Annotated in this window: 48 protein-coding genes (1 of these 48 running past the window's edge); 15 read left to right on the top strand and 33 right to left on the bottom strand. The window is 70.5% G+C overall.

Going from position 1 to position 57,671, the window contains the following annotated elements; genetic code table 11:
* From VKV26_23535 to VKV26_23525, 3 genes are all read right to left on the bottom strand, one after another.
* A protein-coding gene (locus VKV26_23535) for a WD40 repeat domain-containing protein (protein HLZ72888.1) crosses the window boundary here: on the bottom strand, positions 1–1,001 show its 5' portion. It extends 889 nt beyond the left edge of the window; 1,001 of the gene's 1,890 nt are visible here — the first part of the coding sequence; its start codon is at positions 999–1,001; its stop codon lies off the left edge, out of view.
* A gap of 106 nt (positions 1,002–1,107) precedes the next feature.
* Positions 1,108–1,476, bottom strand: coding sequence for a hypothetical protein (locus VKV26_23530; GenBank protein HLZ72887.1), 369 nt, complete (start codon positions 1,474–1,476; stop codon positions 1,108–1,110).
* A 322-nt stretch (positions 1,477–1,798) separates the two neighbouring features.
* Positions 1,799–2,272: a group II truncated hemoglobin gene (locus tag VKV26_23525; GenBank protein HLZ72886.1), complete on the bottom strand. Its 474-nt coding sequence runs from the start codon at positions 2,270–2,272 to the stop codon at positions 1,799–1,801.
* Between the two features lie 115 nt (positions 2,273–2,387).
* Here VKV26_23525 and VKV26_23520 point away from each other — a divergent pair, with 115 nt between their 5' ends.
* Complete coding sequence (locus VKV26_23520; protein ID HLZ72885.1) at positions 2,388–2,510, top strand: hypothetical protein; 123 nt, start codon at positions 2,388–2,390, stop codon at positions 2,508–2,510.
* Positions 2,511–2,703: 193 nt separating this feature from the next.
* On the opposite strand, the gene VKV26_23515 is transcribed toward VKV26_23520, so the two are convergent.
* Complete coding sequence (locus VKV26_23515) at positions 2,704–3,126, bottom strand: ester cyclase (protein HLZ72884.1); 423 nt, start codon at positions 3,124–3,126, stop codon at positions 2,704–2,706.
* Positions 3,127–3,260: 134 nt separating this feature from the next.
* Here VKV26_23515 and VKV26_23510 point away from each other — a divergent pair, with 134 nt between their 5' ends.
* The 3 genes from VKV26_23510 (at position 3,261) to VKV26_23500 (ending at position 7,807) form a co-directional block, all read left to right on the top strand.
* Positions 3,261–4,358 carry a LuxR C-terminal-related transcriptional regulator gene (locus VKV26_23510; GenBank protein HLZ72883.1) on the top strand — a complete coding sequence of 366 codons (1,098 nt, stop codon included), beginning with the start codon at positions 3,261–3,263 and terminating at the stop codon, positions 4,356–4,358.
* A 254-nt stretch (positions 4,359–4,612) separates the two neighbouring features.
* A complete protein-coding gene (locus VKV26_23505; protein ID HLZ72882.1) occupies positions 4,613–7,189 on the top strand; it encodes a M1 family aminopeptidase in 2,577 nt (858 codons plus the stop codon).
* Positions 7,190–7,312: 123 nt separating this feature from the next.
* Positions 7,313–7,807, top strand: a complete 495-nt coding sequence (locus VKV26_23500; protein HLZ72881.1) for a carbonic anhydrase — start codon at positions 7,313–7,315, stop codon at positions 7,805–7,807.
* A gap of 93 nt (positions 7,808–7,900) precedes the next feature.
* Here VKV26_23500 and VKV26_23495 read toward each other — a convergent pair whose 3' ends face one another.
* From VKV26_23495 to VKV26_23465, 7 genes are all read right to left on the bottom strand, one after another.
* On the bottom strand, positions 7,901–8,353 hold the full coding sequence (locus VKV26_23495) for a hypothetical protein (GenBank protein HLZ72880.1): 453 nt from the start codon (positions 8,351–8,353) through the stop codon (positions 7,901–7,903).
* A gap of 20 nt (positions 8,354–8,373) precedes the next feature.
* Positions 8,374–8,676 carry a zinc ribbon domain-containing protein gene (locus VKV26_23490; GenBank protein HLZ72879.1) on the bottom strand — a complete coding sequence of 101 codons (303 nt, stop codon included), beginning with the start codon at positions 8,674–8,676 and terminating at the stop codon, positions 8,374–8,376.
* Between the two features lie 41 nt (positions 8,677–8,717).
* Entirely contained in the window at positions 8,718–9,788 is a 1,071-nt protein-coding gene (locus VKV26_23485) for a hypothetical protein (GenBank protein ID HLZ72878.1), read from the bottom strand.
* A gap of 220 nt (positions 9,789–10,008) precedes the next feature.
* The gene (locus VKV26_23480) at positions 10,009–11,115 is read right to left on the bottom strand and encodes a hypothetical protein (GenBank protein ID HLZ72877.1); all 1,107 of its coding nucleotides are present in this window, start codon (positions 11,113–11,115) and stop codon (positions 10,009–10,011) included.
* Positions 11,116–11,372: 257 nt separating this feature from the next.
* On the bottom strand, positions 11,373–11,990 hold the full coding sequence (locus VKV26_23475) for a TetR/AcrR family transcriptional regulator (protein ID HLZ72876.1): 618 nt from the start codon (positions 11,988–11,990) through the stop codon (positions 11,373–11,375).
* 136 nt (positions 11,991–12,126) lie between these two features.
* Complete coding sequence (locus tag VKV26_23470) at positions 12,127–13,188, bottom strand: hypothetical protein (GenBank protein ID HLZ72875.1); 1,062 nt, start codon at positions 13,186–13,188, stop codon at positions 12,127–12,129.
* Positions 13,181–15,142 (bottom strand): alkaline phosphatase family protein, encoded by a 1,962-nt coding sequence (locus VKV26_23465; protein HLZ72874.1) that lies wholly within the window; start codon positions 15,140–15,142, stop codon positions 13,181–13,183. The genes VKV26_23470 and VKV26_23465 overlap by 8 nt, the downstream gene beginning before the upstream one ends.
* 216 nt (positions 15,143–15,358) lie before the next feature.
* On the opposite strand from VKV26_23465, the gene VKV26_23460 reads away from it, so the two are divergent.
* From VKV26_23460 to VKV26_23450, 3 genes are all read left to right on the top strand, one after another.
* Positions 15,359–16,063, top strand: a complete 705-nt coding sequence (locus VKV26_23460; GenBank protein HLZ72873.1) for a hypothetical protein — start codon at positions 15,359–15,361, stop codon at positions 16,061–16,063.
* A 29-nt stretch (positions 16,064–16,092) separates the two neighbouring features.
* Positions 16,093–16,272 carry a DUF1059 domain-containing protein gene (locus VKV26_23455; protein HLZ72872.1) on the top strand — a complete coding sequence of 60 codons (180 nt, stop codon included), beginning with the start codon at positions 16,093–16,095 and terminating at the stop codon, positions 16,270–16,272.
* A 123-nt stretch (positions 16,273–16,395) separates the two neighbouring features.
* Complete coding sequence (locus VKV26_23450; protein ID HLZ72871.1) at positions 16,396–17,724, top strand: M20/M25/M40 family metallo-hydrolase; 1,329 nt, start codon at positions 16,396–16,398, stop codon at positions 17,722–17,724.
* Between the two features lie 67 nt (positions 17,725–17,791).
* Here the strand turns inward: VKV26_23450 and VKV26_23445 are convergent, their stop codons facing one another.
* Entirely contained in the window at positions 17,792–18,655 is an 864-nt protein-coding gene (locus tag VKV26_23445) for a TIGR03619 family F420-dependent LLM class oxidoreductase (GenBank protein ID HLZ72870.1), read from the bottom strand.
* A 277-nt stretch (positions 18,656–18,932) separates the two neighbouring features.
* Between VKV26_23445 and VKV26_23440 the strand changes: the two genes are divergently transcribed.
* A complete protein-coding gene (locus VKV26_23440; protein ID HLZ72869.1) occupies positions 18,933–19,634 on the top strand; it encodes a CAP domain-containing protein in 702 nt (233 codons plus the stop codon).
* 19 nt (positions 19,635–19,653) lie between these two features.
* Here the strand turns inward: VKV26_23440 and VKV26_23435 are convergent, their stop codons facing one another.
* The 4 genes from VKV26_23435 to VKV26_23420 form a co-directional block, all read right to left on the bottom strand.
* Entirely contained in the window at positions 19,654–23,868 is a 4,215-nt protein-coding gene (locus VKV26_23435) for a TGS domain-containing protein (GenBank protein HLZ72868.1), read from the bottom strand.
* Positions 23,869–24,209: 341 nt separating this feature from the next.
* Positions 24,210–24,425 carry a hypothetical protein gene (locus tag VKV26_23430; GenBank protein ID HLZ72867.1) on the bottom strand — a complete coding sequence of 72 codons (216 nt, stop codon included), beginning with the start codon at positions 24,423–24,425 and terminating at the stop codon, positions 24,210–24,212.
* Positions 24,426–24,427: 2 nt separating this feature from the next.
* Positions 24,428–25,438, bottom strand: coding sequence for a polyprenyl synthetase family protein (locus VKV26_23425; protein HLZ72866.1), 1,011 nt, complete (start codon positions 25,436–25,438; stop codon positions 24,428–24,430).
* Positions 25,439–25,480: 42 nt separating this feature from the next.
* Positions 25,481–28,030: a helix-turn-helix domain-containing protein gene (locus VKV26_23420; protein HLZ72865.1), complete on the bottom strand. Its 2,550-nt coding sequence runs from the start codon at positions 28,028–28,030 to the stop codon at positions 25,481–25,483.
* A gap of 302 nt (positions 28,031–28,332) precedes the next feature.
* Between VKV26_23420 and VKV26_23415 the strand changes: the two genes are divergently transcribed.
* Both VKV26_23415 and VKV26_23410 read left to right on the top strand, forming a co-directional pair.
* Positions 28,333–29,568, top strand: a complete 1,236-nt coding sequence (locus VKV26_23415; protein HLZ72864.1) for a pyrimidine dimer DNA glycosylase/endonuclease V — start codon at positions 28,333–28,335, stop codon at positions 29,566–29,568.
* 99 nt (positions 29,569–29,667) lie between these two features.
* The gene (locus VKV26_23410; protein ID HLZ72863.1) at positions 29,668–31,224 is read left to right on the top strand and encodes an acyl-CoA carboxylase subunit beta; all 1,557 of its coding nucleotides are present in this window, start codon (positions 29,668–29,670) and stop codon (positions 31,222–31,224) included.
* 62 nt (positions 31,225–31,286) lie between these two features.
* Here VKV26_23410 and VKV26_23405 read toward each other — a convergent pair whose 3' ends face one another.
* The 3 genes from VKV26_23405 to VKV26_23395 form a co-directional block, all read right to left on the bottom strand.
* Positions 31,287–32,516, bottom strand: coding sequence for a GNAT family N-acetyltransferase (locus tag VKV26_23405; protein HLZ72862.1), 1,230 nt, complete (start codon positions 32,514–32,516; stop codon positions 31,287–31,289).
* Positions 32,517–32,879: 363 nt separating this feature from the next.
* Complete coding sequence (locus VKV26_23400; protein ID HLZ72861.1) at positions 32,880–33,095, bottom strand: LysM peptidoglycan-binding domain-containing protein; 216 nt, start codon at positions 33,093–33,095, stop codon at positions 32,880–32,882.
* A gap of 389 nt (positions 33,096–33,484) precedes the next feature.
* Positions 33,485–34,972 (bottom strand): NosD domain-containing protein, encoded by a 1,488-nt coding sequence (locus tag VKV26_23395; GenBank protein ID HLZ72860.1) that lies wholly within the window; start codon positions 34,970–34,972, stop codon positions 33,485–33,487.
* A 208-nt stretch (positions 34,973–35,180) separates the two neighbouring features.
* On the opposite strand from VKV26_23395, the gene VKV26_23390 reads away from it, so the two are divergent.
* Complete coding sequence (locus VKV26_23390) at positions 35,181–36,176, top strand: ribonuclease HIII (GenBank protein HLZ72859.1); 996 nt, start codon at positions 35,181–35,183, stop codon at positions 36,174–36,176.
* A 12-nt stretch (positions 36,177–36,188) separates the two neighbouring features.
* Here VKV26_23390 and VKV26_23385 read toward each other — a convergent pair whose 3' ends face one another.
* From VKV26_23385 to VKV26_23365, 5 genes are all read right to left on the bottom strand, one after another.
* Complete coding sequence (locus VKV26_23385; GenBank protein ID HLZ72858.1) at positions 36,189–37,127, bottom strand: aldo/keto reductase; 939 nt, start codon at positions 37,125–37,127, stop codon at positions 36,189–36,191.
* 136 nt (positions 37,128–37,263) lie between these two features.
* A complete protein-coding gene (locus tag VKV26_23380) occupies positions 37,264–37,812 on the bottom strand; it encodes a YceI family protein (protein HLZ72857.1) in 549 nt (182 codons plus the stop codon).
* A 419-nt stretch (positions 37,813–38,231) separates the two neighbouring features.
* Positions 38,232–39,917: an amidase gene (locus VKV26_23375; protein HLZ72856.1), complete on the bottom strand. Its 1,686-nt coding sequence runs from the start codon at positions 39,915–39,917 to the stop codon at positions 38,232–38,234.
* Positions 39,918–40,079: 162 nt separating this feature from the next.
* Positions 40,080–40,805, bottom strand: coding sequence for a class I SAM-dependent methyltransferase (locus VKV26_23370; protein ID HLZ72855.1), 726 nt, complete (start codon positions 40,803–40,805; stop codon positions 40,080–40,082).
* A 105-nt stretch (positions 40,806–40,910) separates the two neighbouring features.
* Positions 40,911–42,284: an Ig-like domain-containing protein gene (locus VKV26_23365; protein ID HLZ72854.1), complete on the bottom strand. Its 1,374-nt coding sequence runs from the start codon at positions 42,282–42,284 to the stop codon at positions 40,911–40,913.
* A gap of 361 nt (positions 42,285–42,645) precedes the next feature.
* Here VKV26_23365 and VKV26_23360 point away from each other — a divergent pair, with 361 nt between their 5' ends.
* On the top strand, positions 42,646–43,953 hold the full coding sequence (locus VKV26_23360; protein HLZ72853.1) for an MFS transporter: 1,308 nt from the start codon (positions 42,646–42,648) through the stop codon (positions 43,951–43,953).
* A gap of 57 nt (positions 43,954–44,010) precedes the next feature.
* On the opposite strand, the gene VKV26_23355 is transcribed toward VKV26_23360, so the two are convergent.
* Positions 44,011–44,997 (bottom strand): nitronate monooxygenase family protein, encoded by a 987-nt coding sequence (locus VKV26_23355; protein ID HLZ72852.1) that lies wholly within the window; start codon positions 44,995–44,997, stop codon positions 44,011–44,013.
* A 108-nt stretch (positions 44,998–45,105) separates the two neighbouring features.
* Here VKV26_23355 and VKV26_23350 point away from each other — a divergent pair, with 108 nt between their 5' ends.
* Both VKV26_23350 and VKV26_23345 read left to right on the top strand, forming a co-directional pair.
* A complete protein-coding gene (locus VKV26_23350) occupies positions 45,106–45,564 on the top strand; it encodes a TQO small subunit DoxD (protein HLZ72851.1) in 459 nt (152 codons plus the stop codon).
* Between the two features lie 138 nt (positions 45,565–45,702).
* Complete coding sequence (locus VKV26_23345; protein HLZ72850.1) at positions 45,703–46,413, top strand: metal-dependent transcriptional regulator; 711 nt, start codon at positions 45,703–45,705, stop codon at positions 46,411–46,413.
* Between the two features lie 182 nt (positions 46,414–46,595).
* On the opposite strand, the gene VKV26_23340 is transcribed toward VKV26_23345, so the two are convergent.
* The 8 genes from VKV26_23340 to VKV26_23305 form a co-directional block, all read right to left on the bottom strand.
* Complete coding sequence (locus tag VKV26_23340; protein ID HLZ72849.1) at positions 46,596–47,738, bottom strand: alkylhydroperoxidase domain protein; 1,143 nt, start codon at positions 47,736–47,738, stop codon at positions 46,596–46,598.
* A gap of 44 nt (positions 47,739–47,782) precedes the next feature.
* The gene (locus tag VKV26_23335) at positions 47,783–48,922 is read right to left on the bottom strand and encodes an LLM class flavin-dependent oxidoreductase (protein HLZ72848.1); all 1,140 of its coding nucleotides are present in this window, start codon (positions 48,920–48,922) and stop codon (positions 47,783–47,785) included.
* A 146-nt stretch (positions 48,923–49,068) separates the two neighbouring features.
* Positions 49,069–49,626: a methyltransferase domain-containing protein gene (locus VKV26_23330; protein ID HLZ72847.1), complete on the bottom strand. Its 558-nt coding sequence runs from the start codon at positions 49,624–49,626 to the stop codon at positions 49,069–49,071.
* 345 nt (positions 49,627–49,971) lie between these two features.
* Positions 49,972–50,451 (bottom strand): hypothetical protein, encoded by a 480-nt coding sequence (locus VKV26_23325; protein ID HLZ72846.1) that lies wholly within the window; start codon positions 50,449–50,451, stop codon positions 49,972–49,974.
* 57 nt (positions 50,452–50,508) lie between these two features.
* The gene (locus tag VKV26_23320) at positions 50,509–51,546 is read right to left on the bottom strand and encodes a DUF4331 family protein (GenBank protein ID HLZ72845.1); all 1,038 of its coding nucleotides are present in this window, start codon (positions 51,544–51,546) and stop codon (positions 50,509–50,511) included.
* Positions 51,547–51,890: 344 nt separating this feature from the next.
* Positions 51,891–53,102 (bottom strand): sugar ABC transporter permease, encoded by a 1,212-nt coding sequence (locus VKV26_23315; protein HLZ72844.1) that lies wholly within the window; start codon positions 53,100–53,102, stop codon positions 51,891–51,893.
* Positions 53,103–53,107: 5 nt separating this feature from the next.
* Positions 53,108–53,938: an ATP-binding cassette domain-containing protein gene (locus VKV26_23310; GenBank protein ID HLZ72843.1), complete on the bottom strand. Its 831-nt coding sequence runs from the start codon at positions 53,936–53,938 to the stop codon at positions 53,108–53,110.
* Positions 53,939–53,997: 59 nt separating this feature from the next.
* On the bottom strand, positions 53,998–55,029 hold the full coding sequence (locus tag VKV26_23305) for a sugar ABC transporter substrate-binding protein (GenBank protein HLZ72842.1): 1,032 nt from the start codon (positions 55,027–55,029) through the stop codon (positions 53,998–54,000).
* Between the two features lie 601 nt (positions 55,030–55,630).
* On the opposite strand from VKV26_23305, the gene VKV26_23300 reads away from it, so the two are divergent.
* Positions 55,631–57,433: an NAD(P)/FAD-dependent oxidoreductase gene (locus tag VKV26_23300; protein ID HLZ72841.1), complete on the top strand. Its 1,803-nt coding sequence runs from the start codon at positions 55,631–55,633 to the stop codon at positions 57,431–57,433.
* The last annotated feature ends 238 nt before the right edge of the window (positions 57,434–57,671 follow it).

Here is a 57,671-nt window from a genome sequence, read left to right as displayed (position 1 = left end):
GCAACGATGTCGCCGCCGGGCAGGCTCACCATGCTCCACAGCGCCGCCGGCGTCTCTTTGATCACCGCCAGCGTGCAGCCGGTGTCGACGTTCGCCTTGTAGAGGCCGCCGTTGCGGCTATGCACGATCAGTGTGGATGGTGAGCGTTCCAGCGTCTTCGCCCAGATGCACTTGTAGCCGGGGCTGTAGACGACGCCCTTCGCCTCGCAGGTTTCGGGGTCGATCTCGTAGACGTTGCGGTCGAAGCTGGTGGCGAAGGCGCGCCGCGAGACCTTGTTGTAGGTCACGTACTCCATCTCGTCGTGCGCGAAGCGGTCGCCGCTGATCGGCTCCGCGTCCGAGCAGACGTCGACACGGGCCACGCGCCCCGCGTCGCTGGCGATCAGGTACGTGGTGCCCTCAATCGGGTCGGCCCAGTGCGCCACCGTGTCCCAGAAGGTCCAGCGGCGCAGCTCGCGGCCGCGATCGCTGAGCACAAGCGTGGCGTCGCGCCCGCCGCTCAGCACCAGGTCGGTGCCGCTGACGTAGCGCGTCATCTGCACGTCCCAGTCGCCATGCAGCCGCATGCAGGAGAGCAGCCGCAGCGCGCCGCTGTCGTCGAACTCCAGCTCCAGCACGCCGCCGTTGCCGTTGCGCGTCACCAGCCGCCGCTCGGTGTCGTGGAAGCCGAGGGCGACGCTGTGCGAGAGGATGGGCGGCACGCAGCCCTCGTCGTTGGCGCAGGGGATGTCGCGCACCGAGGCGTAGGCCAGCGGCGCGAGCGAGCCGTCCTCGCCATACGTCCAGAGCGAGAGGCAACGGTCGGTGGCGAAGGCCGCGAGATACGGCAGCGACGGGTGCACGGCGATCGCGCGCAGCACGCCGCTGTGCGCCTGCACCTCGCGCACAATCGAAAACGTGTCGATGTCGATGACGGAGATCTGACCCGAGGTGTTGCCGGCGAACAGCCAGCGCTCACGCGGATCGGTCCAGAAGCACTCGTATCTGCGGGCGTTGATCACCGCGACCACCTGGAGATAGGGAGTAGAGAACAGGAAACCGGGAATAGGGACGAGAGGGCGCAGGGCGAAGAGCCCGCGCCCCTGCGCCCTACGCCCGGCGCCCGTATCAGAACCGTGTCGGCGGCACGGAGGCCCGGATCTGGAAACCGTAGTTGACCGGCCGGGCGATCTGGCTCAGCTCCGCCGGCACCTGGGCGCTGCTGATGCCCGTCAGCGTGGGGAAGAGGGCGGCGAACGGCTGCACGGTGTAGCCTGCCACTTCGGCCGGTTCGAGTTTCTTGTCCCAGCCCTCCAGGCTGCGCTGCTGGACCAGCCGCTCCAGCACGTACTTCATCTCGGCGTTGTCCAGCTGCGTGGGCAGCGCCCTTCTCAGCGCTTCGAAGGCGCCCGAGAGGGCCGCCAGCGCCTGGTCGCCGCCCGACGTGTCCGCCAGCCAGCGCAGGGCCTCCTGGACCTTCTCCAGATCGAGGTTCATGACCGATCACTCCTCTGGTGCTGCAATGCCTGCGGGTGCCGTGAAACGCGGTGCGTGCATTGGGAATGTCGCCGGAGCGAATCGGCGCGGCGAACATCGCCGCCCCTGCCCGGCAATGGAGGCCGGCGGCCGCCGGCCCGGCGCGTGAACGGGGTGCACCGTCCTGAATCTAGAAGGGCGGGGATGGCCTGTCAACGGAAAAGTTGCGTTCGAACAAGGCGCATTTCCGCGCCGCACGCGCGCAGCGCGATCTTCGTTGAATCGCGGTTTGGACGAACGAACGGGGCGCGCTGAGCGGCCCAGCCCGCCAGGATGGGCCGAGCTACGGCCGGTACGGACCACCGGGCACGCCCCAGCCCCAGCGCGGCATCGGCGTGTCGGGGCTCTCGTCGCCGCCCTGCTGCGAGGTGATCGCGGCGATGCGCGTACCCCATTCCAGATAGGCGACGAAGGCGGAACGGAACTCGGGGTCGGCGGGAAAGCCGGCCTCGTTGGCGCTCTGGCAGAGCAGATCGAAGCAGCGTTGTCGCTGCGCCTCGCTCAGGCGGCGGTTCAGATGCTCGTGGATCATCGTGGCGTGGCCGCCGCGCGCTTGTGTGTAGAGCGGCGGCCCGCCGAAGACCTCGGCGATGAAGTGGCCGACGCGGTTGGCGTGCTCGGGCGAGATCGCGCCGAAGACCGGCGCAAGCAGCGAGTCGTGCGGCACTTTCGCGTAAAAGATCGCGGTCAGCTTCTCGAAGGCGGGCAGGCCGCCGGCCCACTCGAACAGGGTTGGAACAGTCGTTGCCTCAGCCATCGCGGCCTCCTGCGAAGTTCGCTCGCGCCTGCGCGCGACGATCCGATCGTAGCGAAGCCGCACTTGCCTCGTCTGCCGGGCAAAGCGGCGGGGTCATACGGGCAGGAAGCAAGAGGTGGACGACGATTGGTTACACTTCAGTGCGCAGGCGTCTCTCAATAAACGCCTGGCTCTCGGCTTCGTCGGCCGCTGCTCGCCCGAGATGCACAAGATCGGCCGCAGTCAGCGGTGCGATTGACCCGATCTCCGCGCGCCGCGCGCGAATTCTCTCCAGCGCAGCGCGCCGCTGGGCCAACTGCTCAGGAGTTGGCTGCGGGAAGAGCCTCATGCAGGCCGCGCGGCATAACCTGTCGGCGGCCGATGGGACGAGCCGCCAGGCTCCGCGCGGAACGCGCCCACCGGTCCCCGTAGCTGGTGGGCGCGTCGAATGGTCAGCGGGCAGCGAGCGCGGGCGCCGGGACGGCGCCGAGCTGCTGGAGCATGCTCAGCGTGTCGAACGACCCACGGAACTCCGCGATCTTGCCGTCGCGGATGCGGTAGAACACCACCCCTGGCACCGTCACCTGCCGCCCCGTGGCCGGAATGCCCTGGAACTCCCCGCGCTGGGTGCCCCGCCCCGTCCAGCGCTCCGCGACCCGCTCCCCCTCCGCGATCAGCTCTTCCGGCGTGGAATACCAATCTGGAAACGCGCTGCGCAGCACGGTGTTGAACGCCTTGAGGCCGGCGATGCCGCCCACCTCCGGCTGGTGGATCACGACATCCGCTGTCATCAACTCGTCCGCCGCTGCCAGGTTCCCCTTGCCCCAAAACTCGTCGACGAAGCGGACCACCAGCGCCTTGTTCGCCTCGGACATGACGTGTGCCTCCCTCGCGGCTGACGCGGCCGTACCGTGCGGCCGTCTGGTAGCACTGTCCGCCAACCACCCGGGCATCACCATTCCAGAAAACTGGTATACCGGCGGCTAGTAGCGCGGCATAGGATACCGCCATGGCGCTGCATCAATCCGCTGAGCGCACCCGGCGCGACCTCATCCGCCTTAGCCACTCGGGGTTGGAGGGGCGAGCGCTCCTGCGCGAGGCGCTGGTGCGGCTGCGGCGGGCCGTGCCGTTGGAGGCGTTCTGGGCCGCGACCACCGACCCGGCGACGGCCCTGTTCACCGGCTCAGTCGTGCAGGGCATCCCTGAGGCGGCCACGCCCCTCTTCATGGCCAACGAGTTTCTCGACGACGATGTCAATCAGTTCAGAAGGCTCGCCCGCGGGCCGGTGACGGTTCACAGCCTCTATGCCGCCACCGACGGCGCACCGGTGGTTAGCCCGCGCTACCGCGATATCCTGGCGCCCATGGGCCTGGGCGACGAACTGCGCGCCGCATTGCGCGTCGGCGAAGGCTGCTGGGGAGTGCTCTGCCTCCACCGGGAGCTGTCCCCCACGGGCTTCAGCGAGGAGGAGGAGGCCCTGCTTCATGGCCTGGCGCCCCACCTCGCCGAAGGGCTGCGCGCCGCGGTGCTGCTGGGGAGCGTGGACACCGCTCCGGTGGCGGCCGGTCCAGGGCTGCTGCTGCTGGCCGACGACTTCTCCGTCGTCGCCATGACGGCGGCGGCACAGGCGATGGTCGAGGAGATCGCCGACTGGCCGCTGCGACGCGAGCTGCCCCAGGCGATTACGGCCGTGGCGGCGTGTCTGCAGCGGCTGGAGCGCGATGCCGAGGCGCCGTACGACCTGCTGCCGCGCGTGCGCATGCAGACGCGCGCCGGCCGCTGGCTCGTCGTGCACGCCTCCCGGCTGGCGGGGAGCGGCGTCGAGCCGGGCGGTCAGATCGCCGTGATCCTGGAGGCCGCACAGCCCCTGGAGATGGCGCCGCTCGTGCTGGCGGCGTACGCGCTGACGCCGCGCGAGAGGGAGGTCGCGACGCTGGTGCTCGCGGGCCGCTCCACGGCCGCCATTGCGGCGACGCTGGTGATCTCGCCGCTCACCGTGCAGCAGCATCTGAAGGCGATGTTCGAGAAGCTGGGCGTGCGCAGTCGCCGCGAGCTGGTCGCGCGCCTTCTCGGCGCGCACTACTCCCCACAGCGGGCGCCCGTGTAGTGGGCCTGTCGTCTGTGCATCCATCTCCGCATCGCCTGCGCGAGCGGGTATGGCTTCCCTCTCGAAGCCGAGGCCTCTGGGGCGCGCCGTCCAGAGAAACGGCGACAAACTCGTCCGCTCCTGAGCCAGTTCTGTCCGGTCGTCTGCATCGAAGGTTCGCTGGTCAGACCACCGCCGGCGTTATGGTAGGCTGAACGCAATCCCATCTAGCCGGCGGCGCGCCGCGCGCTGCCCGCGAAAGGCGTTTCGCCGCCATGACCAGCGCCACGCAGGCCGACCTCAGCCGCTACCGGCTCCCGGATGACGTTGTGCCCAGCCGCTACGACCTCACCCTGCGGCCCGGCATCGCCAACGCCCGCTTCTCCGGCGAGGAGACGATCACCGTCGCAGTCCGCCGGCCCACGCGCACCGTGGTGCTCAACGCCAAGGAACTGCAGATCCAGTCCGCCGAGGCGCTGCACGACGGCCTGGCGCCGCTCGCGGCGAGTGTGGCTCTTGACGAAGAGCTGGAGCGCGCCACGCTCACCTTCCCAAGCGAGCTGGCCGCCGGCGCATGGAAGCTGCGACTCCGCTTCACCGGCGTCTTGAACGACAAGCTCAAGGGCTTCTACCGCAGCACCTACAAGGACGAGCACGGCGTCGAACACGCCATCGCCACCACGCAGTTCGAGTCCACCGACGCCCGCCGCGCCTTTCCCTGCTGGGACGAGCCGGCGTTCAAGGCCGTCTTCTCCGTCGTACTGATCATCGACAAGGACCACGCCGCCATCGCCAACGGCTCACCGAAGAGCGAAAGCGTCGATGCGGCAGCGGGCACGAAGACCGTGGTCTTCCACGACACGCCCATTATGTCGACGTATCTCGTCGCCTTCATCGTCGGCGCCTTCGAGGCGAGCGACCCCGTGGACGTGGAGGGCATCCCCCTGCGCGTCTGGTGCGCGCCGGGCAAGCAGGCGTTGACGCCGTTCGCCATCAAGGCCGGCGCCCACGCGCTCGCCTTCTTCATCCACTACTACGGCATCCCCTATCCCGGCGCCAAGCTCGATATGCTCGCCATCCCCGACTTCGCCTCGGGCGCCATGGAGAACCTCGGCGCGATCACGTATCGAGAGGCGCTGCTGCTGCTGGACGAGGGCAAGGCGACCTACAACGAGCTGGAACGCGTGGCGACGGTCGAGGCGCACGAGATCGCGCACATGTGGTTCGGCGACCTGGTGACGATGCAGTGGTGGAACGGCCTCTGGCTGAAAGAGGCGTTCGCCACCTTCATGGAGATGCTCGCCGTCGACGACTTCCGCCCCGACTGGGAGATCTGGACCAGCTTCGCCATCAGCCGCGCGGGCGCGATGCTGATCGACGGCCTGCGCAGCACCCGCTCGATCGAGTATCCCGTGGTCAGCCCCGACGACGCGCAGGGCATGTACGACGTGCTGACGTACGAGAAGGGCGCGGCGGTGCTGCGCATGTTGCAGCAGTATCTGGGGCCGGAGAACTTCCGCCGCGGCATCAACAACTACCTGACCAAGCACCAGTGGGCCAACGCCGAGACGACCGACCTCTGGGACGCGCTGGAAGAGAGCACAGAGGAGCCGGTGCGGGCGATCGCCGATTCGTGGATCTTCCAGCCCGGATATCCGCTGGTCAGCGTCGAAGAGCGCGGCGGAGAGCTCGTACTCTCGCAGCAGCGCTTTGTGTACCAGCAGGAGGGCGAGCCGCTGACGCAGCAGTGGCAGGCGCCGGTGGCGCTGCGCATCGCGGCGCCGGGCGGGGCGCGCGAGGAGAAGGTGCTGCTCAAAGACGGCGAGGCGAGGCTGCCGCTGCCCGCGAGCGCCGGCGCCGTCGTCGCGAACGCGGGCGGCAATGGCGTCTACCGCGTGCGCTACTCTCCCGGCCTGCTGGCGAAGTTGACGGCCGACGTGCAGGGCACGCTCTCCGCCGTCGAGCGCTTCAACCTGGTCAACGACAGCTGGGCCAACGTGCAGGCCGGCTACACGCCGCTGGCCGAGTACCTTGACCTCACCGGCCTCTTCAAGAACGAGCCGGACCGCAACGTCTGGTCGATCGTGATCGGCTCGTTCGCCGGCGTGCGCCGCATTCTGCCCGAGGCCGCCCTGCCCGACTTCGAGCGCTTCGTGCGCGGTCGGCTTGCGGAAGCCTACGCCACGCTGGGCTGGGAGCCGGCTCCGGGCGAGAGCGACCTCACCCGCCAGTGGCGCGGCCAGATCCTCGGCGCCATGGGCACGCTGGGCAACGACGCGGCCGCGATCGAGAAGGCGCGCGAGCTGCACCGCCGCTTCACGGAAGACCCGGCGGCGGTCGATCCAGAGGTCGCGGCGGCCTGCGTCGGCATCGCCGCCAACGCGGGCGACGCAGCGGTCTACGACGACTTCTTCGAGCGCTTCCGCACGGCGAAGAACCCGCAGGACGAGCGCCGCTACCTCTTCTCGCTGGCCGGCTTCCGGCAGCAAGCCCTGATCGAGCGGACGCTGGGCCACCTGCTCGACGGCAGCATCCGCACGCAGGACGCGCCCTTCGTGCTCTACTCGCTGCTGCTGAACACGGACGCGAGCGCGGCGGCCTGGGACTGGATCGAGCAGCACTGGGACGAAATGCTGCGCCGCTTCCCCGACAACAGCATCATCCGCATCGTCGAGGGCATTCCGGCGCTGAGCACGCCGGAGCTGGCGGCGCGGGTGGAGGCGTTCCTCGCCGCGCACAGCGTGCCCGGCGCCGGCAAGCGCCTCGACCAGAGCCTGGAGCGCATGCGCATCGCCGTCGCCTTCCGCGGGCGCGAGGCGGCCGGCCTGCCCGCCTTTCTCGCGCGGCAGTAAGCCCTCGCGTCGCGCCGCACGGAGGTGCCCGGCCGGCCGCCGCCGCGCGGGCTTTGTTGACATCTTCGACCGATATACTACCATTTACGCGAGAACGCCCCGCCGCTACGGGAGGACGGCGCCGTGCCCGAACGTGATGTCATGCTGGACGCCAACCAGCGCTTTGCCGCAGCGTTTGACCAGGGCGGCCTGCCGGCGCCGCCGGCGCGGCATGTGGCCGTGCTGACCTGCATGGACGCGCGGCTGCACCCGGCGAAGTTCCTCGGCCTCGCGATCGGCGACGCGCACGTGATCCGCAACGCCGGCGGCCGCGCCTCGGACGACGCGATCCGCTCGCTGATCATCTCCTCGTCGCTGCTGGGCACGCGCGAGTACCTGGTGATTCACCACACCGACTGCGGCATGCTGACCTTCACGAACGCGCAGTTGCAGCAACAGCTCAAGCAGGAGACGGGCGCCGACGCTTCAAGCATCGACTTCTTGCCCTTCTCCGACCTGGCGGAGAGCGTGCGCGCGGACGTGCGCACGCTGCGCGCATCGCCCTTTATCGACAAGGCGATCGCGATCTCCGGCTTCATCTACGACGTGAAAACCGGCCGGCTCCAAGCCGTCGAGTAGCTTCGCGCAAACATCTGCGCTACCAGGATCGACGCCCCGCGCCGCCGCAAGAGCGCGGGGCGTTTGCTGTCCGGCCAGCGGCGCAATAGAGACTCAGCCGCCGGCGGCGGGCGCGGGCAGCGCAAAGCTGGTCTCGAGCCGGGCCGAGAGGTCGAAGAAGCGCTGCAGGCTCTGGTTGAAGCGGAAGAACTTGTCCATGCGGTAGCCGTCGCCCAGCGCGTTGATCGCCAGGCCGTCCGGCAGCTTCAGGTCGAGCGTGTTCAGCGTGCAGTCCAGGCCGGCGCCGTCGTTCTGCCTGATGTCCTCGATCATCGCCTGCCAGCGCGCCGGCTCCATCTCCAGGTAGAAGTCGAGGTCGCGCAGCTCGTCCGTCTCGATCTCGCGCACGTCGCGGATCGTGAACACATCGAAGACGAGGCTGAAGTTGCGCTCGCCGATGCGGCAGCCGACGATCGCGTCGACGCGCCCGAACTTGCGGTAGGTCTCGTCGGCCATCGCCAGGTCCGCGACCTGCTGGAACCATGCGACGGAAGGGAACACGGGCATCGTCTTGCTCCGGGAATCAGTCAGAAGTTGATCGGATCGCCGGGGTCGGCGGCGCGGTCGAAGGGCGTCATGCGCTGCAGGTGGCGCATCGGGTCGGCTTCCGGTGTGTTGCGGATCGCCTCGTCCACTTTGCGGTAATACTTCGGGTCGAGCTGTTCGAGCTTCGTCTGCTCCGAGCGGTAGATGGCGAAAGGCGTGAACACGCGCTCCAGCTCGGCCGAGCCGCAGGCCTCGCATTGCACCGTGCGGCCGCTGTTCAGCCGCCGCTCGAAGACCTCGGTGCGCACCTCGCAGCGGCTGCACTGGTAGACGTAGATCGGCATCGTGGCTCCCGAATTCCGCCTCAGCCGGCGTAGGGGCGGCTTCAGCCGCCCAGCAGCGCCGCGAAGTTCGACGCCAGCCCCGGCCGCCGGTCCACACCGATCCAGTCGAGGCTGCGCAGGTAGTCGCGCACGTAGTCGCGCCGCAGCCGCGCCACGGTCTGCATGCCTGCGTCCATGCCCTGCACTCCGCCGCCGAAGAGGCAGGCCAGCGCCTCCCACAAGACCGGATCCGCGTCGTCGCGGCCGGCGAACGCCTCGGCCTGCGCCAGCCCCACGTTCAGGTTGCGGGCAAGGCCGGTGACGTGGTTGACGGCGTATTTCAGGTGCTGCATGGCGTAGGCGATGTGCCGCGACGCGTCCTGCAGCGCCCGCCGGCCGATCAGCAGCTCCACCGGTGTAGGCGCGAAGGCCGCGAGGTAGCGGTAGAGCGTGCGCGTGAAGGTGCCGCGCAGGATGTGCAGCAGCAGCGAGGTCTCGGTCCAGCCGGCGCGGCTCTCCAGCAGCAAACGGTTGACCTGGCCGGGGCTCTCCAGCCCCAGGCCGCCGCCGTTCACCATCGCCCGCTTGCGGAAGACCTCGAAGTGGCGGCCGGCGTCGAAGTTCTCGGTGGCGAGGAAGACCTTGACCTCGTGGTAGCCGTAGGACATGAGCTGCAGCCAGCTGGAGACGACCTCGACCTCGATCGAGGCCTGCTGGCTCAGCTCGGTCGCCACCTGGCAGATCGCCAGCTCCACGTCGTCGCGCAGCCCGCGGCACTCTGCCCAGGGGAGGCCGTCGGCCGAGGCCCACCGGCGCGAGATCGCCTCCTCGTACAGCTCGGCGGCGTTGTCCGCCCAGAAGTCGGACTTGTTGCGCAGGTAGTAGCCGCCGACGGGCGCGCCGGCGGTGCCGGGTGGGCTGAAGGAGCCGCGCGGCATGCGCGAGCGGTCCTCCCAGTAGTCGGGGATCTCGCCGTAGGCGCCGACGTTGAGCGCGCCGAGCGTGAGGCCCCCTTGCGGGTGCACCGGCGCCCGCGTGCCCCACTGGATCGTCATGCTCTTCCAGCTCAGATCGGGGCGCGGCGGCGCGGCGGCCGCGGCAGGAGTTTCGTCTTTGGCGCGTTCCTGGACCATGGGGTTGTGTCCTCACTTGTGGCGGGGTAGCTCGCCGTTCGGCCCTCACCCCCGGCCCCTCGCCCAATCCTGGGCGAGGGGCGATCCTGAGCAGGGCGATCCGGAGCCGGTACGGTTAACCCGACACCCTCCCGGAACGCCCGACGCCGGATCGCCCCTCTCCTTCTCCTGCTTTGCGGAGAAGGAGAGGGGAGGGGGTGAGGATGAGGGCGGTTCCGGCTCAGTTCGCGTGAATGTACGCCTCCAGCGTCGGGTTGGCGCGGCCGTTCTCGAAGCGCTCGCCGAAGCCGGCCACGCGCACGCGCTGCACGTACTCCTTCACCTGGCGCTGGCGCAGCGCCAGCAGCGTCTTCATGCCCTCGTCGATCGTATCCTCGCCGCCGCCCAGCAGCACCGCCAGCGCCGCATTGCTCGCCAGCCCGCGCGAGGCCGGGTTCTGGCCCGAGGCGCCGGTCACCAGCGCCCGCTCGGCCTCGTCCAGGTACGACTGGATCTCCTCACGACGGTCGGTGTCGATGCTGCCGAGGTACTGGAGGTGCATCACGCCGAAGGCGACGTGGCGGCTCTCGTCCTGGGCGCAGAGGCGGTAGATCATCTTCTCCGCCGGGTTCTGCGCCATCAGTTCGCCCATGCGGAACAGCGTCAGCACGGAGCCCTCGCCGCTGATGTGCAGCCGCGCCGACATCTCGGTGAAGTCGCGCGCCGAGTCGATGTTGCCGCCGACCACGCCGAGCACCGTGCCGTTGCGCCGCATCAGCCCGCCGCCGTTGGCCAGCGCCCGCTTGCGGAAGACGTCCAGGTGCCGCGCCTCGTCCATCACCTGCGAGAGCAGGTACATGCGCGGCTCGTAGTAATCGGGCGTGATCGAGGAGATCCACTTGCCCGGCACGTCGCCCGCGACGAATTCGACCTCCGTGAGGAAGGTGGCCAGCTGGCACTCAGCGCGCTCGATCTCGTCGGGCAGCGGCTTGAGCGTGTGCCAGGGAATATCGGTGGCCGACGACCACTGCCGCGCCACGGCCTCCTCGTACAGCTCTGCGCCGTTGCGCAGCCAGATGTCGGCCTTCGTGCGTACCGGGTAATTGCCCACGCGCGGCACGCCGGCGCGCGGGATCGAGCCGCGCGTGCGGCCGGTCATGTTCTTGCTCTCGTCGGGCACCTCGGCCGCGACGCCGCCATCCACGTCCTGCAGCAGCAGGCCGCCCTTCTTCTCGCCGGCATCGAGCTGCTGGCCCCAGACGTCGCGCCGTTCCAGCCAGCGCATGTCGTACCCGCGCTCCGCGCCGTAGCTGCGCAGGGACTCGAGCGAATCGGCGGTCGTCGTCATGATCTCGCTGCCTCCTCGGCGTGGCATTGCCGGTTGTGAACCGACGCGGAGCGTCTGACTGAGCGAGCGATAAATTTCCTTCTGAATATCACCGCCGGCTCTGCGCGTCAAGGACGCATGGCGGCTACGGTCCTCTCCAGATCCAAGGGTTGGCGCCGGCTCGGCGCCTCTAACGCGTACCTCCCAGGCGAAGGTCGGCGCTATGCGCCCAGCGCGGCCGCCGCGGCCGCGCCGTAAAGCAGATCCGGCCGCACGGTTCACCGATCGCCGTCCCGTGCCGCATCTGCAACCAGCCCCGCGAGGTAGACGTCCAGCACCTGCTGCACGGGCGCGTCCGGGCCCAGCCGTTGGCGCGCGCCGAGCCGCAAACGCAAGAAGCCATGCAGGATGCCGATGATCGCGTAGGCGCAGGCCTCGGCGTCGAGCGGACGCAGGACGCCGTCCGCCATGCCGCCGGCGATGATGCTCTGCAAGACGCCGGTGGCCACCCGGCGGTGCGCGGCGCTGATCTGCTCGGCCAGGTCGCCGGGCAGGCCGGAGAGCTCGCGCAGGCAGACGGTGAGGCCGGGCTCGAAGATCGTGAAGTGGTCGTAGTAGGTGCGCACGAAGGTGCGCAACCGCCGCAGATGGCTGTGCTCGTTGCAGAGCGCCGCCCCGAGCCCATCGTGCAGGCGGTCGAGCTGGTCGAGCACGGCGGCCAGGTAGAGGTCGGCCTTGCTGCCGAAGTGGTAGTAGAGCAACGGCTGCTTGGCGCCCGCCTCGCGCGCGATCTCGCGTGTCGAAGTGCCTTCGAAGCCGCGCGAGGCGAAGCAGCGGATCGCGGCGACGAGAATCTCGTCGCGGCGGCTCTCGCGAACGGTAGCTGTGCTGGTCATCCTCGCCCTGTTGCCGTTTCTCGCGTCTGGCGCATCGGACTCGGTCCTATTGTGCCACGAGCAGGGGCCAGGGCAGAGGGTAGCGAGCAGCGGGCGCCCGGTACAGAGTACCGAGCCGGGGGCAGTGGCCCATGCCCTACACGCGCACCCGCGCGCTCTGCGCCCGCGTGCCGCCGCCCCAGGTGGGCATGTAGGTCGACTTGATGCCGACGCCGCCGGCGACGACGAGCATGATCTCCTCCGGCGTGCGGGCCACGAGCAGCGCATCGACGTCGTGTTCCGGCGCACGATGCGCACGGATCTGCGCGGCCGTCTCGTTGCCCAGCAGGCCGAGCGGCAGGCGGGCGTGCCGCCAGAGAAAGCGCTTCACCGCCGCCTTGTCCAGGCCCGCCGCGGCCAGCGCCTGCGCGTGCTCGTAGCTGAGCACGACCAGCGGCTCGCCGCCGCCGAGATAGCCCGCGCTGCCCATGTTGCCGGCGATCGTCATCGAGTGCGCCAGCGTCAGCAGGATCTCCTCCGGCACGCTGTTGCTGCCGTGCACGACCTCGATCGTGCCGGAGATGCCGGCGGCCGTGATCACCGTCTCCCCCGCGCCGAAGCCGCGCTCGACGTGCAGCGGCGGCCAGGGGCTGCGATTCTCGTTCTCGGCGAAGCAGAGGCCGAGCTTGGCCGGCTGGCCCATCGTCGCCATGTCCATGCCGCCGGCGCGGGCGCCGCCCAGGTTCTGCAGCACCAGCCGCAGCGCCCGGCCGATCGCGGCGTTGGCGCGCACGCCGCCGCCGAGGCAGTTGGCGCCGCCGCTGATGCCCGCGGCCAGGGCGCCGGGCCCGCTGACGATCAGCACGGGCGCGGCGCTGCCCGTCGTCGTCTGAATGCCGAGCAGGTTGAAGGCCGGCTCGCCCAGCGCCAGCACGCCGGCCACAAGGAAGGGCAGGTGCGCCGGCTCGCAGCCCGCCATCACGGCGCAGACCGCGATCTGGTAGATGCGGATCGGCACGAGCCCCGGCTCCAGCTCACCCACGTAGGCCGTCGGGTCGAGCCGCGCTTCGCCGTACATGCGACGCACGCGGCCCGGTGTGGGCGGCACAACCGGCAGGCCGTCCGTCAGGCCGGCGCGGTACAGCCGTTCGTTGACCGCGTCGAACGGCTCGCCTTCGCCGATGTACAGGTCGTCGAGCGCGGGCGCGGCGTCACTCATGCGTCGCCCGGCCGCCGTAGAGCACCGCACGCAGATCGGGCAGGATCTCCGTGCCGTCGGGGCGGAAGCGGCGTTCGTTGAAGCCTTCAGCGAGGATGTGGAGCTCCTCGGCTTCGTGGCCACGGAGCGTAACGCGGCCGGCCGCGCCGGTGATCAGCGCCTCGCTGCCGCCGCCGGCCCGGCTGACCACGACTTCAGCGCCGGCCAGTGGCGGCCGCTCGCCCGACTCGTCCGCGTCGTTGTCGCGCACGGTGACGCTGAGCTGGTCGCCGTCCACCTCGAACGAGACGTCCAGGTCGCGCTGGTAGAGGAAGCGCAGGCAGGCGATGCCGTGCACCCCGTGCTCCACCAGCCATGCCTCCTGGTGGCCGGAGACGTCGAGATTCTGCGCCGTCATGCCGTGGTCGCTGGTGACGATGAACAGCGTCTCTTCGAAGAGGCCGCGCGCATCCAGCGCCGCCAGCACGCGGCCGATGCGCCGGTCGCTCTCGTCCAGGGCGGCGCGTGCGCCGTCGCTGTGCGGGCCGTAGTCGTGGCCGGCGCCGTCGGTCAGCACCAGCTCGTGGAAGGCGAATGTGGGCGGGGGGATCTCGGGGTCGCTGAACAGCAAGACGGCCTGCGCCGTGCCGCGCGTGTCGATCACCGCCTCGCGCCGCACCGCCTCCTGCCCGTCTTCAAGCCAGCGCGGCGAGACATCCGCCAGCAACTCGTTGGTAAGCGCCTTCAGCCGTTCGCGGTCGCCCAGCAGCCGCCGTTCGAGCGAGGCGTGCATGGCGCCGCGGTTGCAGGGCTCGTTGATCGCCGCCGTGAGGGCGCCACGGCCGCCGGGACGTCCGGTCCACTGGCCGTGGCGGATGTGCACCGCCTCATACAGCGTGTCCACCTCGTGGCTCAGTTCGCGCTCCGTCTCGAACTGGCGGCCCTGCGGGTCGGCGATCTCACGCCTGGCGCGGCGGTAGAAGGTCGGGTTGACGAAGCCGTGGTGACCGCACCAGGCGCCCGTGCCGAGCGCGTTGTGACCCGGCCAGGTGATGCTGGGATAGTTGGAGACGGCGCCGGCGCGGTACAGGGCGCCGCGCCCGATCAGCCGGCGCAGGTTCGGCAACGAGCCGTCGTCGCGTGCCAGCCGCGCCAGCAGCTCGCCGTTGTGCAGGCCGTCGAGCAGGAAGATGTAGGCTCGCCTCGGTGCGGCTGCCTGCCGATCAAGCGCCTCGTCCAGCACGCGGCCGTCCTGCCGCGCCAGGTAGACGTCGGGAGGCACGCCGCGCGCGGAAGCGGTGCGGCCGGTGATGTCGCGGCCGTCCACCAGCGGCAGGCGCAGCAGGTGCGCGATCGTCGGCGCGATGTCCACCTGCTTCACCGCCTCGCTGAAGACGCCGCGCCGCACGCCGGGGCCGGAAAGGATCAGCGGGCAGCGCGACTGCAGCACGTCGAGGTTGCCGTGCTGGCCCGGCTGGCGGCCGGCGGCGAAGGCGGTGGGATGAATGACCAGGTCCGGCGCGTCGGGCGAGTCGAAGAGCTGGCTGATGCGCTCGTAGGCGAAGGGATAGCTCAGCTCCGTACCGGCGATGAAGGCCTGGGCGCCATCGCCGGCGGGCGAGCCGGAGCGCTCGGCGGCGGCGAACTCTTCCTCAAGCGTGATCAGTGCATCGTGCTCCTGCCGCGCGATCGGGTTCTCGCCGATCTGCTCGATCACGTCGTAGCGGTAGCCGCCGCCCGCGGCGTAGAAACGGCAGAAGTGCACCATGCCGCGCTTCGACCAGACCTCGTACGCCGGCGCCCGGTAGGTGATCACGAACTCGACCTGATCGGCGATCGCCGGATCGGTCAGCGCCGCGATGATCGCCCGATCGCCGGAGGCGAACTGGTTCGGGTCGAGCCCCTGTCCGCCGGGCTGCTCCGGCCCGACCGGCGCGGCCGCGGATCGGGCCGAGACGTGTGCAGCGCTTGCCATGCTTCGCTCCGGTGCGTGAGGTGACAGGTGATACGTTACAGGGGACAGGGAACAGGTTGTAGGGTTCAGGGCTCAGGGATGAGGGGCAAGGGGGAGCTAATCCCGAACGCCTGAAACCTGAAACCTGGCAGCCACGCCCTGCGCCCCGCCGTGGTAGCATGGCGGGCGCGATGGTAAACACAGGAGCGGAACCTCGAAACGCAGGAGGGCGGAGCGATGCCGAAGGCAGTCTGGTTGGTCGCGACGAAGTGTACAGACCCGGCCCGCGAGGAGGAGTTCAACCGCTGGTACGACGGCACCCACCTGCCGGACCTGCTCTCGGTGCCGCACATCACCGCGGCGCGGCGCTTCAAGCTGAGCGGCCCGGCCAACCCCAAAGAGCCGGACGCGCAGTACCTGGCGATCTATGAGATCGACTCCGAGACGCCGGAAGCGGTTACGAACACGGCGCTGCAGGAACACGACCCGAAGTGGCGTGCTGCCGGCCGCATGATCGACTGCATCCAGGCCAGCTCATTGACGACCTTCCGCCAGATCGGCAAGCACGCCGATTCAACCAACACGGCGAAGGCGGTGTTCCTGGTCAAGACGGCCTGTGCCGACCCGGCGCGCGACGCCGAGTTCAACCGCTGGTACGACGACGTGCACATCCCCGACGTAACCAGCGTGCCGGGCGTGATCCGGGCGCAGCGCTACAAGCTGGCCGGCCAGCCCAGCAAGACCGAGCCCGAGGCGCAGTACCTCGCCGTCTACGAACTCGACACGGACGATACGAAGACGGTGAGCCGCGCGATCGGCGCCAAGATGCCGGAGTGGACGGCGGCCGGCCGCGTGATCGATTGCCTGAAGGTCGTCTCCGCGGTGAGCTTCGTGGCGGCCGGCGCCCGCCAGCAGGCGAAGGCCGCGGCCGCCGGCGACTGACGGGAACGCGAGCGAACCGGAGCAACGAGATGGCAAAGATCATCGATTGCGGCAAGGTGAACCCGGCCTCCGGCTGCGGCCACATCATCCGCGGCGAAACGGAAGAAGAGGCGCTGCGGCTCGCCGCCGAGCACGCGAAGCAGAGCCACGGCCTCGAGCCGACGCCCGAACTGCTGGCGGCCGTCAAAGCGCAGATGACCGACGCCTGAGGCGCAACCGCCAACATCAGCGTGTGGCCCGAACGCTTGCGAGCGTTCGGGCCGCATTCGCCTGTTCTCTGTTCCCTACCCCCTGTAACCTGTCACCTGTAACCTGTCACCTCGGAGGCGAGCATGGCCAGCACGCCGGCGGCCTTGTCGCTCGACTGGGACGCGCTCGAGCGCGAAACGGTCGAGCTGCTCTGCGAGTACATCCGCATCGACACCAGCAATCCGCCGGGAAACGAGGCGCTCGCCGCCCGCTGGCTCGCCGATCTGCTGCGCCGCGAGGGCATTGAGAGCACCACGTACGAGCACGCGCCGAACCGCGCCAGCCTGATCGCCCGCCTGCCCGGCTCCGACGGCAGCGGCGACGCCGAAGCGGTGATGCTGCTCAACCACACGGACGTGGTGCCCGTGGAGGCCGGCTACTGGAGCGAGCCGCCCTTCGCCGGCCTGGTCAAGGACGGCTGCGTCTGGGGACGCGGCGCCCAGGACATGAAGGGCCTCGGCATTCTCGAGCTGATGGTCTTCCTGCTGTTCAAGCGGCTGGGTCTGCCGCACCGCCGCGACCTCGTCTTCTTCGCCGTGGCTGACGAAGAGGCCGGCAGCGCCTACGGCATCGAGTGGTTCGCGCAGCAGCGGCCGGAGCTGCTGCGCGCCCGCGTCGTGATCAACGAGGGCGCGGGCGGCATGAGCAGCTTCATGGGCAGCGATCGGCCGATCTTCGCCTTCGCGGCCGCGGAGAAGTCGCCCCTCTGGCTGCGGCTGCGCACCGAAGGTCCACCCGGGCACGGCTCCATGCCGCACGCCAACAATGCGCTCGACCGGCTGGTGAAGGCGCTGTTCAGGGTCACGCAGTGGCAGCGGCCGCGCCGCATCGTGCCCGAGGTCGCACCCTTCTTCGCCGCGCTGGCCGCGGCCGGCGTGCTGGAGCCGGTCGAGACGGTGGCGGCGGCCGAGCGCGTGGCGCAGGAAAACCCGCTGGTCAACGCGCTTACGCTCGACACGATCAGCCTGACCGGCTGCACGGCCGGCATCAAGACCAACGTCATTCCCGCCGTCTGCGAGGCGACGCTCGACTGCCGCCTGCTCCCCGGCAAGCCGGCGGAGCAGTTCATCGAGGAGCTGCGGGCGCAGATCGACGACCCGCAGGTGCGGATCGAGCGCATCTTTGCCGCGGAAGGGCCATCCTCGGCGATCGAGGGCGAGCTGGTGGCGGCGATTCGCGCCGTGGTACGCGAGCACATGGAGGAGGCGCTGGTGATCCCGACGGTCTGCGTCGGCTTCACCGACTCGCGCACCTTCCGCCGCCTGGGCGTGCCGGCCTACGGCTTCTCGCCCACGCTGGCGACGGAGGACGAGCGCCGCACGGTGCACGGCCACAACGAGCGCATCCAGGTCGAAAGCCTGCGCCTCGGCCTGCAGATCCTGCTCGGCGTGGTGCGCCGCATGGTGGAGTGATGCGAGCAGTCCGACGAGCGCCAGCTTTGTGCGGCGTTCGCGCGACGCCGAGATCCAAACTGCCGGCTCATACCACGCCCGCGAGCTGCTCGCCGGTGTGCGCGGCGAAACGGGCGATCGCTTCCGCGTCGGCGCCGCGGGGTGGCAGCAACACCAGCCGCTGCACGCCGAGAGCGGCGTACTGCCGCGCCGTCTCCGCGTCGATGCGGCCGCGCGGCGTCACCGTGATCTCCAGCTCGCCCAGCTCGGCGGGACGCGTATAGCGCGCCGCGGCCCGCTTCAGGCCGTCGAGACAGCGCTCCGTGGCGGCCAGGTCGAGCGCGTAGCCGTACCAGCCGTTGCAGTGCTCGACGGCGCGACGGAAAGCCATGGGCGAGTGGCCGCCGATCACGATCGGTGGGTGCGGCTGCTGCAGCGGGTGCGGGTGCGACTGCACGCCGGCGAAGCTGAAGTAGCGGCCCTGAAACGCCGGCGCCGGCTGCGTCCAGATCGCGCGCATCGCCTCGATGTAGTCAACGGTGCGCGGACCGCGGTGCTCGAACGGCGCGTTCAGCGCCCGGAACTCCGGCTCCAAATAGCCGGCGCCCACGCCGCAGATCAGCCGGCCGCCGGAGAGCACGTCCAGGCTCGCCATCTCCTTCGCCAGCACCAGCGGATTGCGCTGCGGCAGGATGATGATGCCTGTGCCCAGCCGCACGCGGCTGGTGTGCGCCGCGATGTACGTGAGCGCCACGAGCGGGTCGAGGGCGCGGTCCTGTGGCGCCATCGGCGAGGGCGGCGCCTGCGGATCGGGCAGCACCACGTGCTCGCCGCCCCACACGGACTCGAAGCCGGCCGCTTCCGCAGCGCGGGCCACCTGCGCGGCCACTTCCGGCACGCTGCAGGCGTACATGTTGATCGAGAACAGGCCAAGTTTCAGCGGCTGTGGCACGCGGTTCCTCCCCAACGATCCATCGCCCGTCGTACGCCGAGCATTGCCAAACGCTTACGCGGGCCATACAGAGTCGCGGCAGTTTATCACGCTTCGAGATCGCCGCTGCCATCGTACGCCTTGCTGTACTACCCTTGCGGGCGGCGACGGCCGGCGGGCGATTCGCAGCATTCGCGCATAGCGGGTGTCGTTTGACAATCCGCACAGGAGTGAGCCGCAACGGGCGCCGGCCAGGGGCCGTTGGCGAGCCGCTGAGCCGCGCCGCTGAGCGTCGCCGGTGGCCGCACCGCACAACGATCCGATCTGCCATCGCCGGCCCCGCGATGCGAATGGAGCGTGTCTTCTGCGTTGTCTCAGGACCGCCACCCGGAGCGTCACCTTCGCCGCCTCGCTCGCCTTCGTCGCGGGCCTGCTCACCGGGAGCCTCCAGCTAACGCAAACCAGGCCGATCCGTGCCCGCGCCGAGGGGCTGGAACCGCCCGCCGGCGCCGCCCACTCCGTCAACTGCAGTGTCGATCCCACCCGCCTCGCCCTCGACGCTGAGGAGCAGTACATCCTCGACGCCACCAACGCCTACCGCGCCCAGTACGGCCTGCAACCCCTGCAACTCTCCTGGACCCTGCAGCGCATCGCCCTCTGGAAGGCCGCGGACACCGCCATGCACGCCTACATGCAGCACGACGACGGCTTCCGCTCCTGGGAACAGCGCTTCTCCGACTGCGGCTACGACTACCTCTCGCTGGGCGCCAGCATCGGCGAGAACCTGGCGGCGGGCTATGCGGACGGCAGCGCCACGCTGAGCCAGTGGCAGAACTCACCGCAGCACAACGCCAACCTGCTCAACCCTGCCTTCAGCGTGGTGGGCATCAAGCGCGTGCAGGGCGCCGGCCCGGGCGATCCGTATAGCTGGTACTGGGCGATGGAGCTGGGCAGCATCGACGGCGGCGACACCGACGTTTGGGATATCGCCCTACCCTGAGCATGCGGTGGCCGCGACGCTACACCGGTCCGGCGCTCTTCGCCCGTTCCAGCAGGGCCACCGCGCTCACGTCGGGCAGCCTGCGCACCGCCGCAAGCAGCGCTTCGACCGCGGCCGGCGCCGCCGGCGGCAGCTCCAGGGTAATCGTGACCGCGCCGGCCACCTCACGCCCACTGGAGAGATCGAGCAGCGAGAGGCCGCTCTCCTGCGCCGCACGGCGAATCGCGGGCACGATCTCACGCCCGCGCCGCGTCTGCACCCGCACGATCTGGCGATCCATCACCGCTTCCAGCAGCCAGTGCGCCGCCAGCGCCGCGCGGCCGGTGCAGCCGGCCGCCTCCGGACAGGCGGCGTGATGCACCACCGCCGTCTGGCCTGAACGGCAGGCAACCAGCGAATCGCCGGGCTGCGGACGGCAGCAGCGGGCGTAGCGCGGCCGCAGGCTATCGTCCGAGGCGAGCGCCACCGGCACCCAGCCCGCGAACGGATCGTCTTCGCCGCCGTGGGTTCGCGACGCTGCCGCATCCATCAGCACCGCGATCGTGTAGGCGATCTCACGTCGCGCGAACTCGCCGAAACCGGCGGCCTCGTACAGCCGCTCCTCGCGCTGGAAGCCGAGCGTCTTCAGCAGGCGCGGGGCAATCTGCGGCGGCGCCTCCGCGGCCCGCAGCTCGGCGGCCACGATCTCGCGGCCGACGCTCACGGCATCGGCGCGCCAGGCCGCATCGAGCGCCTGCTGCACGGCCTTGCGCGCCCGTGCCGTGCGCAGCAGGCCGGGCCGCTCCAGCCACTCGGCCGGCGGCAGGGTGCGGCCGGCATCGAGCGTGATCGTCACGCGGTCGCCGTGGCGCAGGCAGTAGGAGAGGGGCTCCTCACGGCCGTTGATGCTGGCGCTGGCGGCGCGATGCCCGAGCTGCGTGTGCAGATAGTAAGCGAAATCCAGCGCCGTCGCGCCTTCGGGCAGCGCCACCACCTCGCCACTGGCCGTCAGCACGAAGACGCGCTCGTCTTCGCCGGCGCTGGCCAGCTCGGCGAGCAGGCGGCGCATCCGCGCGTGCAGCGCCAGCCGGTTGGGGCCGCCCTCCGTGGCACGGCGCGCGTAGTCGATCTCGTCCGGGCGCTGCGTCTGCACCAGCACGCGCACGAAGCCGCCTTCCGGCGGATAGGCGACCAGCTCGCGCCGGCCGGGCCGGGCGATGGCGGGTGTGAGCGGCACCTCCTCGGTCTCAGCCTCGGTGATGCCGGGCCAGACTTCGTCCAGCACGGCCTCCACCCGCTCCAGGCGCTGCTCGTCCGGCACGTTGATCGCGATGCGGCCGAGGCCGCGCAGCGCCGCGCGCGGCAGATGCAGCTCGCCCAGCCGCCGCACCTCCGCGGCGATGCCGCTGAAGCTGGGCATCGCCGTCTGCACGTCGGCTTCGATGCCCAGGCGCTGCAGGCGCTCGTCCAGCACGTCACTGAGCCAGTCGAGGCGATGCTCGCGCCGCATCAGGCGCAGCTCTTCGGAGAGCGCCATCGCCTGGCGGTACTGCTCGTGGTCCAGCACGGAGAGCACCAGGTCGTCGAGCCGGCCGGCCAGGCGGAAGAGCAAGAGGCGGCGCGCCAGCGGCGCGTGCACGCCGGCCGTGTGCCGCGCCAGCCGCCGCGCGTCGTGCGCGGGCAGCAGATCGGCATTGATCATCGCCTCCTGCCGCCGGCAGAGTGCGAGCAGCAACAGCTCCGGCGAGCCGGCCAGCGCCAGCAGCAACCCCTGTTGCAATTGCCCCTGCTCGGGCGAAACCGGCGCGGCCGGCATGGCGCAGATCCGCTGCAGGCGGGCGCGCGTCGCCTGCACATCGCGGCTGTCGCGCCCGAAGGCCCAGGCGATCGCCCGCAGTTCCGGCTCGGCAAGGCCCAGCGAGAGCGCCGCGAGCACGCCCGCCGTATCCACGTCGGCGACGGCGGCGAGCAGCGCCGTGCCGGCGCAGGCCGCCAGCGGCGCCACCGGCTCCGGCTCGTCCTCGGCGCCGGCGTCGGGCGCGGGCTGGCGCTCGAGCAGCGCCTCGCAGACCACGGCGAACGGGTCTTGCAGCGCAGCGCCGTCTACCCCGGTCTCGCTGCGCAGGCGCAGGATCTCGGCCAGGCGTTGCACAGTGCTGCCCGGAGCGAGGCTGCCGGCCGGGCGCCGCGCCAGCCCGCTGTGGCCGAAGCAGCGGCAGGCGAGCAGCTCGTTATCGGCGCGCAGGCAGGTCTCCACGAGCCCCAGCAGGCCGGCGTCGTCCAGCAGTTCCGCCAGCAACACGCAGGCGACGCTCCAGCGATCCCACCCATCGCCGGCGAGCAGCGCCTGCAGCGGCGCCCGATCGGCTGTGCGGCCGGGCGGGAAGAAACGGCGGCGCAGGTCGAGTGCGGTGAAGAAATCGCGAAAGAGCGCGTGCGCCCAGTCGTACTGCAGGGCCTGTTCGGCGTCGGGCAGCAGCGGCGGCAGAAAACGCCGATCGATCTCGGCCAGCACGCGCGGCGCATCGAGATCGGCCGGCGCCAGCGCCTCGGCCCGCAGCTCGGTCAGCGCCTCCACCACCATCTGCGCCAGGTCGCCGCGCGCCAGCGGCCCGGTACGTTCCGACAGCGTGGCGGCATAGGCGACGGCGGCCAGCAGCGCCTCCTTCACTTCCGGCGCGAGGTGGCTGCCGCGTTGCACGTCCACGCGGAAGACCTGGCGCACATACGCCTCGATCACCGCGGCGCGGGCGGGCCGCAAGGTGCCGCCGCCCGTCAGCTCCTGGCTGATGATCACGTTGAGCATCAGCGGGCTGCGGGCCAGCGAGACGAGTGAGCCGCTCTCCAGCCAGGCCGCACGGTCGCGCCCGCCCAGGCTGCGGAAGATCGCCTCGGCGCGTTCGGCGCTGCCGGCGTACTGCGTGATATATTGCAAGACGAGGTGCGGCCGCAGCGGCTGCAAGGCGGCGACCGGCAGCTCCGTGAACTGGGTCGAGGCGCGGTGCTGCCGCGTTGAGATCACCAGTCCGCAACCGGGAAAGCGGCGGGCGATGCTGTCCAGCTCGAGCAGCGCCACGCGATCGAGGATCGTGTCGGCGATCTCGTTCACGCCGTCGAGCAGCAGCAGCAGCCGGCCGCTCTGCAGCAACTCGAGCACCGCATCGCGCGAGCGGCGCAAGCCGTGCACGGCCATGCTTTCGCCGACGAGATCGACGAGGTCCTGTTCCGGCCGCCAGGCGCGCAGGGGCGCGAACACGGGAATCGGCGCCGACGGCGTCTCGGAGAGCGCCTGCGCGGCGCGGCGCGTCGCCTCCAGCAGCGCCGTGGTTTTGCCGCTGCCGCCCTCGCCGATCACGACGAGGCGATGATTCTCGGCGATCAACTCCTGCAGGTCGCTGGAACCGGCGCGCGCGGCGGGCAGCAGCAGGCTGCGCGGCTGCAGGAGCCGCGCCGTGAGCGGCACGTAGCGCCCCCGCCACTCGGAGAGGTCCGGCCCCGCGCACCAGTTGGCCAGGGTCGCGGCGTAGTCGCGCAGGCCGGCCTCGGTGGAGATGCCGGGCATCGCGGGAGCAGCGTCGGCAGAGGCTTCGGCGGCCTGTGCCGCCGCGATCTCTTCCTCGCGCCACAACAGCTCGTACAGGCGCACACGGCCGCTGATGCCGCGCAGCTCGGCCTCGCGCAGGAAACGGTACTGGAACTCCGGCTCGCCGCTGGCGAGGCTGCGCACCAGCGCCGTGACGACGATCTGATCGGCGCCCGCCTCGCCGCGCACGCGCGCCGCCAGGTTCACGGCCGTTCCGTAGTAATCGCCGCCCTCTTCCACGGTTTCGCCGACGTGCAGGCCGATGCGTATGCGCGCCCGCTCATCCAGCTCGGCGTAGGCGCTCTGCAGGCCGCGCTGCATCTCGATCGCGCAGCGCAGCGCCTGGCGCGTGCTGCGGAAGGTAATGAAAAAGCCGTCTCCGTCCTGGCGGACGATGTGCCCCTCGCGCTGGCCTGCAAGGGCGCGCACGACGCCGTCGTGGATGCGGTAGAAGGCGCGGGCGCGGCGGTCGCCACGCCGCTGCGTCTCGGGTGTCGAGCCGACGATGTCCGAGAACAGAAAGGTGACGGTGCCCATCGGCAGCTCGTCACGCTCGCGATGGCGCGAGCGACGCGGCACGGCGGGCACACCCCGCGGCACAAAGCCGCCCGGCGGCGGCCACTCGCGGCCCGCGCGCGGCCTGCTGCGCTCCTCCGGCTGCTCGGTTGTCATCGCGTTTCCGTACCGGTCCCGCTCGATCTGCCGGTAGTGTAACGGCTACGCGGGAGCGCGTCGCGGTACCGAAGACACGGCTGCGCGGCTTCTGCTGAAGTTAACGCGGCGGCCCGGGCGTTTCGCGTGCTCGGCGTCGCGGGCGCGGACGGTGAAGGGCGTGGGCTTGGCCGCAGGGGCGCACTCCCCCCGGCGCGGCCAGGGTCATGAAAGTGCGCCCCTGCCGGCGGATGTTGGCCCGACGCACCTGGCAACGCTCGCGGCCCGGATCGCCCCGCTCCCGCTTCCAGCACGCGACGGCTGCGAGCAAGGGAGCTAGACGGGGCGAGGGCCGAACGGTCTCAGCCCCAGTCGGTGACTTGCTTGTGATTCCTGGCCAGGATCTGCTCGTCGCTCAGGCGCCAGTCAACCTTGCTCAGCGTCTGACGATCCTCCTCGTCAAGCTGGAAGCCGTGGGCCGCCGCGGCCTCGTGCGGGCTGGTGCGGCGCACATCGGCGCGGAAGGCTGCATTCTGGCGCCAGTGCCGGGCGAGGTTCTCCATCGTCTGCAGACCCACGTTCACGCTCCCTGCGTTGCTGACGGAGGCGCAGCGAAGAACGAACCATCGTCGATCATCGCCCGCAGCTCGCCGGCGGCCGGCTCGGATGCGCCCGCCGCCACGAGCGCCGCGTGCGCCCGCACGCAGTAACTTTCTACGACAACCGCACACGACTGCAAGATGCCTGCCGCGACAAGTTTCTCGCGGACTGTCCGCTGAGCGGCGGTATCGTGCTCGGCCGTCGCCAGCAACGCCATGAACGCGGGCCGTTGCTCGGCCGGCAATTGCTCATGATACAGCGCGATCGGCAGTGTGCGTGTGCCGGCCGCCAGGTCCTTCCCCTGCTCCGCGGCAAAGAGGTCAAAGCAGTCCGAGCGCAGCTGCCGGGCGGCGCCCAACGCCCGGCCGAAGGCCGCCCAGCGCGCCACGGACGCGGATCGCACCCCGGCCAACCGCGCCGCCAGCGCCGCGTAGAGCGCGACTTCGGCGCCGGTCTTTCGCGCCGCCAGCGCTGCCACCTCCACGCCGCTCGGAACCTCGGCGGCCCCGGCGGCGGCGACGTCGGCCTGCTGCCCCGAACTCAGGCGCAGGCCCGCCTCCGCCAGCAGCCGCAGCAACGCCAGCAGCGTGCGCGGTGTGGCCTCGATTGCGGAGAGCGCGAGCGGCGCCAGCGCCCCGGTGAGCGTGGCGCCGGCGAGCACGGCCTGCGCCGGCCGCTCGCGCCAGCCGGGCGGCAGATCGCCGTCCATCACGTCGTCCAGCAGGTCCAGACCGGCATGCACAAAGGCGCAAGCGACGGCGAGCGACAGCGGCGGCGGCGGTTCAGCGCGGATCGCGGCATGGACGAGCAGCGGCACGTGCACGCAGCTCAGGTAGAAGGGTGGTGGCTCCGGCCGGGCAAGGTGAGCGCCGATCTTCTCCAGCGCCGTGCGCAACAAGGCGAGTTGCGCCGCGCCGCTGGTGTGCTCGCGCAGAAACCGCGCCGCTGCCGCCAGCACCATCCGCTCGCGCTGCGGCCCGCTCCACGTCACGTATGCCCGCCGAGCCTGAGCGCGGCGGGGCCGGGCGCGCGGCTACCCCTCATCCAACGCCTCCGCCACCGCCTCGTCGAGCAGCATGGCACGGCCGGCGGCCCAGGCGTCGTCAAAGGCGGCCTCACCCAGGCGCGTACGCAGGCCGGTCAGCAAGCGGTCATGCAGCGGCCCGTAGCCCTCCGGCCGCGAGGCGCCCAGCGTCTCGCGCAGCGCCTCGGCGGCGGCGACGAGACGCGCGGCGCGCTCGGCCCTCCCTTGCGCGTAGAGCGTGCTGCCCAGCACACCCAGCGAGCTGTAGATGCCGTAGCGTGCGCCGCGCTCCAGGTTGAGTTGTAGGCTTTCGCGCTGATAGGCGGCGGCGCGGTCCAGCTCGCCCAGCCGCGCCAGCAGCATGCCCGCCTCCACCAGCACGTTGGGCAGACTCTTGCGCGGGCTGACGGCGCGGCTGAGGTGCACAGCCTCATCGTAAAGTCCCATCGCCCGTGAGAAGTCGCGGCGCAGCATCGCCACGCGCGCCAGCGTCAGCAGCGGCGCGATCATACCCTGCCGGTCTTCGTAGGCGCGGTAGAGGGCGACGGCCTCATCACACAGCGCTTCGGCCCGATCCAGCCCGCCGCGGAAGAAGTGCGCGAAGCCGAGGTTGGTCAGCGTTTCGGCGACGCCCGGCTGATCGCCAAGCTGGCGAAAGAGCGCCAGGCTCTCTTCGAGCAACGCCACCACCTGTTCCTGCTTGCCGTGCAGATCGAGCAGCGCGCCCAGCGCCATCAGCGTCTGCGCGACGCCGCGCGGCTCCTGCAAGGCACGGAACAGGGCCAACGCCTGCTCAAGCCGCGCGGCGCCGCGCTCGAAGTCGCCGCGCACGTACTCCAGCTTGCCGGCCTGCAACAGCGCGGCGGCCCGCAGGCTGTCGTGCACCGGGGCTGCTCCGGCCAGGGCGCGCTCCAGCCAGGCGCTGCCTTCACTGAGCTGCCCGCGCGCCTGCCAGAACGGGCCAAGCGCGGCGGCGAGGCGCAGGAGCGGTTCGCCCGCCCCCTCGCGCTCGCAGAAGCGCAACGCGGCGCGGAAGTTATCCTGCTCCAGGTCGAGCCGCGCGAGCCAGTTCGCGTGCAGGTGGCCCTCCCACTCCGGCATGGGCTCCTTCGCCAGCGCCAGGAACCAGTCGCGGTGACGCCCCTGCACTTCGCCCTGCTCGCCGGCCGCCTCGAGCTGCTCGCTGGCGAACTCGCGAATCGTCTCCAGCATGCGGTAGCGCACGTCGGCCTCGCGCTCGTCGACCACCACCAGCGACTGATCGACCAGTTCGGAGAGCCCGTCGAGCACATACGCCGGGCCTAGAGCCTCCTCCGGCGCGGCCGCCGCCACGCCACGGCCGCTCTCCGCGGCGGCATCGCCGGCAACCGCCTCGGCCGCCTCCAACGTCCACCCGCCGGCGAAGGCCGCGAGCCGGCGGAAGAGCACGCGCACGCGCGGCGCCAGCAGACCGTGGCTCCAGGCGATCGTGTCGCGCAGCGTCTGCTGGCGCTGGGGCAGATCGCGCGGGCCGGAGGTGAGGAGCCGCAACGACGGTGCGCCCTCGCTCTCCAGGCGGCGAAGCAGCGCCGGCGGCGGCAGGACGGTGGTGCGGGCCGCGGCCAGCTCGATTGCCAGCGGCAGACCGTCGAGCCGGCGGCAGATCTCAGCCACCGCCGCCGCGTTCTCCGGCGTGAGCGCAAAGCCCTGGCGAAGCTCTTGCTCCCGCCGCAGGAACAGCTCGACGGCGGGGTACCGGACGAGCATCTCCGGTGTGGCGGCGCGCCCGGCTGCAGGCAGGGCCAGCGGCGGCACGATATACTCGCGCTCCCCCCGCAGCCGCAGCGCCGCGCGGCTTGTGACCAGCAGCTTCAGGCCAGGGCAATCGGCCAGCAGCTCGGCCACGCGCGGGGCCGCCGCGATCAGTTGCTCGAAGTTGTCCAGCAGCAAGAGCAGCGCCTTGCCGCGCACATATTCGCGCAGCGCCTGGCCGGACGGCGCCTGCACGTTCTCTTCAACGCCGAGCGCGGCGGCGATGGCGGCATCGAGCATGGACGGATCGCTGACGGCGGCAAGCTCGACCAGCGCGACACCGTCCGGGTAGTCGGCCGCCACGGCCGCCCCGGCAGCGAGCGAGAGGCGCGTCTTACCCACGCCCCCGGGTCCGGTGAGGGTCACGGCGCGCACGCCTGGATCGCGTAGCAGCGCCACCACTGCCGCCAGATCTGCGTCGCGCCCCACGAACGCCGTGGGCGGCGCCGGCAAATTCAGGGACAGGGGCGGGCGGGCATCCGGCCTGGCAGACGCCTCGACTGGCAGCTCCTCGCGCATGGCGGCGGGCATGGGCCGGCGCCGCGCCGCATCTGCCAGCTCGGCACGCTCGTGCACCGGCAGCAGCAGCGCCTCGGCAAGCAGTTGCACGGTGTCGCGGTGTGGATGGCGATGGAGGCCGCGTTCGAGATCGGAGATCGCACGCGTGCTCAGTCCGGCCCGTTCGGCCAGCGTCTCTTGTGTCAGGCCGGCCGCGACGCGCTTGCGACGCAGCAGATCGGCGAACGCCATTGCCTGGTCAGCCGCCATAGGCTGTTCTTGGTCCCCTTTTGCACATCACGCCGAAGACATGGTTTCAAAACCGGCGTTCACGTGCCATCGCGCACCGGCAAGCGGGAACCCGCGCCGATTTTGAAGCCGTCTGTAAGTTACGGCGCCAACCGGCAGTTGGATGCACACCCGCCGCGGGCAAAGCATAGCATGGCGCGATCGGCTCGCCCGCCCCGAGGCGTGGCACGGCGCCGCACAGTTGGGCTGCGGGTCACGGCGGCGCGGGAGGACCCCGAGACCGCGTGCTGCGCCACGGACGGCTCGCCCTGTAGGCTGATGCCATGCGCATCTGGGACGTGGCTCCGGCACTGCTCTGCCAAAAGCACCTGACCGGCGAGCACCGCGAGCTGCACGGGCTGTGGAACATCCTCACGCAGGGCAAGCGCGGCTACGCCAACCACCCGGAAACCCGCCGCTGGCGCGGCAAGCTGGCTGCGCTCTACGCCCGGCACGCGGCGCTCGACGCCGAGATGACACGCCGCAGCTACCGTCATGCCAGCCCGCTCGACCCTGCGCTGGCAGCGGGCGGCGCGCATCAGGATGAGTACGTCGATGCGCCGGCGGCGCAACTGTGCAAGCTGCGCGCCAGGCCCTGCCCATGCCCGTTGGGCGAAGCCGCCCGATCGCGAGCAGGGAGTGCAGGGAGTGCAGGGAGTGCAATGAGCGAGCAGGAAAACAACGAAGCCCTCAACCGCCATTACGGCCGGGGCGACCTGGCGGAAGCGATCCTGGACGCCGTCCGTGCAGCCGGCAAGAATCCCGAGGCGCTCACGCCCGACGACCTGGCGCCCGTCGATCAGTTCCATATCGGCGGCAAGCCGGCGACCGTGGAACTGGCAAAGCTGGCCGGCCTGCACGCCGGCATGCGCGTGCTCGACGTGGGCGGCGGCATCGGCGGCCCAGCGCGCACCCTGGCGGCGGAGTTCGGCTGCACCGTCACCGTGCTCGACCTGACGGACGAGTACGTCCGCACCGGTGAGCTGCTGACCGCCCGCACCGGCCTGGCGGAGCGTGTGCAGCACCGCCACGGCTCGGCGCTGGCGATGCCCTTTGCCGACGCCAGCTTCGACGCCGCCTGGACGCAGCACAGCTCGATGAACATCGCCGACAAGGAGCGGTTGTATGCCGAGGTCCGGCGCGTGCTGCGGCGCGGCGGCACACTGGCGCTGCACGAGGTGATGGCCGGCGCCGCCGGCGAGCCGCGATACCCGCTTCCCTGGGCCGACGACGCCGCGCTGAGCTTCCTGCGCCCGCCGGCCGAGATCCGATCGCTGGTCACCGCCGCCGGCTTCCGCGAGACGGTCTGGCAGGATGTGACGGCGGCGTCGCTCGCCTTCTTCGAGCGCCTGCAGGCACGGCCGCAGCCCGGCGCCCCGCCGCCCTTCGGCCTGCACCTGCTGCTGGGCGCAGAAGCACCCGCCCGCGTCGCCAACATGACCCGCGGCCTCGCCGATGCCCGTCTGTCCGTAATCGAAGCCGTCTTCCGCAGGGAACCGGGAATCGGGAACAGAGAATAGGGAATAGAGAACGGTGGGGAATCCCAACCTTTTCCGACAATCCCCTTCATGCCTTTCCCCTCTCCAGTTTCTGGAGAGGGGGCCAGGGGGTGAGGCCAGGTGACTGACCCGCTTGCCCGCATCGAAACACGTCGCCGCGCTGTGCAGGACGCGGCGCGAGCGGACGCCGTCGCTCGCCAGCACGCGCTGGGCAAGCAGACGGCCCGCGAGCGCGTGGCCATGCTGCTCGACACCGGCTCCTTCCGCGAGTTCGGCGCCCTGGCCGAGCCGGCGCGCGAGAACGCCTTCAGCGAGGATCTCGACGCGCCGGCCGACGGCGTCGTCACCGGCACAGGACGGATCGACGGGCGACCGGTTGGGCTGCTCGCCTTCGACTTCACCGTGCTCGGCGGCAGCAACGGCAAGACCGGCGCCCTCAAAGTGCAGCGCCAGGCGCGGCTTGCGTTGCAGCACGGCTATCCGCTGGTGATGCTGCTGGACGGCGGCGGTCACCGCATTCAAGACGGGCTCGACTCACGCCACTTCGCCCACGGCAGCGGCGACTTCTTCCACAACCAGGCGCGCCTCTCCGGCTGGGCGCCGATGGTGGCGGCGATGCTCGGCATGGGCTTCGCCGGGCCGTCGAACTACGCGGCGCTGGCCGATTTTGTGGTGATGGTGCGCGGCACGGCGACGATGGGCGTGGCCGGCCCGGCGCTGGTGAAGGCTGCGATCGGCGAAGAGATCTCGAAGGAAGCGCTCGGCGGCGCCGAGGTGCAGGCCGACCGCCACGGCATGGCGGATCTGGCCGTGGACTCCGAGGAGGAGTGCATGGCCGCGGTGCGCCGCTTCCTCGGCTACTTTCCGAGCAACTGCCGTGCGCCGCTGCCGGTCGTGCCCTGCGATGACCCGCCCGACCGCCGCGAGGAGGCGCTGCTCAGCCTGGTGCCGGAGAACGGCCGCCGCGCCTACGACGTGCGACGCGCGATCGAGCTGGTGGCCGACCGCGACAGCGTCTTCGAGCTGAAGCCGGCCTTCGCGCAGAACCTCGTCACGATGCTGGCGCGGCTCGACGGGCGGCCGGTGGGCTTCATCGCCAACCAGCCGCGGCGCCTGGCGGGCACGCTGGACGCCGCCGCCTGCGAGAAGGGCGCCCACTTCATCTCGCTCTGCGACGCCTTCGGCCTGCCGCTGATTCAGTTTGTGGACGTGCCCGGCTTCATGATCGGCAGCGCCGCGGAGAAGACGGGGCTGATTCGACGCAGCGGCCGCCTGCTCTACGAGCTGGGGCAGGCGACGGTGCCGCGCTGCACCGTGATCTTGCGCAAGGGCTACGGCCTGGGCTACCTGGCGATGAGCGGCGGCCGCGCCTTTGACGCCGACCTTTGCGTGGCCTGGCCCACGGCCGAGATCTGCGCGATGTCGATCGAGGGCGCGGTGGACGTGGCCTACCGCCGCGACTACCAGGCAGCGCCGGACCCGGCGGCGCGGCGGCAGGAGCTGATCGCGAGCTTCCAGGCGCAGATCGACCCGCTGCGCGCCGCCGCCGGCTTCGGCATCGACGACGTGATCGACCCGCGCGACACGCGCCCGATCCTGATCGACGCGCTCGGCCGCGCCGCTCCGCGCCGCAGCGACACCCGCCCGCCGAAGTACCACGGCATCTCGCCCATTTAGGGAACAGGGAGCAGGAGGGGGTAAGGCGTCCTTTCAGTTGCCTGCTCCCTGTTTCCGAACTTCTAAAACATGTCGAGGCAGAGGGCGCTGCAGGCGGTGCGGAAGAGGTCGTCGGCGCGGCGCAGGGCTGTGGCGTCGCTTGCAGCAACGAGGCCCAGGCGGGCGAGCTGGGTGGCGCCGGTGTAGCCGGAGACGAGCATCGCCAGCGCCCGCTGGTTAAGGCAGAGCGCCCCCTCATCGGTCGTACCGAGCCGGCGCACGCGGCCCCAGCCGCCCTCGACCGTCAGCTCCCAGTTGCCGGCGTTCCACGGGCACAGATCGTCGGCGACGGCGAAGCTGATGCAGCCGTCGGCGTCGTAGCCGCGCCCTTCCAGCGCCGCGGGCACGTCCACGATGCGCACCAGCGTGCCGTCGAGCGCGTCGGTGTGCAGCTCGCGCGGCTCCTGCGTCATGTAGAAGAGCGGATCGTCGCTCGGCAACTGCAAGATGCGCACGCTGGCGGCCAGGTCATAGCCGGCGAGGTAGTTGACCAGCGCCCGGTGCGCCGCCGGCGTCTGCCAGACCAGCTCGCGCACGGTGAGGTTGAGGAAGCGGGTGACGCCGGCCTGCGCGCCGCGCTCGACGATGTAGATCGTGTAGCCCAGGATCTCGCCGGCCTCCTCGTAGACCGCGATCAGAAAGGGCGCCATGTCTTTGCGCCAGGGTTGCAGCACGCCCTTGCGCCAGATCTCCTCCGTGCGCGTGAGCATCAGCGAGCGCGGCGCGGCGAAGCGTCGATACGGCGCATCGAGCAGCGGAGAGGCGTCCTCACTCTTCAGCAGGCGCACGTTCCCGGGCGTAGAAATCTCGTCCACGTAGCGCAACGTGCGCGGATCAAAGTCGTAGCGCCAGCGCGTGAAGCAGACGCCGTAGCCGAAGCGCTGGTAGATCGCCGCCATGCTGGCCCAGAGCATCGCGATCGGCTGGTCTTGCTCGCGCATCACGGCGAACGAGCGCGTCATCAGCTCGCGCACGTGGCCGCGGCGGCGGTGCGAGGGCAGCGTGCTGACGCTGGTGACGCCGCCGCACCCGATCTCGCGGCCGTTCCAGCGCATCGTGAGAGGAAAAGTCCCCATCTGCGCCACGGGCTCGCCGTCCTCGAAGGCGCTGAGCGTCTCCTCGGGCTTGAGCAGCGCGTGTTCCAGCCAGAAGTCGAGGTTCTCATCGGCGGTCGAGCCGCCGAAGCCGATCTGGTCGTTGTAGAGAAAGCGCCGGAACTCATCGGCGCGCACGGGACGGTATTCGACGGTCATTGCGGTTACTTATCCTCCGGTTCACTGAGGCTGGCTTTGGCTGCGCATTTCGCATGAAGAAAGGCCGCGGGCGATCACGTCCGCGGCCTGGTGAACGATTGGAGCCAGGAAGAGCCGGCTACCCTCCGCCCATCCGGGAACGTGAGCGCTTTGCGCGCGCGGCGCCGCTGCCACTCGCAATCGGCTGCATCGCCCGCTCCTTCACGTTCCCGGCAGAGAGAACACCCGACGCTGGTCTGCCTGCAAAGGCAGTATCCGGGCGGTCTCCGCCCGCTGTCAAGCGCGGCGGGCGGGCGCGCAAACGCGGGGCCGGAGGCGGTGAAGCACCTCCGGCCCCGCGTGTTGTTGTCTGGGCTGCCGAGCCTACGCCGGGATGTAGAGCCACTGGCCGGCGTAGATCAGGTTCGGGTTGTAAACGCGGCCATAGTTGGCGGCGTAGATGTAGGTCCAGTCCGCGCCGTTGCCGTAGGCACGGTAGGCGATGTTGGAAAGAGTGTCGCCGTAGCGTACGTGATACCACATAAGGTATTCCTCCACCGGCGTGATCGCCGGGTAGTTGTCAGATTCCGGGTGGCGCATCTGCGGTTACCCCGGTGACATCAGGCTACCGCGCTCCGTCGGCCGGCCGGCATCGTGCATCCCACGGCGCCGCTGTGAAGCTGGCGACAGCAGCGGATCCGGACTGCCATCACGCGGCGCGCGATCAGGCATCGAACAAGCCTCGCTCCTGCCTGCAACCGAACCGCCGATGAAATGCGATCCGGCCCGCCGATTGGGCGAGACCGCGGGCGCGGAGGCGCAGTTGATGGGAGATGGCTGCTCCACAGCCATTGGAGCATGCTCCTGCACGAGATTGCTAACCCGATCCCACCCCGGAACTTCCTCCCCAGGATCGCCCCTCTCCCTCTCCCAGGATTGGGAGAGGGAGAGGGGTTGGGGGGTGAGGGTGAGGGCCGCCCAGCCTCGCCTCAGCCGTTGCCGCCGCAGGGCTGCGCCGCCGACGGATTGGTCAGAAACGGCGTCGCGCTCACGTTGGCGCTGATGCGATCGCCCGCGCCAGCCGGCGCCGGGCCCCCGGGCGAACCCCACCAGTTCAGGCGGGCATCCACGGCCGCGCCGGTCGTGTTGTTCAGACCGAAGCTGGTGTTGTTCTGGAAGACGCTGGTGTGCACCGTGGCCGTGCCGTTGTTGCGCACCAGCAGGCCGGTGGTGTTGCGCTGCAGGCAGCTTTCCAGCAGGGTCAGCGCCCCGCCCTCTACGTCGATGCCCGTGCCGCTGGCGGAGATACGGTTGCCGTCGAGCAGCGCCGTGAGCGGGTGGCCGCTGCCCGCGGTCAGTTGCAGGTGAACGCCGGTGCCGACACGCGCGATCGTGTTGCCGGCAAGGAAGGCGGAAAGCGGCAGATCGCCGAAGCCGAGCGTGTCCGTGGTCAGCAGGGCGCCGACCGTGTTGGCGGCGCCGCTGCCGTTCACCGTGTTGTCGTAGAAGGCGGGCGTCACCGGCTGCTGCGTGCCGTAGGCGGCGAGGCCGATGTCGCAGTTGCCCACCGTGTTGTTCTCGAAGACCGGCGCGACGTAGGAGACGAAGCTCCAGACGCCGTAGCCGCCGGGCGTGCAGTCTTTGACCGTGTTGTCCTGGATCAGGTCGGCGACACTGGGTCCCCCGCCGCCGGCGTTGTCGGTGTGCACGCCGCTGCCGGAGCGCGTGATCGTGTTGTTCAGGAACTGGATGCCGAACGACCAATTGGAGTTGAGCGCGTCGGAGCTGTCGGAGACGGTGTTGCCGCGCATCGTGCCCGAGCTGAAGCGGGCCAGCACGCCGACCGCGAAGTTCGGGTTGCCCTGCACGTTGCGGATCGTGTCGTTCTCGACGAGGAAGTTGAGCACCTGGAACTGGATGCCGCGCAGGAAGACGTTCCGCACCGTCGTATTGCGCACGATGAGGTTGTGATAGGTCACCGTCGGGTCGGCCTCGATGCCGTCGCGGGCGTCGACGTTGGCGCCGCCGACGTTCACGCCGTCGCTCAGCGCCGGATTGTCGCCGTCCACGGTCAGGCCGTCGATCGTCACGTTGTCGGCCTGCACGAAGATCACGATGCTCGCGCCGGCGCAGATCGAGGAGGGATCGTTCGGATTGCCGCAGGTCGGATTGGACACGGCGGGCACGACCACCGGGCTGCCGTTGCCCTGCAGCGTTACGGCCTTGTTGACGACCACGTTCTCTGCGTACGTGCCCGGCTGGATCGTGATCACGGCGCCGGGGCTGGCAGCGGCGATCGCGGCGTTGATGCTGGCCGAGCAGCCGCCGCTGCCGCCGGGATTGACACAGAGCGGCGAGGCCGCCGGCGATGCGCCGGCGGGCACGGCGGCCGAGAAGGCGGCTCCGGCCAAGAACGCGAGGGCCGTAACGCCCTGCAGGAGCCGCGCAGGGAGCTTCAGGCCAGCGTGCAGAGGCATGTGGGGCAACTCCTCTCAGAAATCGTTGCAGTGCAACAAAATTCCGGTATGCTGGCGTATCGTAACGCGATGGCAGGACCACCGCACGGTCACGCGGCTCGCAGATTTATGTCGGTTCACGCCGTAATCTGGCAGCGCGACCGCGCGACGCGGCGCCGGACGTCCCGCTATGCTGGAGGCATGACGGCAGCACCCTTCGCCTACGCCCATGCCCCAGCCGCCTGAGCGCGCCGCCGAGCTGGCGGACACCGTTGCGCGGCTCACGGCCGCCCTGCTCGCCGCCGGCTACGAAGCCGGAGCCACCCGCCCGATCGATTACGGCCGGCAGTTCGGCGTTGGCGACGGCACGGCGCGCCTGCTGGTCAACATCTACGGCGGCAAGAAGGGCGTGCGCATCGTCGTCGTCGGCGCGGGCACACCGCTGCATACCGCGGTCGGCGCCATCGCACAGCAGATTCTCGGTGGCGGCAGCGGATCAGCGCTGGAGAAGGCCGGCGGCGCGGCCACGCGGGAAAACTTCGGGCCGGGGCCGTGGATCGGCTCGGACGAATCCGGCAAGGGCGACTATTTCGGCCCGCTGGCGGCGGCGGCCGTGTTCGTCGCGCCGGAGCAGGAGGCGACGCTGAGGACCGCGGGCGTGCGCGACAGCAAGCTGCTGGACGACGCGGCCGCCCATCGCGTCGCCGCCGAAATCCGCCGCCTCTGCGCTGGTTCCTTCGCCGAGGACCTGCTGCCGCCGGCACAGTACAATGCCTGCTACGCCAGGCTGAAGGCGGACGGTCAGAACCTGAACCATCTGCTGGCCGAGCGGCACGTGCTCGTGCTCGACGCAATCCTGGCGCGGGGCGGCGTGGCCGGCCCATCGGGCCTGAGCGTGATCGCCGATCAGTTCGCCGACGAGCGGCTGGTGCGGGAACGGCTGTGCGCGGCGCTGAAGGGACGCGGCGCGCCCTTGCCGCGGCTGCTGCAAACGCCGCGCGCCGAGGCGAACGTGGCCGTGGCCGCCGCCTCGATCCTGGCGCGCGACCGCTTCCTCACCTGGCTCGATGACGCCTCCGCGCGGCTCGGCGTGCGCCTGCCCAAGGGCGGCGCCAACCCGGCGATCGTGGACGCGGGCCGGCGCATCGTGCAGCAGGGCGGACGCGCGGCCCTGGGCGACGTCGCCAAGCTGCACTTCGCGACGACGGCCCGCGTTCTGGCCTGAGCCGGCGCCGGCCTACGAGCGCCTGGTCGCGGCGTCGATCGCCGCCAGCTCGTCCGGCGAGAGCTTCCAGCCGATCGACGCGGCGTTCTGCTTCACCTGCTCGGGGTTCATGGCGCCGGCGATCACGCTGCCCACCTGCGGCTGCTGCGCCAGCCACGACATCGCCAGCTCCAGCAGCGAACGGCCCGCGCCGTCGGCGATCTGCTCCAGCTTCACGAGCGTGTCGTAGTTGCCCTCGGTGAGGATGCGCTGGCCCATCGGCCCCTCCAGGCGCGTGCCCTTCGCCGGTCCCTGGCCGGGCCGGTGCTTGCCCGTGAGGAAACCGCTGGCCAGCGGGAAGAAGGGCAGGATGCCGAGGCCGTACTTGCCGCAAACGCCCACCAGCTCGTGCTCGATGCGGCGGTCGAGCAGGTTGTACTGGTTCTGCGCGGAGATGAACGGCGTCAGGTGCTCGGTCTTTGCCACCCAGGCCGCCTCCGTCGCCTGCGCCGCCGTGAAGTTGGAGTTGCCGAGGTAGCGCACGTCGCCGGCGCGCACCAGGTCATCCAGCGCACGCAGCGTCTCCTCGATCGGCGTCTCCGGGTCTGGAGAGTGCATCTGGTAGAGGTCGATATAGTCCGTGCCGAGGCGGCGCAGCGAGTCGTGCACGGCGTCGACGATGTAGCGCCGCGAGCCGCCCTTCCAGAGCGGCCCTTCGCCCATGGGGCTGGCGAACTTGCTGGCGATCACGGCGTCGCGCCGCCGGCCCTTAAGCGCCTTGCCCAGCAGCTCCTCGGAGCCGCCGCGGTTGCCGTAGACGTCGGCCGTGTCGAACAGGGTGATGCCGAGGTCGAGCGCGGCGTTGACCACGGCGGCGGTGCCGGCCTCGTCCAGCCGGCCGCCGAAGTTGTTGCAGCCGATGCCGACGGCGGAAACAAGCAGACCGGAGCGGCCCAGATGTCGGTACTCCATCGCGGGCGATTCCTCCGAAACGTGCTGCGGCGGCCGCCGCTCCCGCGAGCATCCGGCCGCCGCTATTCATACCACGTCTGCCCGCTGTGCGCCCCGCCGTCGTGTTGCCGGCGCCGCGCACGGCGGGCGATCCTGCCTATTCCTGCTTGCCGGCGATGATATCCAGCGCGATCTCGACCTTTTCGCCGACGTACTTGGCGCCCGTGTCCATCGCCGCGTTCCAGCTCAGGCCCCAGTCGTCGCGGTTGATCGTGGTCTTCGCGCGGAAGCCGGCGCGGATCTGGCCGCTGAAGGGGTGCTTCCCCTGGCCCAGGTACTCGGTGTCCAGCGTCACGGGGCGGGTGACGCCGTGCATGCTCAAATCGCCGCCGATCTTCCAGCGCTTGTCGCTGACTTTCTCGACCTTCGTGCTCTTGAAGGTGATCTGCGGAAACTTCTCGGCGTCGAAGAACATATCGCCCATCATGTGGCCGTAGAGCCGTTCGTTCTTCACGTCGATGCTCTTCACGTCGATCGTGGCGTTCACGGAGGACTTGGGCGGATCGGCCTCGTTGAGCGAGATCGAGCCGGCGACGCCGGAGAAGCGGCCCTTGAACAGCGCGATCGCCATGTACTCGACCGAGAACAAGGCGGCGGAGTGTACGTCGTCGATCGCCCAGGTGCTGACGGCGGTCTGTGTGGTCATCAAGATCTCCTGCAAGCTGTGATCTGAAGCGGGGCGCCCGCGGCGGTCGTTGCGCTGGCAACGGCCGGCCGCTCACGCGCAGTGTACGCGAAAGCCCCGGCATAAAGGTAAGCGCCTTACTGCAAGTTCGTGGCAAACCGGCGACGGCGTGTCGGCCCTCACCCTCACCTCATCTGTGTGGCCCCTCTCCCTCTCCCAATCCTGGGAGAGGGAGAGGGGCGATCCTGGGGGAGCAAGTTCCGGGAGGGCGTCGGGCTAGCCGAGTGTTGCTGGTCGCGCCTTCGGCGCAAAGGGCGCACGCCGTGCGCCCCAACGGCTGATCCAACAGCCACGCCTTCAGCCGCAACCATCTGGCATACAGATCTCCCCTCTCCCAGGATTGGGAGAGGGGTATGTAGTATGAGGTGAGGGCCGAGCTGCTATCCGCCGAGCGCCGTGAAGGCAACGGCCGGCTCGACGCGGCGGATGGCGTGCGGATCGAGCCGGCGCAGGGTCTTGAGCACCCCTTCGATCGCCAGCGCGGCCTCCGGAATGCACTCTTCATCCAGCGACACGCCGGCGAGCGCGGCGCGCCGGCGCACGGTCTCCTCATCGACCGGCGCCGCGACGACGGCGGCGCGGTCCGGCTGCGCCTCGGCCGCGGCGTCGGCCTGGTCGTCCGCATGCGCTTCCGCTGCGGGCGCTTCGAGCGAGGCGGCGAGCGCGGCATCGAGGTCGGGATGGCGCTTGTGCCAGTCCGTGGCCTGCTGGAAGGCATGGGCCACGCGCAGCACCGTCGCCTCCGCGAACGGCCGGCCGGAGATCATCAGGCTGAGCGGCAGGCCGCGCCCGGAGAAGCCGCTGGGGATGGCGATCGCGGGCTGACCGGTCATGTTGAAGGCGCCGTTGTAGTTCGGTCCGCGCCGGGTCGAGGGCGAGATCGACTCGGCGTAGGTCGCGGCGTCGGCCTGCGTGGACGAGGTGAGCAGCACGTCGTAGGAGCGCATCGCCTCGGCGAAGGCGGCGCGCATAATGCTCCGCGCGCGCTGCGCCTGCACGTACTCGTTCGCCGTGAACAGGGCGCCGCTCAGCAGGCGGTTGCGCAGCGGCGTCGGGTACTTTTCGGGCGTTTCCGCCAGGTCGCGCGCGTGGTAGGCATAGGCCTCTGGGAACATCACGCCGAGCAGGGCGCCGGCCAGCTCGGCGTGCGGCAGGGAGATCTCCTCCACCGTGGCGCCGAGGCCGCGCAGCACATCGGCCGCGGCGTAGATACCGGCCTTCGCCTCGTCGCTCAGCTTGTCGTGGAAGTAGTTGGTGGGGATCGCGGCGCGCAGCCCCTTGACGCCCGCGTCCAGCGAGGCGGTGTAGTCTTCCACGGGCTGGGCGGCGGCGGCGGGGTCACGCGGGTCGTGGCCGGCGAGCGCGTTGAGCAGGATGGCGCAGTCTTCGGCCGAGCGCGCCATCGGCCCGGCGTGGTCCAGCGACCAGGCGAGCGTGACGATGCCGTAGCGGCTGACGCGGCCGTACGTGGGCTTGAGGCCGGAGATGCCGCAGAAGGCAGCCGGGCCACGGATACTGCCGCCGGTGTCGGTGCCGATCGCGCCCAGCGTCAGGCCGGCGGCCAGCGCCGCGCCGCTGCCGCTGCTGGAGCCGCCGGGAATGTGCGCCGGGTTCCAGGGGTTGCGGGCGGGCAGCAGCATGTGGCCGGGCGGCTGCAGGCCGAGCGCGAACTCGTGCGTGCTGAGCTTGCCGAGCATCACCGTGCCGGCGCCCTGCCAGCGCTCGACCACCGCGGCATCGATATCTGGAATCCAGTCTTCATGCACCGCCGAGCCGCAGGTCGTACGGATGCCCCTCGTCATCACAATGTCTTTGTAGGCGATCGGAATGCCCAGCAGCGGCGAGGCCGCCTCCGGCCCGCCCCGGGCGAAGATCGCCTCCGCGCGGCCAGCCTGCTCCAGCGCGATCTCCGGCGTGAGCGTGACGTAGGGCACGAGCTTCTCCTGAACGCGGCGCGTGCGTTCCAGCAGCGCCTCGGTCAGCTCGACCGGTGACAGCTCCTTGCGCCGGAACAGCTCCCCCGCCTCGCGAATCGAGAGGTACGCCAGCTCGGTTGCCTGCACCATCGTCCCTGCTCCCGTGTCTTCAGCAACTCGTTCCCGCGCGAGTGTACACCGGACAGGCACAGCCTGGAGTTGTGCTCCTCAGACCGGGCGCACGGCCCGCAGCGAGAACATCAGCGGCAAGTGCTGCGGGCCGGGCAGGCGCCACCAGCCCTCGCCGTCGCGCTACATGAAGGTGAAGAAGTTGTGGTAGGTGTACGGGAACTCGTGAAGGAACTGGATCTGCAGGCCGTTCCCGATCAGCGCGTCGATCATCTCGCCCAGCGGGTGGCTCCAGATGTACTCGGTCGTGTGCTCCAGCTTCGCGTTCGGGTCGGCGTAGGAGGCGGGTGCTTCGAAGCGATCAGGCTTTTCGGAGTGGAAGTAGCTGTACAGCAGCCGCGGCTCCGTGTCGCCGGGCCGCTCGTCGTACATGAAAAGGTACGGGTGCGTGTCCTGCACGTAGAGGACGCCGCCGGGCCGCAGGAAGTGCGCGGCGGCCGCGGCCCAGCGGCGGATGTCGGGCAGCCAGCAGAGGGCGCCGCGGCCCGTGTACACGATGTCGAACTGGCCGTCGAGGCTGGCCGGCAACTCGTCGATCGTCGAGTGCACGAAGTGCGCCGGCAGGCCGCACTCGGCCGCGATCGCACGCGCGGCGGCGATCGCCTCGCCGGAGAAGTCGGCGCCGGTGACCGTCGCGTCCTCCCGTGCCCAGGAGAGCGTGTCGAGGCCGAAGTGGCACTGCAGGTGCAGCAGCGTCTTGCCGCGCACGTCGCCCACCTCGGCGCGATCGAGCGCGTTGAGCTTGGACGCGCCCGCCTTGAACGCGGCGAGACCGTACCGCTCCGTACCGGGGTGGATGCGGGCCAGCTCATCCCAGTGCGCGAGGTTCGCGCGGGTGTACTCGTTCATGCGGCACAGGGTACAGATGGGGGCGATGCTCCGCCAGCACGGCGGCACGGCCAACCGCGCAAGGCGAGGAATGCGGAGGCGGGTTCCCTCGTTCCTCGCGCCGCCCTACGGCTGGAAGACGGCCGTGATCGTCAGGTCGGTGGGCGGCATGACGACGGCGCAGGGATTGATCGCCGAGCCCGCGCAGGGACCGCCGCTCCACAGGGCGAAGGTCGAACCGGCGCAAGGCGTGGCGGTCAACGTGATCGTGTCGCCAAAGGCATGCGGTCCCGCGCCGGGTGAAACCGAGCCACAGCCGCTGGCGTCCACGGTCAGCGTGAAGATCGGGACGAAGATCACCACCGGCAGCGGCGACACCCCGCCGCCGCCCGCGCCGCCTGCCTGCGCCGCCTGCGGCACGACGCCGAACGCGGCCGGATTCAGGGGCGGATTCTGTGGCAGGCTCACCCCCACGCCGATGCTCACCAGCGCGGCCGCCGAATCGAGGCCGGTCACCGTGTCGTGCGCCACGTAGCTGAAGCTGTCGATGCCGCTGAAGTTGGCATTCGGCGTGTAGACGAAGGAGCCGTCGGCGTTGAACGTCAGCGCGCCGTTCACCGGGCCGGCGGTCAGCACGGCGTTCAGCGGATCGGCGGCGACGGGCACGTCGTTGGCCAGCACGCCCGGCGCGGCGATCGCCAGCGCGGTGTTCACGGGCGTGGTGTAGGTGTCGGCAACGGCCGTGGGAGCCGCCGATCCCGTGGCCGTCAGCGTGTCGGCGGCGATCACGGTGCCGGTCAGGTTGCCCAGCGCCGGCACGCTCGTGCCATCGAAGATCACCGTGATCGTGCCCGCGGCCTGGTTCACGACGTACGAGCCGAGCGCCTGGCCGCTGCCGCGCAGCGGCAGGAAGGCGCGGGCGCCGCTGTCGAAGAAGAAGAGCGTGCTGACGAAAGGGCTGCCGGACGGGAACTGGAAGGTCGCCGTCAGGCTGCCGGCGAGCGCCGTGCCGGCGACGTGCACGTCGAAGAACAGCGCGCCTGGAGCAAATACGGATACCGACGTCGGGTTGCCGGCGTAGCTGGCGAAGGTGAGCGTGGCGAAGCCCCGGCCGCCGCCATTGACAAGCGTGCCGCTGAGGCCGCCGGCGCCGCCAACGGACGCCAGCGAGAGGGCGCCCGCACCGGCCGGCGGCACCACCGTGGACTGCGCGGCGAGCACGGACGGTCCGCTGATCACGAACGCCAGCGGCGCACTCGGCCCCGAGCCGTCGTTGTTGTCCACGGCCACATCGACGGTGGCGATCGGCGCGGCGATCGCGAGATCGCCGGCGGGGATGGCTGCCGTGAGCTGCGCCGGGGAGACGATCGACGTGCTGCGCGGCGAGCCGTTCCAGAGCACCGTCGCGGTGTCGAGGAAGCCGCTGCCGTTGACGATGAGCGTAAACCCCTGCCCGCCCGCCGGCGCGGTGGCAGGCGAAAGGCTGGCAAGCGACGGCAAGAGCGCATCCCCGCGCGCGACGTACCGCGGCGGGCCGCCGAGGCTTCCGAGCCAGAGCGCGAGAGCGAGCAAGGCCGCGAACGCGCCCGGTCGCACGACGGCTGCACGATGGTGGAGGACGTTTGCATGCCTGTACATGATGGCGCCGGCTCGATTCAGAAGGGCCGCGGAGCGGCAGCGGCGGAAGATCTGCAGAACATAAAGGAAATGCCGGACGCGCCCATTCTGTTCCGGTCCCGGAGTTAGAGCAATCGTTGCAATCGCGCCGACCCGAACGTCCGCTGCCATTCCCTGTTCCCTGTTCCCTCACCCCCGTATGCTGCGCTGAAGGGCGCGTGGCCGGCAGCCGCGGGAGAACGGTGTGAGCGAGAGCGCGGGCAGGCGGCGGCTGGCGATCGCCGCGGTGCTCGCCGCCGGGCTGCTGGGCGAGTTAGCCTATGCGCTGCTGCTCTTCCCGCTCCTGCAGCGCTACCTGGTCTTCGACCGCGGGCTGGGCGCCGGCTTCCCCGGCTACGTGCTGGCCGCCTACGGTATCTCCCGGCTCATCACGCAACTGCCGCTCGGCGGTGTCGCCGATCGGCTTGGCCGGCGGCATTCGGTTGCGCTCGGCTACGGCGCCGTCACGCTGGGCGGGCTGCTTTGCTGGACGCCCGCCACGCAGCTGATTCTCGTGGGCGCGGTCCTCTTCGGCACGGGCCACGCCCTGGCCGACCCGCTGCTGCCGGCGGCGCTGGCCGAGGGCGTCTCCGTGCAGGGCCGCGGCAGAGTGATCGCCATGCTGAATCTCGGCCAGGTCGCGGGGCTGGTGGCCGGGCTGGCGGGCGGCGCCTTCCTCACGGACCTGGCGCCGGCAACCGCCGGCTTTCTTACCGTTGCGGCCGCCAACGGCGCTTCGCTGGCGCTGCTCACGCTGGGCGCCTGGCCGCTGCTGCGCCCCGTGCGCGCCGGCCGCGGCGAACGGGCGGCGCTGGCCTGGCGGGCGCTCGGCGACGAGCGGGCGATCGATCTCTTCGTCGCGCTGTTCCTGATCGCCCTGGCGATGAACCTTGTGATGCCCAACATCAGCCTCTACAGCGTGCGGCGGTTGCACCGCGAGCTGCACCAGCTCGTGCCCTACCTGGCGCCGGCGGCGGTCGCGGGCGTGGCGGCGCTGCCCTTCGGCGGCTGGCTCACGGACCGTGCCGGGCGGCTGCCGCCGTTGCTGCTCGGCTCCGTGCTCGGCACGATCGGCTTCGCGCAGCTCGCGTTTGCCGGCGATCCGATCGACGCCGCGGTCGGCGCCGCGCTGGGCGCCGCCGGCCTCGCCCTGACCATGCCGGCTTCGAACGTGGCGCTGCTGGAAGTGGGCGGGCCCGAACACCGCGCCCTGCTGCTCAGCGGCATGATGGCGGTGCAGGGGCTAGGCCAGGCGGCCGGCCCGCTGTTCGGCGGCCTGCTGTCGCAGCTCGCCGGGCCGGCGTTGCCCTTCGGCATCGGCGCGCTGGCGCTCTGGCTCGTGACGCCCTTCTCCGTGCTGTTCGCCAGCGCCCCACACGACGGCGCAGCGGGCCAACTCGTGCCCTACACGCCGTTGACCCGCTTCATCAGCCGCCGCCACCTTGCGCGGCACGAGATGAGGGAACAGGGAACAGGGAACAGGGACCAGGGGGATGGAGGACCTAAACCGTAGGGGGTGGCGCCCTCCAGCCGCCATGCTCCGCCGTGCTGGACGCAGCGAGCGGTCGCGCTACGCCGTCACGGTGCCCAGCACGGCGACCGCTCGCTCGCGCAGGGTGCGCTCGGCCTCCTCCGCGATGCGGCGCACGATCGCGCCCGCCGGCTCGACGCGGTGCACCAGGCCCACGGCTTCTCCCGCCCAGACGGCCGCGATCTCCGGGTCGTCCGCCTGCCAGGCCGCAACGAGTTGCTGCTGCGCCGCTTCTCGCTGGCCGCGCAGCTCCTCTTCGTGGCCGTGCCAGCGCTCGCTGAAGCGGTTGCGCACCACGCGCCCGGCCACACCCTGCGGCCAGGCGCGCCCGTCGGCGATGTCGAAGACCGAGGTGTACACCGTATCCGCCGATTCGGCCTCCAGCACGCGCCGCCGGCGGTTGGGCGAGACGCCGCACTCGGCGGCGGCCAAAAAGGCGGTGCCGAGCCAGGCGCCTTCCGCGCCGAGCATGATCGCCGCTGCCAATCCTCGGCCGTCCGCGATACCGCCCGCCGCGATCACGGGGATCGGCGCGACGGCATCCACGATCTGCGGCACCAGCGGCAGCGTAGCGAGCGTGCCGGTGTGGCCGCCGGCCTCGCCGCCCTGTGCCACGATCAGATCGACGCCGGCACGCGCCGCCTGCCGCGCCTGCTCGACGGCGCGCACCTGGCAGATGACCCTGGCGCCGATCGCCCGCGCCTGGGCCATGTACGGCGCCGGGTCGGCAAACGAATGCGCGATCACCGGCACGCCCTCCTCCAGCGCGACCTCGTAGAGGCCGGGGAAGTCGGGCAGCCAGTGACTGATGAAGCCGACGCCGAAGGGCCGGTCGGTGCGTTCGCGCACCAGCCGGATCTGCCCGCGCAACCATTCGCGCCCCTGCGCCATGCCGCCGATCAGGCCCAGCCCGCCGGCCGCCGAGATCGCCGCCGCCAGCTCTCCGTTCGCCGGACCGCCGCCCATCGGCGCGTTCAGGATCGGGATCTCGATGCCGAGCAGGTCGCATAGCCGGGTGCGCAGCATGGCCGTCTCCTTCGGGGAAGGGTAGAGGGTGTGGGGTAAAGGGTCAGCATGTCGTGAACGCGTCTAAACCCTGTACCCAAAACCTTACACCCTCTACCCTATACCCTCGTGAAGGACGCGCTCGACTGGCTGACGCTGCGCGAGTGGCTCGCCATCCTCCGCATCGGCGTGGGGTTGTGGTGGCTGGAGAGCGTGCGCCACAAAGACCTGCCAAATTTCCTGCGCGGCTCGGCCATGAACTGGGTCGAATCGCTGACGGCGAAGCACCCCATCCCTGGCTTCGCCAACGCGATTCGCCGCGTCTCACTCAGCAGCAGGCGGCGGCGCGTGATCACCTCCTGGCTGGTGGTGCTGGGCGAATTCTCCGTCGGCGTCAGTCTCGCGCTGGGGCTGCTCACGCCCGTCGGCGCGATCGTCGGCCTCTTTCTCAATACCAACTACCTGCTGCTCGCCGGCCTCACGGACCAGGGCGAGCAGGGCCAAAATTTGATGATGATCCTCAGTGAAATCGTGATCCTCTTCACCGCGGCGGGCACGACCTGGGGCATCGACGGCCGGCTCTTCTAGCGCGATCCGCGGCGCCTCCGCCTCCGCTGCTATACTTGGTGAAGAACGTCACGTTTTGCGCGCCGCCGCGCGGACGTGGCGCGTCGCACCCGGCCTCCTTCCACTGCTCAGCGGCGTCCGGGTGAGGATTGAAACCCCATGACCACAATGACCAGCGAGAACTACCTGATCGCTATCTGTACCCTCACCGACGAGGGCGAGCAGCCGACGCTTGCCCGGCTGGCGGCCTTCTGCGGCGTCAGCGCACCGACGATGGGCGAGGCGGCGCGGCGGCTCGAGCGCGACGGACTGGTGCGGATCGAGCCCCGCCGCTCGGTGGAGCTGACGGCGCAGGGACGCGAGATCGCCGACACGCTGCTGCGCCGCCACCGCCTGATCGAGCGCTGGCTGACGGACGGCCTCGGCCTCGACTGGGCCACGGCGCACGAAGAAGCGCACCGGCTGGAGCACGCCGTCTCACCGCAGGTGGAAGAACGGATCGCCGCCTCGCTGGGCTTTCCCACCACCTGCCCGCACGGCAATCCCATCCGTCCGCAGACGGACGTGGAGCGGCGGATACCGCTGGTCTCGCTGGACGGCGTCGCGGCCGGCGCCGAGGTGCGCCTGCGCCGCATCTCCGAGCTGGCGGAGGACAACCACGAGCTGATGACCTTTTACGAGACGCAGGGCTTCCGCCCGGGCGTGCGCCTGCGCGTGCGCGAGCGCGGCCTGCTGGGCGGGCCGCTCACCGTCGACCTGGAAGGCCGCCTGGTGGCGATCGGTCCGGAAGTGGCCCGTTACCTCTGGGTCTGGCCGCCCGGCCAGGAGCCGCGCGAAAACGGCGCCGCGCACCGCGTCACCGCGGCGTAGGTGCGCGCTTCGGCCCTCATCCCCTTCCCTTCCCCCATTCCTGGGGGAAGGGCGATCCGGCGTTGCTCGAATCGGAGGGCGTCGGGTTAACCGGTCAGCAATCGGAACGCCCGACGCCGGATCGCCCCTCGCCCAGGATTGGGAGAGGGGTATGTGGTATGAGGTGAGGGCCGAATGCCGCGCTATCCTCCCGCGCCCGCGGGCGGCACGGGTTCGCCGAGTGTGAGCATCAGCCGGTTCGCCCAGGCGAAGAAGGCCGCGGACTGCATCGCGTCGAGCAGGTCGAGTTCGTCCAGCCCGAGGGCACGCAGCCGTTTCAGGTGCGCCTGCGTGGCCGCCGGCGGCGTCAGCGTCAGCGCCGCGGCCAGGTCGGTGACGGCGCGCCAGCGCTCGTCCAGGCTTGCGCCGATGCCCTCGTCCAGCGAGCGCTGCACCTCGTCGGTGCGGTGGCTGAGCTGCGCGGCGTGGCGGCTGTGCACGGAGGCGCAGTAGGTGCAGCCGTTCACACGCGAGGTAACGGTGGCCGAGAGCTCGCGGTCGGCCCGCGGCAGCCCCTCGTGCGTGTAGAAGATGCCCATGTCGGTGGCCGTGCGCTCGCCCAGCACCGGCGGGTCCAGCGCCAGCAGGCGGAAGTAGGGCGAATCGAGGCGCTGGCCCGGCAAGACCGCGCGCTGCTCCGCCGTCGCGTCCGCCGCCGCGAACGGCTCGATCCACGGCGCCCAGCCGAGTTGCGCCTGGGTGAAGCCGCTGGTGTTCGCGTCCCGCGGGCCGCTGTGCTGCGCGGGCGCCGGCCGATCGTCGCCGCGCAGCAACGCCAGTGCGACGAAGACCCGTACCTGGAAGCTGACGAAGGCGATCAGCTGCGAGACGGTGACGATTTCCGGGTCCGAGAGCCCGGCCGCCTGCAGGGTGTGCAGATCGGCCGGCGTGGCGGCGGACGGGCGGATCACGAGCAGGTCGGCGTGCGCGAGGATCGCCCGCAGGCGCGCGGGCAGCCCGGCAGCATCGGGTCCGCGCAACACGCCGGCGATCTGCGCTTCAGAGACGCCGGGCACGGCGCTCAGCCGCGCGCGGTAGTGGTCGATCAGCGCCGGCTCCTGGTGCAGGGCAGCCACACCCAGCGCCGTAGCCAACCGTTCGGCAGGCGAGACGGCAGTGGCGGGGCTCTCTCCGAAGAGCGCTCGGTAGCTGCCCTGCGTATGGCTGGTGGCCTCGGGGCGGCGGGCGCGCAGCCGTGCCAGGGATGAACCCTCTTCGACGCCGAGCAACGCGTTGAGCACGTCGCCGTGTGCCACGCCGCTGCCGATCGTGTTCGATTGTGTCATCTGCTGCTGCCTTCCATGCGCTGCTCATCCGCACAGGCGGCGGTTCAACGGAGGGTGCTCGCGGCCAGGTCGCGGCCCTGCTCCCGCGGCGCGGGCCGCCAGCCGAGCGCCGGCGCGACTTCACTCGCCACCAGCCGCAGCGATCGCACGATCTTCTCCTGCGGCGGATCCACAGGGTGCACCTGCAGGATCAGGTCGGTCGCGGAGGCGAGCAGCCTGTCGGCGCGCAGGCTGGCGATCACGTCCGCGGGGCTGCCGATGTGCACGTCGCTTGCCGCCAGCAACTGTTCGACGCTCGCGTCGACGCCGAGGCCGAAGCGACGGCGGATCTGGCGGGCGTGGCGGCGCATGCCCGTCTCGGCGTCGGCCAGCGCCTCGGCGCGCGTGGGCGCGACGTAGAGCGAACGGGAGAGGCCGACGCGCGGCGCGATTTCTGAGCCGGCGTGGGCGGCCCGGAAGCGCTCCAAATAGGCTTCGACCGGCGGCGCCTGCGCCTCGCCCAACGGCAGGCGCGCGTCCGTGCCGCCAGACGGCGACGCCGGCCGGGCCGCGGTGCGCGCCAGCAGCAGACCGCTGCCGTGCTCGGCCGCCCGCAGCGCGCCCTCCACACCAAACGTCGCTTCCCAGAGATGCGAGCCGAGCCGCGGAGCCGGCGGGAAGAGCGCCGGGCCGCCCGGCAGAAGCTCCTTGCCCGCGAGCGCGTCGCGCACAACGGAGAAGGCGCGATCATACTCCTCCTGCCGGCGTTCGACTTCCCGTCCGAAGAGGGGGAAGACGATCTCGCTGCCGCCGGTGCCGAAGCCCAGCTCCAGCCGCCCTTCGCTGAGGGCATCGAGCACGGCAGCGTCTTCGGCCAGACGCAGCGGTTGCTCCAGCGGCAGGGTGATGATGCCCGTCGCCAGGCGCAGGCGCCGGGTGCGCGCGGCCGCGGCGGCGAGGAAGACCAGGGGTGAGGGCAGCCCGCCGGTGTTGCCCGCGTGGTGCTGCGCCACCCAGCCCGTCTCGAAGCCGCACGCTTCGGCCGCTTCGAACAGCTCAAGCGCCCGTGCGTACAGCGCCGCGGGCGCGATCTCCTCGACCAGGCGCGTGAAGACGCCGAGGCGGAAGGGCGGCCGCGGCGGCGGCTCGCCGCTGCGGCCGTTGCCGCCGTCTGCCGTCACTTCCGCGCTTCTCTCACTCGTCACTCGTCACTCGTCACTCGCCGGCGCGTGGCAACCAGGGCAAGGCGTCCGTGTACGCTCAGCGCGCCGCGGCGCATCGCCACTATAGCCCGTGGAGACGCCTCGCCGCATGTGTGCGGGGGCAGGCAGAGGGGCCGCGCTTCCTCCTCTTACCTTTGCCCTTCGTCCTCACGCCGGAAGCGCAGCAGCCAGGCGGGGCGCCGGGCGCCGGCGCCAAGCCGCTTGGCCCAGGTCGAGTGACTGGCCGTGACTTCGGCCGTTGTGGCCGGATGGCCCTCGATCAGAGAGAGGCGGTACACGACGTAGCGGCAGGCGAGCCGTGCGACCGCATCATCGTCGAGGGTCGCCATGCCAGCCACATGGTCGCGCTCGGTGAGCGAAAGCAGCAGCGTGACGGTGGCGCCGGGCCGGGTGACACGCGTGATGCCGGCGAGGATGCTTGGGTCGGCAGTGAGCAGGCCCCGCAGCAGCGAACTCCAGGGGAAGTGCACGGTCAGCGCCGCCGCGATCCCGTCAAGCTCGGCGGGGAGCGCCTCCGCGGCGGCGGCCACGAACAGGGCGTTGGGCAGGCCGCCGCGCCGCGCGGCACGCCGCGATGCCTCCGCCATCGCGGCGGCGGCGGGGTCGACGCCGATCGCGAGCCGGTCGGGGCAGGCAGCGGCCGTGGCCAGCACATGGCGGCCGTCACCTGTTCCCAGGTCAAGCACGGCCTCGGGAAAGCGGGCGCGGAGGGTTTCGAGTTAGCCGATATCGACCTCGGTGATGCGACGGCCGTTGACAATGCGCATTGCCGGTTCCCTTCCAGTCCGGAGGCGCCTGTGCAGCGCGCCGGAAACCAGGACACGCCACGCGGCCGGAAGGCCGAACCATCCCGGCCGCAAGCCCGCGGCGACACTTCGATCATAGCAGACGGCGGGGAAGCGCGACGGCCATGCGCCAGGCCGCGGCCGCCGTCGCCATCGACGCGGACAGTGATCCGAGGCGGCGCGCGAGACAGACAGGTGACCACCGCCCGCGCGCCGCCGGGCTGATGCCGGCGTCTGCAGCGCCGTTCAGACCAGGCGCAGTACCGTCTCGTGTCCGTTCTGACTACTGCGCAACTCGCCCCTGGCGTGGTCGATGATCAGCTCGACCTCGGCGCTTTCGCCCGGCGCGAGCTGCGAGCGGTCCTCGATCAGGCCGCGCAGGCGCAGCGCATCCCCCCGCGCTTCAGACGCATCAATAGACGTGATGCGGATCAGGCGCGTCATGCCCGGCAGGCTCACGGCGCTTGGATTGTCCGGATGTCCCGCGAGCACACGGCTGGTCAGCAGCCCCGTGCCGCGCTTCAGATCCAGCCGGCCCTCGATGAGCCGCGTGGCGTAGGCCGGCCACGGGCTGGGCGGCAGTCCGGCCCTGGCCTGCAGTTGCAGGCCGCCCGCGGGCTGGTGCGTTGCGCCGACGATGCTCGGCACGGCGGCCGCCACGCCCGCCGCCCCGGCCGCGCCGACGGCGGCCAACGTGAGGAACCTGCGCCGATTCACGGTTTGCATGGGTGGGCGCCTCCTGTGCGTTACACGCTGCAGCTGCAGCTACAGCTACAGCTACAGCTACATATGAGGATTGCCGAGAAAGGGGAACGCGGCCAGGTAGTCCGTGTGCGGGCCGACGAAGTCCGTGCTGATCGCGCCGTTGGTGACGAGGCCGAGCGAGATGTCGATGACGTCGTCCTGCAGCCGCCGGCCGTTCAAGAAGCCCGCCGCGCTGGCGTAGTCGTAGGTGAGGATGTCCGGCAGCAGGATCTTCGCGATCGCCTCCGCCTGCGCCGCCGCGTAGCCGAAGGCGCTCAGCGTCTGCTCGAAGCTCTGCAGGAAGGTGATGCCGGAGCCGATCGTGGTCGTTCGCTGGCGGTCGGGCGGGGTGGCGTTGAACAGGTTCTTGTCGTCGCCGTGGTTGAAGACGGTGTTGATCGCCGGCCGCCCCATCTGGTCGTCCTGGCCCAGGGCGTGGTCCTCGCCCGGCACCGGCAGCAGCGTCCGCGCCCAGACGCCGACCTTCGAGCTGGGACCGAGGCCGCGGCGGTTCGGCACTTCGAGCACGATGCCGAATACGTTCTTGTCCTTGAAGAAGTCGGAGCCGGGATTGTGGAAGGCCAGGCCGTTGAGAAAGGCCTGCAGATCGAAGAAGAAGGGGTCGCTGCGCAGGCCCGCGAAGAAGCGGTAGCCCTCGCCCTCGCCGCGGCCCTCGCTCACGATCGCCTGGGCGCCGAAGGAGACGGGCGCGCGCGCGACGATGACCTGGTGCTCTTCGCCGTCGTGGCCGTGATCGTCGCCGTCATCCGCAGCGTTGTTGCCCGGCCGGCGCACCGTGCGCTCGACCAGCGCAAACTGCGTCCCGCTGCGCGGCTCGGAGAAGGTGATGCGGAAGCTGATGTCGGCGCGGGCGTCGCCGTCGGTATCCACCAGGAGGTCATAGGCGGCGCCGGGATGAAAGGCCGTGGCAAGCGTCGGCGCCAGCGGGTTGACATTGAGGATCAGGATCGACTTGCCGGGATCGCCCGGCTTCTGGAAGGCGAAGATATCGGTGATGTCGGTGCTGGGGTCGCCGTGCGGCGACTTCAGGCCGGGCGCATCCAAATGGTCCGCCATGATCTCTTCCCTCCTGCACTTGGCCGATCGGCCGAACCACGAACAACGCGAACCGGGATCCGGAGCGGAGCAGCGCTGCATTCCAGAACTACGCGCGTCCGAATGGCGCGGATCACCCAATCGCAACTATTTGGCAGGAAGGATCAAGCTGCTGTGGCAATGATCACAGGTGCAGCCGGCGCGCCGGCACGGTGCGCGGTGCGGGCGGGCCGGACGGCGCCAGGCAGACTCGCACCGCGCGCCCGCCAGGCGGACAAGGCGCGTTGAAGCCGCCTGCCGGCGTGAACTGCGAAGCCCCTGAAATCAGGCTTCGGCGCGCTGGACTCGACGCCGCGGGCGAGCTGCTACGCCCGGCCGGCGGCCTCGCGTCCACGCCGGCTGACGGCGTCGATCGTCACGGCCAGCAGCAGCACGCCGCCGGTGATCATGAACTTCACCGAGGAGGCCAGCGCCAGCAGGTCCATGCCGTTGGAGATCGCGCCGATCACCAGGGCGCCGAGCAGCGCCGCCCAGACCGAGCCGCGCCCGCCGAAGAGGCTGGTGCCGCCGATTACCGCGGCGGCGATGGCGTTGAGCAGCACGTCGCCGCCGCCGGAGGACTGGTTGACCGCGAGCAGGCGTGAGGCGGCCAGGATTCCCCCGCAGGCCGCCAGCGCCGAGGCGAGAATGAAGACGCTGAGGCGGATACCGTCCACGCTGATGCCGGCGCGCCGTGCCGCCTCGGCGTTGCCGCCTACGGCGAAGGTGTGCCGGCCGAAGCGCGTGAGCCGCAGGATCAGGTCGAAGACGACGATGAAGCCGAGGAAGAACAGCACCGCCAGCGGCACACCGCGATCGGCGTTGAGGATCGCCACCGCGCCGAGCACGGCGATCACGACGATGGCGATCTGACCGCCGAAGGCGCCCCAGGACGGGGTGCGCAGCCCGGCCGCCATGCGCCGCCGCCGCGAGATGGCCAGGTTGCCGAGATAGGCGGCGACACAGAGCAGCCCGACCAGCCAGCCCGCCCAGTTCGGCAGGAAGCGGTTGGCGAGGTCGGTGATCGTCGCGTCCGTCAGGTTGACCGTGCCCGTGCCGCCCAGCACCTTCAGGCGCAGCCCCTGCCAGGCGAGCAGCCCGGCCAGCGTCACCACGAACGAGGGCACCCGGAAGCGCGTCACCCACAGGCCCTGCACCGCGCCGACGCCAACGCCGGTGAGCACGCCGGCCGCGATCGCCAGCGGCCCCGGCCAGCCGGCGTTGACGTTGAGCACGGCCATCACGGCGGCGCAGAGGCCGCTGACCTCGCCCACGGAGAGGTCGATCTCGCCCAGCAGCAGCACCAGCACGACGCCGACGGCGATCGTACCGGTGGCGGCGATCTGCAAGACCAGGTTCGTCAGGTTGCGGGCGCTGAGGAAGTTGTTGTTGGCGATCTGGAAGATCACGCAGATCACCAGCAGCCCGACGACGACGGGCAGCACGCCGAGCTCGCCCTGTGATACGCGGCGCCGCAGGCCGGTGAAGAAACCGGCGAGGCCCGGCTGCTCCTGCAGCAGCCGCGGATCGTCCACCATCGTGCTCACGACGCGTCTCCCGGCTGTGCGGACGGCTCGATCGCGCCGGCGAGCGCGGCGGCGTCGGCCTCCTCCTCGGCGAACTCGGCGCCGGTGATCGCCGCCACGACCTGCTCGCGGCTTGCGCCCTTCACGTCGTACGTGCCGACGCTGCGGCCCAGGTAGAGCACGTGGATGCGGTCGCAGACCTCGAACACGTCGGCCAGGTTGTGGCTGATCACGAGCACGCCGAGCCCCTGCTGCTTGAGCCGCAGGATCAGGTCGAGCACCTGACGTGTCTGCGCCACGCCGAGCGCGGCTGTGGGCTCGTCCAGCAAGACGACGCGGCTGTTCCACATCACGGCACGCGCCACGGCCACGCTCTGCCGCTGGCCGCCGGAGAGGGAGGCCACGGGGATGCGCACGCTGGGGATGCGCACCGCCAGGTCGCGCAGCACGCCGATCGCGCGCTGCTCCATCGACACCTCGTTCAGCACGGTCAGCGGCCCCCCCTCAAGCGAGACGGCCTCTCTGCCCAGGTAGAGGTTGGCGACGACGTCGAGGTTGTCGCAGAGGGCGAGGTCCTGGTAGACGGTGGAGATGCCCAGAGCCGTGGCGTCCGTGGGGCCGTGGATCGCCACGGGCCGGCCCGCGAAACGGATCTCGCCCGTGTCCGGCTGATAGATGCCGGAGATGATTTTAATTACGGTGGACTTGCCGGCGCCGTTGTCGCCGACCAGTCCCAGGACTTCGCCGGCGGCCACGTCCAGATCGACACGCGACAGCGCCTGCACGGCGCCGAAGCGCTTGCTGATCTCTTGCAGCTGGAGAACCGGGGCGTGGTCGGTCTGCGTCATGCTGCCTCGCGTGCGGGCGGGCCGGGGCAACGGGCTGTTACCCCGGCCCGCGGCTCGGCCTACTGAACTCCGGCCTGCTTGCAGGCGTCGGCGAAGGCCTGGACGCAGATCTGCGCGGCAGACCAGAAGCCGTCCTTCACCACCGTGTCCTTGACGTTGGCCTTGGTCACGGCGATGGGGTTGAGCAGCACCGAGGGCACGTCCTTCTTACCGTTGTTCGTCTTGCCGTTGACGAGGCCGGAGGGGATGGTCTTGTTCTGCGCCAGGTCGTACGCCAGCTCGGCGGCGGCCTCGGCTTCCGGCTTGATCGCCTTGTAGACCGTCATGTACTGGTCGCCGGCGAGGATGCGCTGGATGGCGGCCAATTCCGCGTCCTGGCCGGTGACGGGCGGCAGCGGCTTAACGCCGGCCGACTTCATCGCCGCGATCGCGCCGCCGCCGGTGCCGTCGTTGGCGGCGTAGACGCCGTCGACCTTGTTCTGCAACGCCGTCAGCGCCTGTGTCATCTCGTCTTGCGCCTTGTCTGGGCTCCAGTCGGGCGTGTCGTACTCCTTGGCGATCTGCACCTTGCCGTCGAGCACACTGTGGGCGCCCTTCTTGAAGAGCGAGGCGTTGTTGTCGGTGGGCGCGCCGTTGATCATCACGATCGACGCGTTCTGCTTGCCCTCCAGCGCCTGCAGCAGCGAGGTGCCCTGCAACTGCCCGACCTTCTCATTATCGAAGGAGATGTAGTAGTCGACGTTGTTCGTGCCGGTAACCAGGCGGTCGTAGGAGATGACCGGCACCTTCTGCGCCTTCGCCTTGTCGGCGATCGCCGCCGCAGCCTTGCCGTCCACGGCATCGAGAACCAGGACTTTGGCGCCGTTGGTCAGCGCCGCGTCCGCCTGTGACTGCTGCTTGTTCGCATCCTGGTCGGCGTTGCTGTAGATGACCGAGCAGTCTTTGCACAGCGACTTGAGCTTCGCCTCGAAGTTGGGCCGGTCCTGCGTCTCGTAGCGCGCCGTCTTGGATTCAGGCAGCAGCAGAGCGATCTTCTTGCCCTTGCTGCTGCTGCTGCAGCCGGTGAGCGACAGCGCTCCGAACGCCGTCACCGCCAGCACCAGAATCAAGCCCCTATATCGGTCCACGTTTTCCCTCCCCGCTGCCGCACGCCGCGCACGATCCCGCCGTGTCACGGCCGGGACGGGCGAGCCGCACAGTTTCGTGGTTCGTCGTTCCGCGAGTCTGCGAATGTGCTTCGTCGTTCCTCCCTCGTCCATCGTCTGAGGTCCGTCGTTTGTGGTTCGGCGCTTGTGGTTCTATGGTTCGGCGCTTGTGGTTCAAGGAGTATAGGCAGGTGGCTGAAGGTATTCAACGCTTGTGACAAAAGAATTTCTGGCGAGTTTCACCCGCGATTTGCACGGCTGCAGAGAGGCCGCGGCAGACGGCGTAGGCGTAAACGGTAACGGTCATGTCCCAGGTCGCCGGGCTGACCACGCTCACACTGTGAATGGTGCTGCGAATAGTTCGAAGTCGGGCTACCTTCCCGGCCGGGCGGACCTCGCCGCTGCGCGGAGCGCGTGACGAATGCGGGCAGGGATGCTACGGTCAGGTGAAGCGCGGCCCGGCGCCGTGACGGCCGGCTGCCGCCTTGTGCCGAAGTCATTCTGCTGCGCCGCTGAAGCCGCCGCGCACGGCCGAAAGGACGCCTTCATGGGCACCAGCGAGACCGCCGCTCGTCCCTTCGATCCGGACGCATTGCGGGAGAAATACCGGCAGGAGCGCGACAAGCGGCTGCGCACCGATGGCACAGATCAGTACCAGGAGTTGACCGGCAGGTTTGCTCGACTGATGGAGGATCCCTACGCGCAGCCGGCGGAGCGTGCGCCGCTAGGCGACGAGGTCGAGGTGGCGATCATCGGCGGCGGCTTCGGCGGCCTGCTGATCGGCGCCCGCCTGCGCGAGGCCGGCGTCCACGACCTGCGCATCATCGATGACGGCGGCGACGTCGGCGGCACCTGGTACTGGAACCGCTATCCCGGCGCGGCCTGCGACACGGAGTCCTACATCTATCTGCCGCTGCTCGAGGAAACCGGCTACATCCCCACGGAGAAGTATGCCAGAGCGCCGGAGATCCTCGCGCACGCCCGGCGCATCGCCGAACACTACGACCTCTACCGCAACGCCGCCTTCCAGACCAGGGTTACGGAGCTGCGCTGGGACGACGCGGACGCCGTGTGGACGGTCTGCACCGACCGCGGCGACCGCTTCCGGGCGCGCTTCGTCTGCATGTCGAACGGGCCGCTCAACCGCCCCAAGCTGCCCGGCGTGCCCGGCATCGAGGCGTTCAAGGGCCATACCTTCCACACCAGCCGCTGGGACTACGCCTACACCGGCGGCGACAGCTACGGCAACCTGACCGGCCTGCGCGACAAGCGCGTCGGCATCATCGGCACGGGCGCCACGGCCGTGCAGTGCGTGCCCCATCTCGGCGAGAGCGCCAAACACCTCTACGTATTCCAGCGCACGCCATCCTCGGTGGACGTGCGCGGCAACCGGCCGACCGACCCGGACTGGGCCGCCTCGCTTGAGCCGGGCTGGCAGAAGCGGCGGATGGAGAACTTCTCCACGCTGATCTCGGGCGGCCGCGCCGATGAGGACCTGGTGATGGACGGCTGGACCGAGATCTTCGGCATCCTCTCGCGCCGATCCGGCCGCTACGCCGCAACCGACCCGGCACAGGCGGCGTTGAACGTCGAGCTGGCCGACTTCGAGAAGATGGAGCAGGTCCGCGCCCGTGCCGAGGCGATCGTCGAAGACCCGGAGACGGCCGAGGCGCTGAAGCCGTACTACCGCCAGTTCTGCAAGCGGCCCTGCTTCCACGACGAGTATTTGCCGACTTTCAACCGCGCGAACGTGACGCTCGTGGATACGCAGGGCCGCGGCATCGAGCGCCTGACGGAGCGCGGCATCATCGCCAACGGCGTCGAGTACGAGCTGGACTGCATCATCTTCGCCAGCGGCTTCGAGTGGAGCACGCCGCTGGAACGGCGCAACGGCTACCACGTCTACGGCCGTGGCGGCCAGACCCTGACCGAGAAGTGGCAGGACGGCATCGCGACGCTGTTCGGCATGCAGACGCGCGGCTTTCCCAACTGCTTCATCGTCAGCATGGCGCAGGTCGGGTTCAGCGCCAATTTCCCCCACATGCTCGAAGAACAGAGCCGGCACATCGCCTACGTCGTGCAGCAGTCGCGGGAGCGCGAGGTGCGCGCCCTCGACGTGTCGGAAGAGGCCGAGGCCGGCTGGGTAGAGCAGGTGATCGCCGGCTCGATCGACAGCGTGAAGTTCCTGGAGGCGTGCACGCCCGGCTACTACAACAACGAGGGGCAGCCGAACAGCGTGTTGGTGCGCCAGAACGGCAGCTACGGCCCCGGCATCATCGCCTTCGGCCGGCTGCTCGACGAGTGGCGTCGAGAAGGCAGCCTCGCCGGCCTGGAGATCGACCGCGCCTGACCGATCGAGCTTCGCCCGATCGGCCGAGCGGGTCGTCTGTGCGAAGGTGGCGACGGCGCGATGCGAAATCGCCCGCCGCCTTCAGGTTCATTGGGCCGTAGGCTGCTGGTAGTCGTCGAAGACGGCGCGCCAGGCGCCGCAGTTCTCGCCCAGCGTGGCGTACGCCTTCACCGTGACCATGATCGGCGGCGCTGTCGCGGTCGCGTACCCTGCGCGCTGCGGCGGCGCACGCGACTGA

It is taken from the genome of Dehalococcoidia bacterium (assembly GCA_035310145.1).
In the GTDB taxonomy this organism is placed as follows: domain Bacteria; phylum Chloroflexota; class Dehalococcoidia; order CAUJGQ01; family CAUJGQ01; genus CALFMN01.
The sequence above is the reverse complement of the archived record's forward strand: the minus strand, read 5'-3'. Positions and strand labels throughout refer to the sequence as shown.

Excerpts from the sequence above, each read along its gene's own strand:
- VKV26_23515 (HLZ72884.1), bottom strand. The coding sequence starts at position 3,126 with ATGTCCGAGGCGAACAAGGCGCTGGTGGTCCGCTTCGTCGACGAGTTT.
- VKV26_23465 (HLZ72874.1), bottom strand. The coding sequence starts at position 15,142 with ATGGCAAGCGCTGCACACGTCTCGGCCCGATCCGCGGCCGCGCCGGTC.
- VKV26_23480 (HLZ72877.1), bottom strand. The coding sequence starts at position 11,115 with ATGACGACGACCGCCGATTCGCTCGAGTCCCTGCGCAGCTACGGCGCG.
- VKV26_23455 (HLZ72872.1), top strand. The coding sequence starts at position 16,093 with ATGGCAAAGATCATCGATTGCGGCAAGGTGAACCCGGCCTCCGGCTGC.
- VKV26_23310 (HLZ72843.1), bottom strand. The coding sequence starts at position 53,938 with ATGACGCAGACCGACCACGCCCCGGTTCTCCAGCTGCAAGAGATCAGC.
- VKV26_23495 (HLZ72880.1), bottom strand. The coding sequence starts at position 8,353 with ATGCCCGTGTTCCCTTCCGTCGCATGGTTCCAGCAGGTCGCGGACCTG.
- VKV26_23510 (HLZ72883.1), top strand. The coding sequence starts at position 3,261 with ATGGCGCTGCATCAATCCGCTGAGCGCACCCGGCGCGACCTCATCCGC.
- VKV26_23530 (HLZ72887.1), bottom strand. The coding sequence starts at position 1,476 with ATGAACCTCGATCTGGAGAAGGTCCAGGAGGCCCTGCGCTGGCTGGCG.
- VKV26_23315 (HLZ72844.1), bottom strand. The coding sequence starts at position 53,102 with ATGGTGGACGATCCGCGGCTGCTGCAGGAGCAGCCGGGCCTCGCCGGT.
- VKV26_23380 (HLZ72857.1), bottom strand. The coding sequence starts at position 37,812 with ATGACCACACAGACCGCCGTCAGCACCTGGGCGATCGACGACGTACAC.
- VKV26_23525 (HLZ72886.1), bottom strand. The coding sequence starts at position 2,272 with ATGGCTGAGGCAACGACTGTTCCAACCCTGTTCGAGTGGGCCGGCGGC.
- VKV26_23475 (HLZ72876.1), bottom strand. The coding sequence starts at position 11,990 with ATGACCAGCACAGCTACCGTTCGCGAGAGCCGCCGCGACGAGATTCTC.
- VKV26_23300 (HLZ72841.1), top strand. The coding sequence starts at position 55,631 with ATGGGCACCAGCGAGACCGCCGCTCGTCCCTTCGATCCGGACGCATTG.
- VKV26_23460 (HLZ72873.1), top strand. The coding sequence starts at position 15,359 with ATGCCGAAGGCAGTCTGGTTGGTCGCGACGAAGTGTACAGACCCGGCC.
- VKV26_23405 (HLZ72862.1), bottom strand. The coding sequence starts at position 32,516 with ATGACCGTCGAATACCGTCCCGTGCGCGCCGATGAGTTCCGGCGCTTT.
- VKV26_23490 (HLZ72879.1), bottom strand. The coding sequence starts at position 8,676 with ATGCCGATCTACGTCTACCAGTGCAGCCGCTGCGAGGTGCGCACCGAG.
- VKV26_23390 (HLZ72859.1), top strand. The coding sequence starts at position 35,181 with ATGCCCCAGCCGCCTGAGCGCGCCGCCGAGCTGGCGGACACCGTTGCG.
- VKV26_23325 (HLZ72846.1), bottom strand. The coding sequence starts at position 50,451 with ATGCAAACCGTGAATCGGCGCAGGTTCCTCACGTTGGCCGCCGTCGGC.
- VKV26_23340 (HLZ72849.1), bottom strand. The coding sequence starts at position 47,738 with ATGACACAATCGAACACGATCGGCAGCGGCGTGGCACACGGCGACGTG.
- VKV26_23470 (HLZ72875.1), bottom strand. The coding sequence starts at position 13,188 with ATGAGTGACGCCGCGCCCGCGCTCGACGACCTGTACATCGGCGAAGGC.
- VKV26_23415 (HLZ72864.1), top strand. The coding sequence starts at position 28,333 with ATGCGCATCTGGGACGTGGCTCCGGCACTGCTCTGCCAAAAGCACCTG.
- VKV26_23450 (HLZ72871.1), top strand. The coding sequence starts at position 16,396 with ATGGCCAGCACGCCGGCGGCCTTGTCGCTCGACTGGGACGCGCTCGAG.
- VKV26_23420 (HLZ72865.1), bottom strand. The coding sequence starts at position 28,030 with ATGGCGGCTGACCAGGCAATGGCGTTCGCCGATCTGCTGCGTCGCAAG.
- VKV26_23345 (HLZ72850.1), top strand. The coding sequence starts at position 45,703 with ATGACCACAATGACCAGCGAGAACTACCTGATCGCTATCTGTACCCTC.
- VKV26_23320 (HLZ72845.1), bottom strand. The coding sequence starts at position 51,546 with ATGGCGGACCATTTGGATGCGCCCGGCCTGAAGTCGCCGCACGGCGAC.
- VKV26_23505 (HLZ72882.1), top strand. The coding sequence starts at position 4,613 with ATGACCAGCGCCACGCAGGCCGACCTCAGCCGCTACCGGCTCCCGGAT.
- VKV26_23395 (HLZ72860.1), bottom strand. The coding sequence starts at position 34,972 with ATGCCTCTGCACGCTGGCCTGAAGCTCCCTGCGCGGCTCCTGCAGGGC.
- VKV26_23370 (HLZ72855.1), bottom strand. The coding sequence starts at position 40,805 with ATGAACGAGTACACCCGCGCGAACCTCGCGCACTGGGATGAGCTGGCC.
- VKV26_23485 (HLZ72878.1), bottom strand. The coding sequence starts at position 9,788 with ATGGTCCAGGAACGCGCCAAAGACGAAACTCCTGCCGCGGCCGCCGCG.
- VKV26_23400 (HLZ72861.1), bottom strand. The coding sequence starts at position 33,095 with ATGCGCCACCCGGAATCTGACAACTACCCGGCGATCACGCCGGTGGAG.
- VKV26_23435 (HLZ72868.1), bottom strand. The coding sequence starts at position 23,868 with ATGACAACCGAGCAGCCGGAGGAGCGCAGCAGGCCGCGCGCGGGCCGC.
- VKV26_23385 (HLZ72858.1), bottom strand. The coding sequence starts at position 37,127 with ATGGAGTACCGACATCTGGGCCGCTCCGGTCTGCTTGTTTCCGCCGTC.
- VKV26_23375 (HLZ72856.1), bottom strand. The coding sequence starts at position 39,917 with ATGGTGCAGGCAACCGAGCTGGCGTACCTCTCGATTCGCGAGGCGGGG.
- VKV26_23355 (HLZ72852.1), bottom strand. The coding sequence starts at position 44,997 with ATGCTGCGCACCCGGCTATGCGACCTGCTCGGCATCGAGATCCCGATC.